63 protein-coding genes (2 of these 63 cut by a window edge) are annotated in these 56,695 nt (G+C 42.4%); 48 read left to right on the top strand and 15 right to left on the bottom strand.

Annotation, left to right across the window (positions count from 1 at the left end):
* The 35 genes from ACRD6K_RS12375 to rplQ all read left to right on the top strand — a co-directional run.
* Positions 1-795 carry the 3' end of a peptidase domain-containing ABC transporter gene (locus ACRD6K_RS12375; RefSeq protein WP_430973483.1) on the top strand. The gene continues 1,395 nt to the left of window position 1, outside the view, so the window shows 795 of its 2,190 coding nt (coding positions 1,396-2,190); the start codon falls outside the window, past its left edge; the stop codon is at positions 793-795.
* Positions 796-848: 53 nt separating this feature from the next.
* Positions 849-1,271, top strand: a complete 423-nt coding sequence (locus ACRD6K_RS12370) for a PH domain-containing protein (protein ID WP_430973482.1) — start codon at positions 849-851, stop codon at positions 1,269-1,271.
* Positions 1,272-1,305: 34 nt separating this feature from the next.
* Positions 1,306-2,616 (top strand): HlyD family secretion protein, encoded by a 1,311-nt coding sequence (locus ACRD6K_RS12365; protein WP_430973481.1) that lies wholly within the window; start codon positions 1,306-1,308, stop codon positions 2,614-2,616.
* Between the two features lie 195 nt (positions 2,617-2,811).
* Positions 2,812-3,186 (top strand): 30S ribosomal protein S12, encoded by a 375-nt coding sequence (gene rpsL / locus ACRD6K_RS12360; protein WP_299579704.1) that lies wholly within the window; start codon positions 2,812-2,814, stop codon positions 3,184-3,186.
* 119 nt (positions 3,187-3,305) lie between these two features.
* The gene (gene rpsG, locus ACRD6K_RS12355) at positions 3,306-3,782 is read left to right on the top strand and encodes a 30S ribosomal protein S7 (RefSeq protein WP_299579701.1); all 477 of its coding nucleotides are present in this window, start codon (positions 3,306-3,308) and stop codon (positions 3,780-3,782) included.
* 48 nt (positions 3,783-3,830) lie between these two features.
* Positions 3,831-5,942: an elongation factor G gene (gene fusA / locus ACRD6K_RS12350; protein WP_299579698.1), complete on the top strand. Its 2,112-nt coding sequence runs from the start codon at positions 3,831-3,833 to the stop codon at positions 5,940-5,942.
* A 20-nt stretch (positions 5,943-5,962) separates the two neighbouring features.
* Positions 5,963-6,268 carry a 30S ribosomal protein S10 gene (gene rpsJ / locus ACRD6K_RS12345; RefSeq protein WP_299579695.1) on the top strand — a complete coding sequence of 102 codons (306 nt, stop codon included), beginning with the start codon at positions 5,963-5,965 and terminating at the stop codon, positions 6,266-6,268.
* Between the two features lie 21 nt (positions 6,269-6,289).
* Positions 6,290-6,907 carry a 50S ribosomal protein L3 gene (gene rplC, locus ACRD6K_RS12340; protein WP_299579692.1) on the top strand — a complete coding sequence of 206 codons (618 nt, stop codon included), beginning with the start codon at positions 6,290-6,292 and terminating at the stop codon, positions 6,905-6,907.
* Positions 6,907-7,536 carry a 50S ribosomal protein L4 gene (gene rplD / locus ACRD6K_RS12335; protein ID WP_430973480.1) on the top strand — a complete coding sequence of 210 codons (630 nt, stop codon included), beginning with the start codon at positions 6,907-6,909 and terminating at the stop codon, positions 7,534-7,536. Before rplC ends, rplD begins: the two co-directional genes overlap by 1 nt.
* 12 nt (positions 7,537-7,548) lie before the next feature.
* A complete protein-coding gene (rplW, locus tag ACRD6K_RS12330) occupies positions 7,549-7,839 on the top strand; it encodes a 50S ribosomal protein L23 (RefSeq protein ID WP_299579686.1) in 291 nt (96 codons plus the stop codon).
* Between the two features lie 9 nt (positions 7,840-7,848).
* A complete protein-coding gene (rplB, locus tag ACRD6K_RS12325; RefSeq protein WP_299579683.1) occupies positions 7,849-8,673 on the top strand; it encodes a 50S ribosomal protein L2 in 825 nt (274 codons plus the stop codon).
* 15 nt (positions 8,674-8,688) lie between these two features.
* Entirely contained in the window at positions 8,689-8,955 is a 267-nt protein-coding gene (gene rpsS / locus ACRD6K_RS12320; RefSeq protein WP_299579680.1) for a 30S ribosomal protein S19, read from the top strand.
* A 37-nt stretch (positions 8,956-8,992) separates the two neighbouring features.
* A complete protein-coding gene (gene rplV / locus ACRD6K_RS12315; RefSeq protein WP_299579677.1) occupies positions 8,993-9,406 on the top strand; it encodes a 50S ribosomal protein L22 in 414 nt (137 codons plus the stop codon).
* Positions 9,407-9,416: 10 nt separating this feature from the next.
* Positions 9,417-10,139, top strand: coding sequence for a 30S ribosomal protein S3 (gene rpsC, locus ACRD6K_RS12310; protein WP_299579674.1), 723 nt, complete (start codon positions 9,417-9,419; stop codon positions 10,137-10,139).
* A 26-nt stretch (positions 10,140-10,165) separates the two neighbouring features.
* Positions 10,166-10,600: a 50S ribosomal protein L16 gene (rplP, locus tag ACRD6K_RS12305; protein ID WP_299579671.1), complete on the top strand. Its 435-nt coding sequence runs from the start codon at positions 10,166-10,168 to the stop codon at positions 10,598-10,600.
* A gap of 2 nt (positions 10,601-10,602) precedes the next feature.
* The gene (gene rpmC, locus ACRD6K_RS12300; RefSeq protein WP_299579668.1) at positions 10,603-10,806 is read left to right on the top strand and encodes a 50S ribosomal protein L29; all 204 of its coding nucleotides are present in this window, start codon (positions 10,603-10,605) and stop codon (positions 10,804-10,806) included.
* A gap of 10 nt (positions 10,807-10,816) precedes the next feature.
* Entirely contained in the window at positions 10,817-11,074 is a 258-nt protein-coding gene (gene rpsQ / locus ACRD6K_RS12295) for a 30S ribosomal protein S17 (protein WP_299579665.1), read from the top strand.
* 2 nt (positions 11,075-11,076) lie between these two features.
* The gene (gene rplN, locus ACRD6K_RS12290) at positions 11,077-11,442 is read left to right on the top strand and encodes a 50S ribosomal protein L14 (protein ID WP_299579662.1); all 366 of its coding nucleotides are present in this window, start codon (positions 11,077-11,079) and stop codon (positions 11,440-11,442) included.
* 17 nt (positions 11,443-11,459) lie between these two features.
* On the top strand, positions 11,460-11,783 hold the full coding sequence (gene rplX / locus ACRD6K_RS12285) for a 50S ribosomal protein L24 (protein ID WP_299579660.1): 324 nt from the start codon (positions 11,460-11,462) through the stop codon (positions 11,781-11,783).
* Positions 11,783-12,340: a 50S ribosomal protein L5 gene (gene rplE, locus ACRD6K_RS12280; protein WP_299579657.1), complete on the top strand. Its 558-nt coding sequence runs from the start codon at positions 11,783-11,785 to the stop codon at positions 12,338-12,340. The genes rplX and rplE overlap by 1 nt, the downstream gene beginning before the upstream one ends.
* A gap of 3 nt (positions 12,341-12,343) precedes the next feature.
* Positions 12,344-12,613, top strand: a complete 270-nt coding sequence (rpsN, locus tag ACRD6K_RS12275; protein WP_053187487.1) for a 30S ribosomal protein S14 — start codon at positions 12,344-12,346, stop codon at positions 12,611-12,613.
* A 28-nt stretch (positions 12,614-12,641) separates the two neighbouring features.
* Positions 12,642-13,040, top strand: coding sequence for a 30S ribosomal protein S8 (gene rpsH, locus ACRD6K_RS12270; protein ID WP_430973523.1), 399 nt, complete (start codon positions 12,642-12,644; stop codon positions 13,038-13,040).
* 15 nt (positions 13,041-13,055) lie between these two features.
* Entirely contained in the window at positions 13,056-13,613 is a 558-nt protein-coding gene (gene rplF, locus ACRD6K_RS12265; RefSeq protein WP_299579648.1) for a 50S ribosomal protein L6, read from the top strand.
* 14 nt (positions 13,614-13,627) lie between these two features.
* Positions 13,628-13,984, top strand: a complete 357-nt coding sequence (gene rplR / locus ACRD6K_RS12260; protein ID WP_299579645.1) for a 50S ribosomal protein L18 — start codon at positions 13,628-13,630, stop codon at positions 13,982-13,984.
* A complete protein-coding gene (gene rpsE / locus ACRD6K_RS12255) occupies positions 13,984-14,505 on the top strand; it encodes a 30S ribosomal protein S5 (RefSeq protein ID WP_430973479.1) in 522 nt (173 codons plus the stop codon). The genes rplR and rpsE overlap by 1 nt, the downstream gene beginning before the upstream one ends.
* A 5-nt stretch (positions 14,506-14,510) precedes the next feature.
* Positions 14,511-14,690 (top strand): 50S ribosomal protein L30, encoded by a 180-nt coding sequence (gene rpmD / locus ACRD6K_RS12250; RefSeq protein WP_299579642.1) that lies wholly within the window; start codon positions 14,511-14,513, stop codon positions 14,688-14,690.
* A gap of 20 nt (positions 14,691-14,710) precedes the next feature.
* On the top strand, positions 14,711-15,157 hold the full coding sequence (gene rplO, locus ACRD6K_RS12245) for a 50S ribosomal protein L15 (protein ID WP_299579637.1): 447 nt from the start codon (positions 14,711-14,713) through the stop codon (positions 15,155-15,157).
* A gap of 4 nt (positions 15,158-15,161) precedes the next feature.
* The gene (secY, locus tag ACRD6K_RS12240) at positions 15,162-16,505 is read left to right on the top strand and encodes a preprotein translocase subunit SecY (protein ID WP_299579634.1); all 1,344 of its coding nucleotides are present in this window, start codon (positions 15,162-15,164) and stop codon (positions 16,503-16,505) included.
* A gap of 40 nt (positions 16,506-16,545) precedes the next feature.
* Positions 16,546-16,767, top strand: coding sequence for a translation initiation factor IF-1 (infA, locus tag ACRD6K_RS12235; protein ID WP_053187509.1), 222 nt, complete (start codon positions 16,546-16,548; stop codon positions 16,765-16,767).
* An 11-nt stretch (positions 16,768-16,778) separates the two neighbouring features.
* Positions 16,779-16,895: a type B 50S ribosomal protein L36 gene (gene ykgO / locus ACRD6K_RS12230; RefSeq protein ID WP_082326576.1), complete on the top strand. Its 117-nt coding sequence runs from the start codon at positions 16,779-16,781 to the stop codon at positions 16,893-16,895.
* A 27-nt stretch (positions 16,896-16,922) separates the two neighbouring features.
* Positions 16,923-17,300 carry a 30S ribosomal protein S13 gene (gene rpsM / locus ACRD6K_RS12225; protein WP_299579610.1) on the top strand — a complete coding sequence of 126 codons (378 nt, stop codon included), beginning with the start codon at positions 16,923-16,925 and terminating at the stop codon, positions 17,298-17,300.
* Between the two features lie 11 nt (positions 17,301-17,311).
* Positions 17,312-17,701 carry a 30S ribosomal protein S11 gene (gene rpsK, locus ACRD6K_RS12220; protein ID WP_299579607.1) on the top strand — a complete coding sequence of 130 codons (390 nt, stop codon included), beginning with the start codon at positions 17,312-17,314 and terminating at the stop codon, positions 17,699-17,701.
* 20 nt (positions 17,702-17,721) lie between these two features.
* Positions 17,722-18,330: a 30S ribosomal protein S4 gene (rpsD, locus tag ACRD6K_RS12215; RefSeq protein WP_430973478.1), complete on the top strand. Its 609-nt coding sequence runs from the start codon at positions 17,722-17,724 to the stop codon at positions 18,328-18,330.
* A gap of 19 nt (positions 18,331-18,349) precedes the next feature.
* Positions 18,350-19,342 (top strand): DNA-directed RNA polymerase subunit alpha, encoded by a 993-nt coding sequence (locus tag ACRD6K_RS12210; protein ID WP_299579601.1) that lies wholly within the window; start codon positions 18,350-18,352, stop codon positions 19,340-19,342.
* 6 nt (positions 19,343-19,348) lie between these two features.
* On the top strand, positions 19,349-19,894 hold the full coding sequence (gene rplQ, locus ACRD6K_RS12205) for a 50S ribosomal protein L17 (RefSeq protein WP_430973477.1): 546 nt from the start codon (positions 19,349-19,351) through the stop codon (positions 19,892-19,894).
* 85 nt (positions 19,895-19,979) lie between these two features.
* On the opposite strand, the gene ACRD6K_RS12200 is transcribed toward rplQ, so the two are convergent.
* Complete coding sequence (locus ACRD6K_RS12200) at positions 19,980-20,345, bottom strand: response regulator (RefSeq protein ID WP_430973476.1); 366 nt, start codon at positions 20,343-20,345, stop codon at positions 19,980-19,982.
* 142 nt (positions 20,346-20,487) lie between these two features.
* Here ACRD6K_RS12200 and ettA point away from each other — a divergent pair, with 142 nt between their 5' ends.
* The 10 genes from ettA (at position 20,488) to ACRD6K_RS12150 (ending at position 34,516) form a co-directional block, all read left to right on the top strand.
* On the top strand, positions 20,488-22,173 hold the full coding sequence (gene ettA, locus ACRD6K_RS12195) for an energy-dependent translational throttle protein EttA (protein ID WP_299579596.1): 1,686 nt from the start codon (positions 20,488-20,490) through the stop codon (positions 22,171-22,173).
* 263 nt (positions 22,174-22,436) lie between these two features.
* Positions 22,437-23,606 (top strand): OmpA family protein, encoded by a 1,170-nt coding sequence (locus ACRD6K_RS12190; protein ID WP_430973475.1) that lies wholly within the window; start codon positions 22,437-22,439, stop codon positions 23,604-23,606.
* A 230-nt stretch (positions 23,607-23,836) separates the two neighbouring features.
* Positions 23,837-26,308, top strand: a complete 2,472-nt coding sequence (priA, locus tag ACRD6K_RS12185; RefSeq protein ID WP_430973474.1) for a replication restart helicase PriA — start codon at positions 23,837-23,839, stop codon at positions 26,306-26,308.
* A gap of 196 nt (positions 26,309-26,504) precedes the next feature.
* Positions 26,505-27,506 (top strand): bifunctional heptose 7-phosphate kinase/heptose 1-phosphate adenyltransferase, encoded by a 1,002-nt coding sequence (locus ACRD6K_RS12180; RefSeq protein WP_430973473.1) that lies wholly within the window; start codon positions 26,505-26,507, stop codon positions 27,504-27,506.
* 117 nt (positions 27,507-27,623) lie between these two features.
* Positions 27,624-28,424, top strand: a complete 801-nt coding sequence (locus tag ACRD6K_RS12175; protein WP_299579584.1) for a ParA family protein — start codon at positions 27,624-27,626, stop codon at positions 28,422-28,424.
* Positions 28,425-28,439: 15 nt separating this feature from the next.
* Positions 28,440-29,324, top strand: a complete 885-nt coding sequence (locus ACRD6K_RS12170) for a ParB/RepB/Spo0J family partition protein (RefSeq protein WP_430973472.1) — start codon at positions 28,440-28,442, stop codon at positions 29,322-29,324.
* 22 nt (positions 29,325-29,346) lie between these two features.
* Complete coding sequence (locus tag ACRD6K_RS12165; RefSeq protein ID WP_299579579.1) at positions 29,347-29,937, top strand: DUF5683 domain-containing protein; 591 nt, start codon at positions 29,347-29,349, stop codon at positions 29,935-29,937.
* Between the two features lie 8 nt (positions 29,938-29,945).
* Entirely contained in the window at positions 29,946-31,565 is a 1,620-nt protein-coding gene (locus tag ACRD6K_RS12160) for a transglycosylase SLT domain-containing protein (protein WP_430973471.1), read from the top strand.
* Between the two features lie 69 nt (positions 31,566-31,634).
* Positions 31,635-32,999 carry an SGNH/GDSL hydrolase family protein gene (locus tag ACRD6K_RS12155; RefSeq protein ID WP_430973470.1) on the top strand — a complete coding sequence of 455 codons (1,365 nt, stop codon included), beginning with the start codon at positions 31,635-31,637 and terminating at the stop codon, positions 32,997-32,999.
* Positions 32,996-34,516: an MBOAT family O-acyltransferase gene (locus ACRD6K_RS12150; protein ID WP_430973469.1), complete on the top strand. Its 1,521-nt coding sequence runs from the start codon at positions 32,996-32,998 to the stop codon at positions 34,514-34,516. The genes ACRD6K_RS12155 and ACRD6K_RS12150 overlap by 4 nt, the downstream gene beginning before the upstream one ends.
* 80 nt (positions 34,517-34,596) lie before the next feature.
* Here ACRD6K_RS12150 and ACRD6K_RS12145 read toward each other — a convergent pair whose 3' ends face one another.
* From ACRD6K_RS12145 to rluF, 4 genes are all read right to left on the bottom strand, one after another.
* Positions 34,597-35,007: a DoxX family protein gene (locus tag ACRD6K_RS12145; protein WP_299579568.1), complete on the bottom strand. Its 411-nt coding sequence runs from the start codon at positions 35,005-35,007 to the stop codon at positions 34,597-34,599.
* A 243-nt stretch (positions 35,008-35,250) separates the two neighbouring features.
* Positions 35,251-36,453: a glycoside hydrolase family protein gene (locus ACRD6K_RS12140; RefSeq protein ID WP_430973468.1), complete on the bottom strand. Its 1,203-nt coding sequence runs from the start codon at positions 36,451-36,453 to the stop codon at positions 35,251-35,253.
* A 219-nt stretch (positions 36,454-36,672) separates the two neighbouring features.
* Positions 36,673-37,125 carry a cold shock domain-containing protein gene (locus ACRD6K_RS12135; protein ID WP_299579562.1) on the bottom strand — a complete coding sequence of 151 codons (453 nt, stop codon included), beginning with the start codon at positions 37,123-37,125 and terminating at the stop codon, positions 36,673-36,675.
* 334 nt (positions 37,126-37,459) lie between these two features.
* Positions 37,460-38,194, bottom strand: a complete 735-nt coding sequence (gene rluF / locus ACRD6K_RS12130) for a 23S rRNA pseudouridine(2604) synthase RluF (protein WP_299579559.1) — start codon at positions 38,192-38,194, stop codon at positions 37,460-37,462.
* Positions 38,195-38,427: 233 nt separating this feature from the next.
* Here rluF and ACRD6K_RS12125 point away from each other — a divergent pair, with 233 nt between their 5' ends.
* The 3 genes from ACRD6K_RS12125 to ACRD6K_RS12115 all read left to right on the top strand — a co-directional run bounded on the left by ACRD6K_RS12125 (position 38,428) and on the right by ACRD6K_RS12115 (position 42,117).
* Complete coding sequence (locus ACRD6K_RS12125) at positions 38,428-39,306, top strand: creatininase family protein (protein WP_430973467.1); 879 nt, start codon at positions 38,428-38,430, stop codon at positions 39,304-39,306.
* Between the two features lie 290 nt (positions 39,307-39,596).
* A complete protein-coding gene (locus ACRD6K_RS12120; protein WP_430973466.1) occupies positions 39,597-40,652 on the top strand; it encodes a M20 family metallo-hydrolase in 1,056 nt (351 codons plus the stop codon).
* 88 nt (positions 40,653-40,740) lie between these two features.
* Positions 40,741-42,117: an MFS transporter gene (locus ACRD6K_RS12115; RefSeq protein WP_430973465.1), complete on the top strand. Its 1,377-nt coding sequence runs from the start codon at positions 40,741-40,743 to the stop codon at positions 42,115-42,117.
* Positions 42,118-42,666: 549 nt separating this feature from the next.
* Here ACRD6K_RS12115 and ACRD6K_RS12110 read toward each other — a convergent pair.
* The 10 genes from ACRD6K_RS12110 to ACRD6K_RS12065 all read right to left on the bottom strand — a co-directional run.
* Positions 42,667-43,305: a hypothetical protein gene (locus ACRD6K_RS12110; protein ID WP_430973464.1), complete on the bottom strand. Its 639-nt coding sequence runs from the start codon at positions 43,303-43,305 to the stop codon at positions 42,667-42,669.
* Between the two features lie 11 nt (positions 43,306-43,316).
* A complete protein-coding gene (locus tag ACRD6K_RS12105) occupies positions 43,317-44,444 on the bottom strand; it encodes a DUF4249 family protein (protein WP_430973463.1) in 1,128 nt (375 codons plus the stop codon).
* Positions 44,445-44,455: 11 nt separating this feature from the next.
* Positions 44,456-46,840 (bottom strand): TonB-dependent receptor, encoded by a 2,385-nt coding sequence (locus tag ACRD6K_RS12100; RefSeq protein WP_430973462.1) that lies wholly within the window; start codon positions 46,838-46,840, stop codon positions 44,456-44,458.
* Positions 46,841-47,013: 173 nt separating this feature from the next.
* On the bottom strand, positions 47,014-47,658 hold the full coding sequence (locus ACRD6K_RS12095; RefSeq protein ID WP_430973461.1) for a hypothetical protein: 645 nt from the start codon (positions 47,656-47,658) through the stop codon (positions 47,014-47,016).
* Positions 47,659-47,712: 54 nt separating this feature from the next.
* Entirely contained in the window at positions 47,713-48,789 is a 1,077-nt protein-coding gene (locus ACRD6K_RS12090) for a hypothetical protein (protein ID WP_430973460.1), read from the bottom strand.
* A 363-nt stretch (positions 48,790-49,152) separates the two neighbouring features.
* Positions 49,153-51,480, bottom strand: coding sequence for a TonB-dependent receptor (locus tag ACRD6K_RS12085; RefSeq protein WP_430973459.1), 2,328 nt, complete (start codon positions 51,478-51,480; stop codon positions 49,153-49,155).
* Between the two features lie 32 nt (positions 51,481-51,512).
* Positions 51,513-52,391, bottom strand: coding sequence for a DUF4249 domain-containing protein (locus tag ACRD6K_RS12080; protein ID WP_430973458.1), 879 nt, complete (start codon positions 52,389-52,391; stop codon positions 51,513-51,515).
* A gap of 621 nt (positions 52,392-53,012) precedes the next feature.
* Positions 53,013-55,331 (bottom strand): TonB-dependent receptor, encoded by a 2,319-nt coding sequence (locus tag ACRD6K_RS12075; RefSeq protein ID WP_430973457.1) that lies wholly within the window; start codon positions 55,329-55,331, stop codon positions 53,013-53,015.
* Complete coding sequence (locus tag ACRD6K_RS12070; protein ID WP_430973456.1) at positions 55,324-56,208, bottom strand: DUF4249 domain-containing protein; 885 nt, start codon at positions 56,206-56,208, stop codon at positions 55,324-55,326. The genes ACRD6K_RS12075 and ACRD6K_RS12070 overlap by 8 nt, the downstream gene beginning before the upstream one ends.
* Before the next feature lie 31 nt (positions 56,209-56,239).
* A protein-coding gene (locus ACRD6K_RS12065; RefSeq protein ID WP_430973455.1) for a DUF4249 family protein crosses the window boundary here: on the bottom strand, positions 56,240-56,695 show its 3' portion. Its footprint extends 429 nt past the window's final position; the window shows 456 of its 885 coding nt (coding positions 430-885); the start codon falls outside the window, past its right edge; it ends in the stop codon at positions 56,240-56,242.

The following is a 56,695-nucleotide window of genomic DNA, read 5'->3' as shown; positions in this document are numbered from 1 at the left end:
AATAAAGAGGATGAGGAAAAGAAGGGAGATCCGCGCATTAATACGATGCCGGCCGAGCGTTCCATTGTTATTTCCGATTTGGTGTTTCAGTATGAAGGACCACATTCTCCCAAGGTGTTGAATCGGATTGGGCTGACTATTCCGGAGAAGAAGTTGACCGCGATTGTTGGAACCAGTGGAAGTGGTAAAACGACATTGGTAAAATTGTTGCTGGGGTTTTATCCGCCGGTATCCGGAGCAATTCGCGTGGGCGATACCGATTTGAAGAACTTTTCGCAGCAGTGGTGGCGTACCAAGGTTGGTGCGGTGATGCAGGATGGATTTATTTTTTCAGATACCATTGTGAATAATATTGTGGTGGGCGATGAGCGGGTTGATAAAGAGAAATTGTTGTTCGCCGTAAAAACGGCCAATATTCAGGACTTTGTAGAAGGGTTGCCTTTGGGGTACAACACGCGAATTGGTCAGGATGGACACGGCTTGAGTCAGGGGCAAAAGCAGCGAATACTGATTGCACGGGTGGTTTATAAGAATCCGGAGTACTTGTTCTTCGACGAGGCGACCAATGCCTTGGATGCCAATAATGAAAAGGTAATTATGGAAAACCTGGATCAGGTGTATGAGGGGAAGACGGTTGTGGTTGTGGCTCACCGGTTGAGTACGGTGAAGAATGCTGACCAGATTGTGGTGTTGGACCGGGGTGAGATCGTTGAAGTTGGTAATCACAATGAACTGACGGCACGGAAAGGTGCTTATTACAATTTGGTGAAAAACCAGCTGGAGTTAGGTAATTAGGTTTTGTTTGTATTGCATGTCTGAATGTGTTTATGTTTTAGATAGTGCTCAAAATGAAAAAATACAGGTCAAAAATAGGGCGTGGAATTCTTCTTATTCTTGTTGTTGTGATAGGAGGAACTTCTGCATTGATGCTTTATCTTCAGGCTTGGCCGGGGCTTGTGGTTAATCTTTTGGTGAGTGTTTTTATTGCTTATTTGTTCAGTACGACTTATTATCTTGTTGGTAATGGTGTTTTGAAAGTGAAAGGTGGTTTTATTGTTGATAAGTCTATTCGGATTGAGGTTATCCGCGAAATAAGGGAGACCCATAATCCGTTGGCAGCTCCTGCGAATTCGCTTGATCGGTTGGAGATAAAGTATGGATCGGGAGAGTCAATTTTGATTTCACCAAAGGATAAGCGGGGTTTTATTCTACATTTGAAGGAGATTAATCCGACAATTCAATTTGGAGGAAAGCTCCAGCTGGATAAATAATTGGTATGGTTGGGAAAGAAATAGAGTAATATATATGCCACAAAATGATAACATAGAGATTCGAAGTGATGAAGTGCAGGAAATCATTGGGAAGTCGCCGTCGTGGTTGCTGCGAAGTGGCTTGACGATGATTTTGATTTTTGTAATGTTGTTGTTGTTGGGTTCCTGGGTTTTTCATTATCCTGATATTATTCGGGCGCGCATTGTGGTGCTTTCTGAAAATCCGCCGGCACACATTGTGGCTCGCAATACCGGTAAGATTGATCAGTTGTTTGTGGAGGATAAGGATACAGTGCGGAAGAACCAGTTGATTGCTATTTTGGAGAATGCTGCCGATTATCAGGATGTGATTCGTTTGGAAGAAGAGCTAGACCAGCTGGAGGGGTATTTTATTACCTTCGATACTTTGTTTTACCGGTCGCTGAAGCCGGATTATCGATTGGGCGAAATTCAAGCTGATTTTTCATCGTTTTTACGCCTGTATAATAATTACATCAGTTTTGTGAGGTTGAACTTTTATCCGCAAAAAATTAAATCACTGCAAGCGCAAGAGCACATGCTGCGTGTTTATTATGATCGTTTGTGGTCTCAGCGACAGATTCTGGAAAATGAGTATCAGATTGCTTATGAGCAGTTCAGGCGCGACTCTGGTCTGTTCGTGCGTGATGTGCTCTCGCTGGTTGATTATAAGAAATCGGAGTCATCGCTGTTGCAAAAGAAATATAGTTTCAATGGAGCTCGAACGGATCTGGCTACCACACAGAAGGAGATTATTCAGCTTCAGCAAGAAATAATTGGCGCAGAAAAGGAGTTTGAAGACCAGAAACGGCAGGCGCAGTCCGGGTTGATTGAGGCTTTGAATGTGTTGAAAAGCCGTCTGGATTATTGGAATAAGGCTTTTGTGTTGCAGACGCCGATTGATGGAAAGGTGACGTTTACCAATTTCTGGAGTAAAAACCAACAGGTTAAAAGCGATGATGTTGTGTTTACTGTTGTGCCTGAGGTGGAGAGTAAGATTATTGGTCGGGTTACATTGCCGCTGCGCGGTTCCGGAAAAGTGAAGCCGGGGCAGGTGGTTAATATTCGGTTCGATAATTTTCCCTATATGGAATATGGTATGGTTCGGGGAGTCGTGAAGTCGATTTCGCTGGTTTCTTCCAATGATAATTACATTGCAGAAATTGACCTTCCGCAGGATTTAATTACGAATTATGGCATTCCGCTTACCTTTAGTCAGGAGATGAAGGGTGAAGCTGAGATTATTACCGAAGACCTCCGGTTGATTCAGCGTTTCTTCAATCCGATCAAATCCATCCTGAAAGAAAAAGTTATGGATGCGAACTAAATCCCAATTTAATTTTGGGGTAAATTCCAAAAAACAAGTAGAAAAGCTATTGTTATTTTCTGAAAATTAGTACTTTTGCCTGCCGTTTTTGGAGAGTTCTGTCAAAAACGCAAGCGGAATGCATTGATTTTGACGATTTTTCAATACCTTTGCAGTCCATTTTGGAGAAATATTAATGATTAATTAAATAGTTGTATGCCAACGATTCAACAATTAGTAAGGAAAGGACGTACAGTGCTATCGGAGTCAAGTAAGTCTCCCGCATTGGATTCTTGTCCTCAGAAGCGTGGTGTTTGTGTGCGTGTTTACACAACTACACCAAAGAAACCGAACTCGGCTATGCGTAAAGTTGCCAGGGTAAGGTTGACAAACCAAAAAGAAGTGAACGCCTACATTCCGGGTGAAGGTCATAACCTGCAAGAGCACTCAATTGTATTGGTGCGCGGTGGTAGGGTGAAAGACTTGCCAGGGGTACGTTATCACTTAGTTCGCGGTGCATTGGACACTGCCGGTGTTGAGGGACGCACACAAAGACGTTCTAAGTACGGTACGAAAAGACCGAAGAAGTAATATTGAGAATTGACCGCTTGCAGTGGTTTGGTTGAGTAAATGAGTCCGGCAGGGGTCGGATGAACTGAAGCTCCAAATCGATAACACAACCAATTCGAATAACACTAAAGAAGATTACGATGAGAAAATCGAAACCAAAAAAGAGGATCATTCTTCCCGATCCTAAATTTAACGACGTTCTAGTTACAAGATTTGTAAACGACATGATGCAGCACGGTAAAAAAACCGTGGCCTATCAAATTTTCTACGATGCGCTCGATATCGTTGATTCACGCATGAAAAACGACGAGCTTTCTGCCCTCGATATCTGGAAAAAAGCCTTGGAGAACATTACTCCGGCAGTCGAAGTTAAAAGCCGCCGCGTAGGTGGTGCTACATTCCAGGTTCCAATGGAAATTCGCCCTGAAAGAAAAGTGGCAGTTTCTATCAAAAACTTAATCCTTTTTGCCCGTAAACGTTCTGGTAAGTCTATGGCAGACAAGTTGGCTGCTGAGATTCAGGCTGCGTTCAATAATGAAGGTGGTGCCTACAAGCGGAAAGAAGATACGCACCGCATGGCTGAAGCAAACCGTGCTTTTGCACACTTCAGATTTTAGGATTGGGGTAAATTAGTTTAACAAGGATTAGAATATTGGTTTATTAGCATGGCAACAAAAGATCTAAAATATACAAGAAATATCGGTATCATGGCTCACATTGATGCTGGTAAAACAACCACCTCGGAGCGTATCCTTTATTATACCGGATTAACGCACCGTATTGGTGAGACTCACGATGGTTCAGCCACAATGGACTGGATGGAGCAAGAGCAGGAAAGAGGAATTACAATTACCTCTGCAGCAACTACTACATTCTGGAAACACAATGAGAGCCAGTATAAAATTAACATTATTGATACCCCGGGACACGTTGACTTTACTGTTGAAGTAGAGCGTTCATTGCGTATTTTGGATGGTGCTGTCGCTTTGTTTTGTGCAGTAAGTGGTGTTGAAGCTCAGTCTGAAACCGTATGGCGCCAGGCGGAGAAGTATGGTGTTCCACGGATTGGTTTCGTCAACAAAATGGACCGTTCAGGTGCCGACTTTTTCAATGTTGTTTCTGAAGTTCGTGAAAAATTAGGTGCTAACCCTGTGCCAATTCAGATTCCAATCGGATCTGAAGCAAGCTTTGAAGGGGTGATTGACCTGATTGAAATGAAAGCTATTCGTTGGTACGAAGATGCTACATTGGGAACAGACTATAAACTGGAAGAAATTCCAGCTGAATTGAAAGAACAGGCTGACGAATACCGTGAAAAATTGGTGGAATCAGTTGCTGAACTGGATGATGCCTTGATGGAGCGTTACTTCGAAGATCCGGATTCAATTACTTCCGATGAATTGCTTTCAGTTATTCGTCAGGGAACATTGAAGCAGATTATTGTTCCAATGATGTGCGGTTCTGCCTTTAAAAACAAAGGTGTACAGCGCTTGCTGGATGCTGTTGTAGAGTTTTTGCCAAGCCCAATGGACAAAGAAGAATTGGTTGGTATAAACCCTCAAACAGGCGAAGAAACTGTTCGCCATGCTGATGTTGAAGAGCCTTTGTCTGCCTTAGCATTTAAAATTGCTACAGACCCATTCGTTGGTCGCTTGTGCTTTATTCGTGTGTATTCCGGAAAAATTGACGCAGGATCAACTGTTTACAATTCAAGAACCGGAAAGAAAGAGCGTATTTCGCGTCTTTACCAAATGCACTCGAACAAGCAAAACCCCAAAGATGTCATTGAAGCAGGTGATATTTGTGCAGCAGTAGGTTTTAAAGATATCCGCACAGGAGATACTCTTTCAACTGAGAAAAGCCCAATTACTCTGGAGAGCATGGATTTCCCAGAGCCAGTAATTGGTATTGCTGTTGAGCCTAAAACTCAAAAAGACATCGATAAACTTGGAATGGGATTGGCTAAATTGGCCGAAGAAGATCCAACATTCAAAGTAAACACGGACGAAGATTCAGGACAAACGGTTATTCGTGGTATGGGTGAGCTTCACCTGGAGATCATTATCGATCGTTTGAAACGTGAATTCAAAGTCGAATGTAACCAAGGGAAACCACAGGTTGCATATAAAGAAGCCATTAGCCAGGAAGTTGAATTACGTGAAGTATTCAAGAAACAGTCTGGTGGTCGTGGTAAATTCGCTGATATCATTGTGAAAGTTGGACCAGCCGAGGAAGGCAAGGAAGGCTTAACATTTATCGACAGCGTAAAAGGAGGTCGGATTCCTAAAGAATTTATTCCTTCTGTACAAAAAGGTTTTGAAACAGCGATGTTGAACGGTCCTTTGGCCGGATTCCAACTGGATAGCCTGAAAGTTGAATTGCTTGATGGTTCATTCCACGCGGTTGACTCGGATCAGCTGTCTTTCGAAATCTGTGGTCGTCAGGCGTTCAAGAGTGCAGCTTCTAAAGCCGGTCCTAAATTATTGGAGCCGATTATGAAGACTGAGATTGTTACTCCTGAAGAATACATGGGTGATATTATTGGTGACTTGAACCGTCGACGCGGACAGGTAGCCGGAATGACTGAGAAAGCCGGAGCACGAGTAATTAAAGCTACAGTGCCACTTTCTGAAATCTTCGGTTATGTAACCGTATTGAGAACACTCTCTTCTGGTCGTGCAACTTCATCAATGGAGTTCTCACACTACGAAGAAGTGCCAAAACAAATGGCAGTGAAAGTACTTGAGGAAATGCAAGGAAAAGTAGAATTATTATAATATAATTATTTTATCTCATCATGAGTCAAAAGATCAGAATTAAGCTGAAGTCGTATGATCACAACTTAGTGGACAAGTCGGCTGAAAAGATCGTTAAGACTGTAAAAACAACAGGTGCAGTAGTAAGCGGGCCCATCCCGCTTCCTACTCACAAACGTATTTTCACAGTGTTGCGTTCCACTTTCGTGAACAAAAAATCACGTGAGCAATTTCAGTTGTCGTCTTACAAACGTTTGATCGACATTTACAGCTCAACAGCTAAAACTATCGACGCCCTAATGAAACTGGAATTGCCCAGTGGTGTTGAAGTAGAAATTAAAGTATGATAACCTGTAAAAAGTAAAAAAATGGCAGGAATAATCGGTAAAAAAATCGGAATGACATCCGTATTCAGTGTTGAGGGAAAAAATATTCCATGCACTGTGATCGAAGCCGGTCCTTGTGTTGTAACACAAGTGAAAACGGCTGAAACCGATGGCTATAACGCTATTCAGCTTGCTTACGGTGACAAGAAAGAAAAGCACACCACCAAAGCTGAGTTCGGACACTTCCAGAAAGCTGGAACAGAGCCAAAGCGTAAAGTTGTCGAGTTTCAAGACTTCGAAAGTGATTACAAACTTGGTGATACCATTACTGTTGATGTAATCGAAGAAGGTAGTTGGGTTGATGTTACAGGCATTACCAAAGGAAAAGGTTTCCAAGGTGTTGTTAAGCGGTATAACTTCCGTGGAGTAGGTGATGCTACACACGGTCAGCACAACCGTCTGAGAGCTCCAGGTTCGCTTGGTGCGTCTTCTTACCCTTCCAGAGTATTTAAAGGAATGCGCATGGCTGGTCGTACTGGCGGTGCTCGCAAAACAATCGAAGACCTTCGGGTTTTGAAAGTAATTCCTGAAAGTAACCTATTAGTTGTTAAAGGATCAATTCCTGGAGCAAAAGGATCATACGTAATAATTAATCAGTAATGGAAGTACAAGTATTAGATAAAACAGGAAAGGAAACCGGAAGAAAAGTTGGTTTGCAAGACCAAATCTTCGGTATTGAGCCTAACGACCATGCTATTTATCTTGACGTAAAACAGTACTTGGCCAACAAGCGCCAGGGAACACACTCAGCGACTGAGCGTGGAGAGATTGCTGGAAGTACAAAAAAGATTAAACGGCAAAAAGGTACTGGTACTGCACGTGCTGGTAGCATCAAGTCACCTTTGTTCAGAGGTGGTGGTCGCGTATTTGGACCTCGTCCAAGAAACTATGGCTTCAAATTGAACAAAAAAGTAAAAGCTTTAGCGCGTAAATCGGCTTTGACTTACAAAGCAAAAGCAAGCGATATTTTAGTTCTTGAGGACTTTAGTCTGGAAGTACCAAAAACCAAAGAGATGGCTAACATCAGTAATAATCTGAAGATTACCAATAAAAAGTCTCTTTTCGTTTTACCAGACGAAAATAAAAATATATATTTGTCCTCCAGAAATTTAGAAGGTGTTTCTGTTGTAACTGCTTCTGAGTTAAGCACTTATCAGATCATGAACGCCAATAAGGTGATCTTTTTTGAGAGTTCGGTAAGTAAGATCGAAGAACAGTTTAAGATTTAAGGGGGAAAAATAATGGATATTTTGATCAAACCCATAGTGACAGAAAAGATGACGGCACAGAGCGAAAAGTTCAACCGTTATGGATTTGTTGTCCGCAGAGAAGCAGATAAACAAGCGATTAAAAAAGCAGTTGAAGAACTGTACAATGTGAGTGTAGCTTCCGTTAATACCATGGTTTATGGTGGCAAAAACAAAAGCCGCTATACAAAAGCCGGGGTGATTAAGGGAAAAACGGCTGCTTATAAAAAAGCAATCATCACATTGGTAGAAGGAGATACAATTGATTTTTACAGTAATATTTAATAAAACGAAATGGCAGTAAGAAAATTAAAACCAGTTACTCCGGGTCAAAGGCACAAAATTATTGGCGCTTTTGATACCATTACTGCATCAACGCCTGAGAAATCATTGTTGAAGCCCATGCAGAAGTCCGGTGGTCGTAACAGCCAAGGACGCATGACAATGAGGTATATAGGTGGAGGGCACAAGAAGAGATACCGTGCGATTGATTTCAAACGCGAAAAAGACGGTATCCCTGCACGTGTAGAGTCTATTCAGTATGACCCGAACCGCTCAGCCCGTATTGCACTGTTGGTGTACGCCGATGGTGAAAAACGGTACATTTTGTCTCCCAACGGATTGCAGGTTGGACAGACAGTAATGAGCGGATCAGGAATCGCCCCTGAAGTAGGTAACTCAATTCCACTTAAAGAAATCCCTCTAGGTACTATTGTACACAACATTGAGCTTCAACCTGGACAAGGTGGCGTAATGGTGCGAAGTGCAGGAACATATGCACAGTTGACCTCAAGAGAAGGAAAGTACGCAATTGTAAAGTTGCCTTCTGGTGAATCCCGTATGGTACTCGTTACTTGCAAGGCTACAGTTGGAACTGTTGGAAATACGGAACACAACTTAGAAAGATCTGGAAAAGCAGGTCGTTCTCGTTGGTTAGGAAGAAGACCACGCGTACGTGGTGTCGTTATGAACCCGGTTGATCACCCAATGGGTGGAGGTGAAGGCCGTCAGTCAGGAGGACATCCTCGTTCACGCAATGGCTTGTTAGCAAAAGGATTCAAAACCCGTGCTAAGAAAAAAGCTTCCAATAAGTATATTGTAGAAAAACGCAAGAAATAATAAAAGGAGTAGGATATGAGTCGTTCATTAAGAAAAGGCCCATTCATTGCCTATAAGCTTGAGAAAAAAGTTGACGCAATGAATGAAGCAGGAAAAAAGTCAGTTATTAAGACTTGGGCCAGAGCATCAGTAATCTCTCCCGACTTTGTAGGGCACACCATTGCAGTGCATAACGGAAACAAATTCATTCCAGTTTATGTCACAGAAAACATGGTCGGCCATAAGCTTGGCGAATTTGCACCTACAAGAACTTTTAGGGGACATGCCGGAAACAAACGCTAAGGCATGAGAATCTCATTAACTAATAAAAGAAATTACGATGGGTGCTAGAAAAAGAAATAGAGCAAATGAGCTGAAAGAAGCTCGCAAATCACAATACTTTGCGGTATTAAAAGACTGCCCTACTTCTCCAAGAAAAATGAGGCTGGTTGCCGATATGGTTCGTGGAATGGAAGTAAACCGGGCGTTGGATGTCCTGAAGTTTTCCTCAAAAGAAGCTTCACGCAAAGTTGAGAAACTGTTGATGTCAGCCATTGCAAACTGGCAGGCTAAAAACGAGGGAACTCGTTTGGAAGAAAGCAACTTGTATGTGAAAACAATTGCGGTTGATTCAGGACGTATCTTGAAGCGTCTGCGCCCGGCCCCACAAGGCCGTGCACACCGGATTCGCAAGCGTTCAAACCACGTTACAATTTGCGTTGATAGTAAAACTGTAGAAAACGATAACGAATAAATAGTAATACATGGGACAAAAAGTTAATCCAATCGCTAATCGTTTAGGGATCATCCGTGGATGGGATTCCAACTGGTTCGGTGGAAACGACTATGGTGATAAGCTGGTTGAAGATACTAAGATCCGCAAATACTTGAACGCCCGTTTGGCTAAAGCAAGCATTTCACGGATCATTATCGAAAGAACCTTGAAGCTGATTACTATTACAGTTCACACGTCAAGACCTGGTATTATTATTGGCAAAGGTGGTCAGGAAGTCGACAAATTGAAAGAGGAGTTGAAAAAGATCACCAACAAAGAAGTTCAGATCAATATCTTTGAGATTAAAAGACCTGAACTGGATGCCCGTATCGTTGCCAACAATGTTGCACGTCAAATTGAAGGTAAAATTGCTTACCGTCGTGCTACAAAGATGGCCATCGCCTCTACCATGAGAATGGGTGCGCAAGGAATTAAAATTTTAGTATCCGGTCGTTTGAACGGTGCTGAAATGGCGCGCTCTGAAATGTATAAAGACGGTCGTACTCCTTTGCACACGCTGAGAGCTGATATTGATTATGCTTTAGCGGAAGCTTTAACAAAAACCGGTTTGATCGGTGTTAAGGTTTGGATTTGTAAAGGCGAAGTCTACGGAAAACGTGACCTCTCTCCCAACCTCGGACAAAAGAACGCTCAAGGTGGCGGTCCTCGCGGTGGCGGAAGAAGTGGCGGTTTCAAAAAGAGAAGAAAATAATTCGAAAACCTTTTAATTAAAAAAGGATGTTACAGCCGAAAAAAACAAAATTTAGAAGAGTACAAAAAGGACGAATGAAAGGGAATGCCCAACGCGGTACAGAACTTGCATTCGGTTCTTTCGGTATAAAGTCGTTGCAAAGCGCATGGCTTACCGGTCGCCAAATTGAGGCTGCCAGGGTTGCGGTAACTCGTCATATGCAACGTCAGGGTCAAATTTGGATCCGTATTTTCCCAGATAAACCTATTACTAAAAAACCTGCCGAAGTACGGATGGGTAAAGGTAAAGGTGCTCCTGAAGCATTCGTAGCTCCGGTAACTCCCGGTCGTATCTTGATCGAAGCTGATGGCGTTCCATTCGAAATGGCAAAAGAAGCCTTGCGTTTGGCCGCTCAGAAACTTCCGGTAACTACGAAGTTTGTTATTAGACGTGACTATGTTGAATCTATTAAAGAGGATTAAAGATGAAAGCATCAGAAATTAAAGAGTTAACAGACAAGGAAATCCAGGAAAAAATCCAATTGGAGAAAGAAACCTTGGCACGTCTAAATATGAATCATGCAGTTTCTCCGCTGGACAACCCGATGAAAATCAAGGAAGCCCGCAAGAACATTGCACGCCTTCAGACCATCAAGCGTCAGAGGGAATTGAATCAAAATCAGAATTAATTTGTAGTCAATGGAAGCAAGAAATCTGAGAAAAGAGCGTATCGGAGTTGTTGTCAGCGACAATATGGATAAAAGTATTGTTGTAGCGGTGAAGCGTAAAGAAAAGCACCCCATTTACGGAAAATTCGTAAATAAGACAACCAAGTTATACGCCCATGACGAAACAAACACTTGCAGCGTAGGAGATACTGTAAAGATCATGGAAACAAGACCTTTAAGCAGAAGCAAGCGCTGGAGATTAGTTGAAATTATTGAAAGAGCTAAGTAATCATGATACAACAGGAATCAAGATGTGCAGTTGCCGATAACAGTGGTGCCAGAGAAGTTCTTTGTATCCGTGTTTTAGGCGGAACAAAGAAACGTTACGCATCAATTGGCGATAAAGTGGTTGTTACTGTAAAGAATGCAATCGCTGGAAGTGATATGAAAAAAGGAACTGTGTCAAAAGCCATCGTTGTTCGCACTAAAAAGGAAGTACGTCGTCAGGATGGATCTTACATCCGCTTTGATGATAATGCAGTCGTTTTATTGAACAACACTGGAGAGATGCGCGGAACCCGTATTTTTGGCCCTGTTGCAAGGGAACTTCGTGATAAAAACATGAAAATTATTTCGCTTGCACCTGAAGTGCTTTAATGCATAAATTAAACAAAATGCAGACAAAATTACACATTAAAAAAGGTGACACCGTTGTTGTTATTGCCGGTAACTATAAAGGTCAGCAAGGCAAAGTTCTCGAAGTAATTCGGGAAAAAACCAGAGCAATTGTGGAGGGTGTTAATATGGTTAAAAAACATACCAAACCCAACGCGGAAAATCCGCAGGGAGGTATTGTTGAAAAGGAAGCACCAATCCACCTGTCAAACCTAATGCATGTTGACCCAAAAGAGGGCGGCAAAACACGCATTGGGCGTAAGCTCGGAAGCAATGGTAAACTAGTACGTTATTCAAAAAAATCTGGAGAGGAGATTAAGTAATGGCTTATACACCAACACTTAAGAAGAAATATTCGGAAGAAATCATTCCTGCGTTAGCTAAGGAATTTGATTATAAATCTGTTATGCAGGTTCCGAAATTGGAGAAAATTGTTCTTAACCAGGGTGTTGGAGCTGCTATCGCGGACAAAAAAATCATTGAAGTTGCCACTGAGGAAATGACAATGATTGCCGGTCAAAAAGCAGTCCAAACCAAATCAAAGAAGGACATCTCCAACTTTAAACTGAGGAAAAAAATGCCCATCGGTGTCCGTGTGACACTGAGAAAAGAAAGAATGTATGAATTTCTTGAGCGGCTAATCAATATCTCGTTGCCACGTATTCGTGACTTCCGCGGTATTGAAAGTAAAATGGACGGACAAGGCAACTACACCCTTGGAATTCCAGAACAAATTATTTTTCCTGAGATCAACATTGACAAGGTTAACCGTATTAACGGTATGAACATTACTTTTGTAACCTCTGCGAGCACGGATGAAGAAGGTTTTGCCTTGTTGAAAGAGTTAGGTTTACCTTTTAAAAACGTAAAAAAGAACTAAGTTATGGCTAAAGAATCAATGAAAGCCCGCGAGGTAAAAAGGGCAAAACTTGTTGAAAAATACGCCGAAAAAAGGGCCCAGCTCAAAGCTGAAGGTGATTATGAAGGTTTGCAGAAATTACCTAAAAACTCGTCTAAGGTACGGATGCACAACCGTTGTAAACTAACCGGACGTCCAAAAGGTTATATGCGCCAATTCGGAATTAGCCGGATTAACTTCCGCGAAATGGCCTCAGAAGGTCTGATTCCCGGTGTTAAGAAAGCAAGTTGGTAAACTATTAAGTACAAAAGTAATGAGTAAAATTACAGACCCGATAGCAGATTTTTTAACCCGCGTGCGTAACGCTCAGGCAGCAAAGCACCGCGTGGTTGATATTCCTGCTTCAAACATAAAAAAAGAAATTACCAAAATCTTAAAAGATAAAGGGTATATTTTGAACTACAAGTTTGAAGATGATGTGAATTTCCAGGGCAACATTAAAATTGCTTTGAAATATCATCCTGAAACAAAACAACCAGCTATAAAATCCATCAAACGGATTAGTAAACCTGGTTTGAGACAGTACTGCGACAGCGAGAATATTCCTCGTGTACTTAACGGCCTGGGAGTTGCTATTATTTCTACCTCAAAGGGTGTGATTTCTGACAAAGAGGCACGCGACCTGAATGTAGGTGGTGAAGTTTTATGTTACGTTTATTAATAAGGAGGAATAGTAATGTCAAGGATAGGTAAATTACCAATCGAACTACCAGCCGGAGTAACCGTTACTGTGAGCCCGGAAAACGTGGTGACAGTGAAAGGGAAATTAGGCGAACTTTCGCAAAAGGTAGATCCCGAAATGGAAGTAGCTGTTGAAGAAAACCAAATCTTGGTAAAACGCCCAACTGAACAAAAAAGACACCGTGCCCTGCACGGCCTTTACCGTTCATTGGTCAACAACATGGTTGTTGGAGTTTCTCAAGGCTATGAAATTAAGTTGGAACTTGTAGGTGTTGGTTACCGTGCAGAAAATCAAGGACAATTGTTGGACTTGGTTTTAGGACATTCTCACCACACGTACCTGAATCTTCCAGACGAAGTTAAAGTTGAAGCTGTTACTGATAAACGTAACAACCCGACTGTAACTTTGAAAAGCTGTGACAAACAGTTGGTCGGCCAGGTAGCTGCGAAGATACGCTCATTCAGAGCACCAGAACCATACAAAGGAAAAGGTGTGAAGTTTGTCGGTGAAGAATTAAGACGTAAAGCTGGTAAATCAGCCTCTGCTAAATAGTAAAATTTGAAACCATGGCTTTAACGAAACAACAAAGAAGATATAGAATTAAAAAGAGAATCCGGAAAATCGTTACCGGAACTTCTGAAAGACCTCGTTTGAGTGTATTTAGAAGTAACAAGCAAATTTATGCCCAATTGGTCAATGACCTGGATGGTACGACTTTGCTTTCAATCTCTTCATTGAATAAAGAAATCAGCGAAAAAGAAGGCAATAAAGTAGAACAAGCTGCTTTGGTTGGAAAAGCATTAGCTGAAAAAGCAAAAGCAGCCGGAATCGAAAATGTTGTGTTCGATCGTAACGGATATTTATATCACGGTAGAGTAAAACAATTAGCTGAAGCTGCCCGTGAAGGTGGCCTTAAATTTTAATGATTATGGCAGGAAGTATTAAGAAAGTCAAAACAACTGACATTGAACTTAAGGACCGTTTGGTTGCAATTAACCGTGTAACCAAAGTGACCAAAGGGGGTAGAACTTTCAGCTTTTCAGCAATCGTTGTTGTCGGAAACGAAGACGGAATTGTTGGATGGGGACTTGGTAAAGCAAGTGAAGTCACTACCGCGATTGCAAAAGGAGTTGATGCTGCGAAGAAGAATTTAGTGAAAATTCCTGTTCACAAAGGAACAATCCCTCATGAGCAAATCGCCAAATTTGGTGGAGCCCGTGTTTTCCTGAAACCTGCAACATCAGGTACCGGAGTAAAAGCCGGTGGTGCGATGCGTGCCGTACTGGAGAGCGTTGGTATTAACGACATCCTTGCGAAATCAAAAGGATCGTCAAACCCTCATAACCTGGTTAAAGCAACCTTCAATGCATTGCTCGAACTGAGAGATGCCCGCACTGTTGCTGAACACCGTGGAGTTTCTTTAGAAAAAGTATTTAAAGGATAGGAACTATGGCTAAGATTAGAATCACACAAGTAAAAAGCAAAATTGGTTCCAATAAAGTGCAGAAAGCAACAATTGAAGCACTTGGAATTAAGAAGATGAACCACTTTGTAGAAAAAGAAGCCACTCCTCAGATTTTAGGTATGGTGAGCAAAGTGAGCCATTTGGTGAAAGTTGAAGAAATTTAAAATAGTTTAAGCTAAAAATTATGGATTTAAGTAATCTTAAACCTGCAGCAGGATCCGTAAAAAAAGATAAGCGTATTGGTCGTGGCCAAGGCTCCGGACGTGGTGGTACATCCACACGTGGTCATAAAGGAGCTCAGTCAAGATCAGGATATAGCCGTACACGCGGTTTCGAAGGCGGTCAAATGCCTTTGCAACGTGTTGTACCAAAATTCGGATTCAAGAACATTAACAGGATAGAATATAAAGCCATCAACTTGGATACATTGCAAAAACTGGCAGAAAGCAAATCGCTTACTGCCATTGACGTGCAAACCATCGTTGATGCCGGTCTGGCTGCTAAAAATGACCGGGTGAAGATTTTAGGAAATGGCGAATTGAAGTTGAAGTTAGAGGTGAAAGCACATGCCTTTTCTAATTCCGCAAAAGCAGCTATCGAAAAACTAGAAGGAACCACAGAAACACTCTAACCTGATGAAAAAATTTATCGAAACCCTAAAGAATATTTATAAGATTGAAGACCTGAGGTCTCGTTTGGGAATTACACTATTCTTTCTTTTAATATACCGATTAGGATCGTTTGTTGCATTACCTGGTATTGACCCCGCACAGCTGGGCGAGTTGAAAAACCAAACCTCAGATGGGTTGCTGGGGTTACTGGACATGTTTTCAGGGGGAGCATTCTCAAACGCATCTATTTTCGCTTTAGGGATTATGCCTTACATTTCAGCTTCCATTGTAATTCAGTTGATGGGAATAGCCGTCCCATATTTCCAGCGGTTACAAAAAGAAGGGGAATCAGGAAGAAGAAAGATCAATCAAATTACCCGTTATTTAACGGTTGTGATCTTAATCTTCCAGGCACCTGCGTATCTTGCTAATTTAACATTTCAGTTACCAGCAGAAGCCTTTGCAGTTAGCGGCTGGATGTTCAAAGTAACATCAACCATTATTTTGACTGCCGGGTCGATGTTTGTTATGTGGTTAGGAGAACGCATTACCGATAAAGGAATAGGGAACGGGATTTCATTGATTATCATGATTGGTATTATTGCCCGACTGCCTTTCTCTGTTTTTGCCGAGTTTATTAGCCGGCTCGAACAGCAAGGCGGGGGCATGGTCATGTTCCTGGTAGAGTTTGTTGTTTTGTTTGTTGTATTTATGCTCACCATTCTGCTGGTACAAGGTACCCGCAGAATTCCGGTGCAGTATGCTAAACGAATAGTAGGCAACAAACAATACGGAGGAGTACGTCAGTATATCCCGTTGAAAGTGAATGCCGCCGGAGTTATGCCAATTATCTTCGCGCAGGCAATCATGTTTGTTCCAATTACTCTGGTAGGTTTTACCAATTCAGACAGTATGAGCGGTTTTGCGGCTGCATTTTCTGATCACACTGGGTTTTGGTATAACTTTTCTCAATTTGTACTGGTGATATTGTTTACGTATTTTTATACAGCGATTACAATCAATCCGGTTCAAATGGCCGAAGATATGAAGAAGAATGGTGGTTTTATTCCAGGTGTTAAACCCGGAAAACGGACTGTAGAGTTCTTAGATACCGTGATGTCTCGTATTACACTGCCAGGATCTATTTTCCTTGGGATTGTAACTATTTTGCCAGCTTTTGCAATGATTGCCGGAATTAACACTCAGTTTGCCTACTTTTTTGGAGGTACCTCGTTGTTGATTTTGGTGGGTGTTGTTTTGGATACTTTACAGCAAATTGAAAGTCATTTGTTGATGCGTCACTATGACGGACTGATGAAATCAGGGCGGATTAAAGGACGTACCGGCGGAGCTGGTTCAATGATGTAATCTATAACAAACAAGCAAAAGAATTTAAACGAAAATTTTTATGGCAAAACAGCCTTCGATAGAACAAGACGGAACAATCATTGAAGCATTATCAAATGCCATGTTTCGAGTTGAACTCGAAAACGGGCACGTGATAACAGCACATATCTCTGGTAAAATGCGTATGCATTATATCAAAATTCTTCCAGGAGATAAAGTTAAAGTGGAGATGTCTCCCTACGACTTAACCAAAGGAAGGATTACTTTTAGATATAAAAATTAAAGTACGAAATAATGAAAGTAAGAACATCCATTAAAAAACGCAGTGCCGAGTGCAAAATTGTGCGCAGAAAAGGCCGTTTGTATGTGATCAACAAAAAGAATCCAAAGTTCAAACAGCGTCAAGGATAATTAATTAACTTTGTAAAAAATTTATTTATGGCTCGTATTGTTGGAGTTGATATTCCTAATAATAAAAGAGGAGAAGTTGCACTGACTTATATTTATGGCATTGGCCGTAGTCGTGCGAATAAAGTCCTCGCTACAGCTGGCGTTGATGCAAATTTGAAAGTACAGGATTGGACTGATGATCAATTCGCTGCTATTCGCAAAACCATCAACGAAAGCTTTAAGGTTGAAGGCGAATTACGTTCTGAAAACCAACTGAACATCAAACGACTGATGGATATCGGTTGTTACCGTGGCATTCGCCACCGGATTGGTCTTCCTGTTCGCGGGCAAAGCACTAAAAACAATGCTCGTACGCGTAAAGGAAGAAAGAAAACTGTAGCTAATAAGAAAAAAGCCACTAAATAATTAATTGAATTATGGCAAAAAAGACAAGTTCCAGTCGGAAAAGAGTTGTTAACGTTGAAGCTACTGGCCAAGCGCATATTCATTCTTCATTCAATAATATCATTATCTCACTGACCAATAACAACGGAGAAGTAATCTCTTGGTCATCAGCAGGTAAAAAAGGATTTAGAGGATCGAAAAAGAATACACCTTATGCTGCCCAGGTAGCCTCTGAAGAATGTGCAAAAACTGCATATGATCTAGGACTCAGAAAAGTAAAAGTATTTGTGAAGGGCCCCGGAAACGGTCGCGAATCTGCTATTCGAGCCATTAATAGTGTGGGTATTCAAGTGAGTGAAATCGTTGATGTGACACCATTGCCACACAATGGTTGCCGCCCATCTAAAAGAAGACGTGTTTAATTTTTTTTAACGAAAAAGTAATGGCAAGATATACAGGACCCAAAACAAGAATTGCCCGAAAATTTGGTGAACCAATTTTCGGACCTGATAAAGTACTTGAGAAAAAGAACTATCCTCCAGGTATGCATGGGCAAACTGGCCGCAGACGTAAAAAGTCTGAGTACGGTGTCCAGTTGATGGAAAAACAAAAGGCGAAATATACTTACGGTGTTTTAGAGAAGCAATTCTCAAACCTGTTTAAAAAAGCATCAGCATCTAAAGGTGTTACCGGTGAGGTATTGCTGCAGTTGCTCGAAGCCAGATTGGATAACGTGGTTTACCGTTTGGGATTAGCTGCTACCAGAGCAGGAGCTCGTCAGTTGGTTACCCACAAACACATCATGGTTAACGGAGAACTAGTTAATATTCCTTCATTCCAACTTCGCCCGGGAGATATCGTTAGTGTGCGCGAAAAATCAAAATCATTGGAAGTAATTACCAATGCCTTGACTTCGCATCGCTACAATAAATTCGCTTGGTTGGAGTGGGATGGTGCCCAAATGAGCGGTAAATTTTTAAATCGCCCAGAACGGGAAGAAATTCCTGAAAATATCAAAGAACAACTGATTGTAGAGTTGTATTCTAAATAATAAATTACTCAGTATTATTATGGCAATATTAGCGTTCCAAAAACCTGACAAAGTAATAATGGTTGAATCCGATGAGAAATTCGGTAAATTCGAATTTCGTCCGTTGGAGCCCGGTTATGGTATCACAATCGGTAATGCTCTTCGTCGGATCCTGTTATCGTCTTTGGAGGGTTATGCAATTACAACGCTCAAAATTGAAGGCGTTGATCATGAATTTGCGACCATTAAAGGAGTGATGGAAGATGTAACTGAAATCATTCTGAATCTGAAGCAAATTCGGTTCAAACGCGAAGTTGAAGATTTTGATAGCGAGAAAGTTTCTATTTCTATTAGCGGTCAGGAAGAATTTACTGCTGGTGACATCAACAAGTTTATGACTGGTTTCCGGGTTTTGAATCCTGAATTGGTAATTTGCCGGATGGAAGCTGATGTTAAATTGCAGGTGGAATTAACAATCAACAAAGGGCGAGGCTATGTTCCCAGCGCTGAAAATAAGCCTGTAGATGCTGAGTTTGGTTTAATTCCGATTGACTCCATCTTCACACCAATCAAAAATGTGAAGTATGCTGTTGAAAACTATCGTGTAGAGCAGAAAACCGACTACGAAAAGTTGGTTCTCGACATCAACACCGATGGTTCAATTCATCCTAAAGATGCTTTGAAAGAAGCGGCAAAAATTCTGATTTATCACTTCATGCTATTCTCTGACGAAAAGATTACACTCGACTCGGATGAGAAATTTGCCAACGAAGAGTTTGATGAGGAAGTATTGCACATGCGTCAATTGCTGAAAACAAAATTAGTTGACATGGATCTTTCGGTTCGTGCGCTGAACTGTTTGAAAGCGGCTGACGTGGAAACTCTGGGAGAATTGGTTACCTACAATCGCAATGATTTGCTGAAGTTCAGAAACTTTGGTAAGAAATCATTGACCGAGTTGGATGACCTGTTGAATGGCATGAACCTGACATTCGGAATGGATATAAGTAAGTATAAACTTGACAAGGAATAAGCACAAATGAGACATAATAAAAAATTCAACCATCTTGGAAGGAAAAGTGCTCATCGGAAGGCGATGCTGTCAAACATGGCAAACTCGTTAATTCTTCACAAGCGGATTACCACAACGGTAGCCAAAGCAAAAGCACTGCGGATGTATGTTGAACCGCTTATTACAAAAGCAAAAAACGATACTACGCACTCGCGTCGTATGGTTTTTAGCGTCTTGAAAAGCAAAACGGCTGTTGCCGAACTTTTCAGAGATGTGGCAGAAAAAGTAGGCGATCGTCCGGGTGGATACACTCGGATCCTGAAAACAGGAAACCGTTTAGGAGACAACGCAGAAATGTGTATTATCGAATTGGTTGATTACAATGAAAACTTGTTGTCAGCGAAAGAAGATAAAAGCAAAAAACGTCGTTCTCGTCGCGGTGGTTCAAAAGCAAAAGCAACTGAAGCAACTGCAACTCCTGAAAAAGAAGAAGTTGTTGTTGAAGAGGCAAAAGCAGAAGAGCCAGCAGCTGAGGAAACAAAAGCTGAGGATGAAGAAAAGAAGGCTGAATAATTCCGATTATCAGACGACTAAAATAAAAAGAGCTGGCCATATGGTCAGCTCTTCTTTTTTTCACGAATGCTAATTTTACCTGGAATTAATTACCAAGGTAATATTCTAATTTCTCTTTCAGCAGATTAACTTGAATTGGTTTGATGAGATAATCATTCGCCCCAAAAGTCAGGCAGCGTTGCCGGTCATCATCATCACTACTGGTGGTGCAGAAAATAATTGGGGTTTGCTTGTTGACATTGGTCCCAAGCGATCTGATTTGACGGGTTGTTTCTGCACCATCAAGGAGAGGCATCCACAAGTCCATTAAGATTAAGTCGTACTTGATACTTTGCGTTAAATGTAAGGCTTCATCTCCACCACTGGCCATATCAATCTCGTACTCATTCCTTAAAGAGTAAAACAAAAATTTGAGGTTGATGGGGTTATCATCTACAACTAAGATCTTCAAACCTATTCTATTTTAGTCCATATAAATACTCGATTAAAGGTAGCTATATATGTATTGAATTTCCGTTACTTTTGCTAATTGAGATTTGGCTTATGCTAGCTGAATAGATGGATTGGATTAAATATTAAGAAACATACATAAAATGACAGAGGACAAAAAGATTATTTTTTCGATGTACCGGGTGAACAAGACGTTTGCACCCCAAAAGCAAGTGTTGAAGGATATCTCCCTTTCGTTTTACCTGGGAGCAAAGATTGGAATCATCGGTTTGAATGGTTCCGGAAAATCGACCTTGCTGAAGATAATTGCTGGCTTGGAAAAATCGTACCAGGGAGAAGTTGTTTTTTCACCAGGATATACCGTTGGTTACTTAGAGCAAGAACCACATCTTGATCCCACCAAGACCGTAAAGGAAATTGTGGAAGAAGGTGTTCAGGAAGTGGTTGATGTTCTGAAAGCTTATGAAGAGGTGAACCTGAAGTTTGGTGAACCAGAAGTGCTGGAAGATCCAGACAAAATGGAAGCGTTGATGGCTGAGCAAGCCAAACTGCAGGAGAAAATTGACCGCTTTGATGCCTGGAACCTGGACTCCAAGCTGGAGCGTGCGATGGATGCTTTGCGTTGTCCTCCAGGCGATCAGCTGGTGAGTGAACTTTCCGGGGGAGAACAACGCCGGGTAGCTTTATGCCGTTTGTTGCTGAAAGAACCGGATGTATTGCTTCTGGATGAGCCTACCAACCACTTGGATGCCGAATCGGTACAGTGGCTTGAAATGCACTTGCAACAGTATAAAGGAACGGTAATTTGTATTACTCACGACCGTTATTTTCTGGACAATGTGGCCGGATGGATTCTGGAACTGGACCGAGGCGAAGGCATTCCATGGAAAGGAAACTATTCTTCGTGGCTGGAGCAAAAATCAAATCGTTTGGCGCAGGAAGAAAAACAACAGTCCAAGCGTCAGAAAACCTTGCAGCGTGAGCTGGAGTGGATTCGCATGGCGCCCAAGGCCCGTCATGCCAAAGCCAAAGCACGTTTGAATGCTTACGATCAGTTGATGAATGAAGACTCGAAACAGAAAGAAGAGAAACTGGAAATCTTTATTCCTAACGGACCTCGTTTGGGTGAGAAGGTAATTGAAGCCCATGGTGTTTCGAAAGGCTTTGGTGATCGTTTGCTGTTTGAAGGACTCGATTTTGTATTGCCGCCCAATGGTATTGTAGGTGTTATTGGCCCCAATGGCGCGGGAAAAACAACCTTGTTCCGGATGATCATGAAGCAACTGGAAGCGGATCAGGGCACCTTTGAAGTAGGGGAAACCGTAAAAATCGCCTATGTTGATCAATCGCATGCTGCAATTGATCCCAATAAAACGGTTTATCAGGTTATTTCCGGAGGAAACGACTTGATGGCCATGGGGAACCGACAAATTAATGCACGGGCTTATGTGTCCCGCTTTAACTTTGCCGGATCTGATCAGGAGAAAAAATGTGGTGTGCTGTCCGGTGGAGAACGTAACCGGCTGCATTTGGCTATGGCTTTGAAAGAAGAAGGCAACGTGCTGTTGCTGGATGAGCCAACCAACGATATTGATGTGAATACCTTGCGGGCGTTGGAAGAAGGTCTGGAGAGCTTCGCAGGATGCGCTGTGGTTATTTCGCACGACCGTTGGTTCCTGGACCGGATCGCTACTCATATTTTAGCTTTTGAGGGCGAATCAAAAGTGTACTATTTTGAAGGAAGCTATTCAGAATACGAGGAAAACAAGAAGCAGCGTTTGGGTGATGAAGAACCGAAACGAATTAAGTATAAGAAATTGGTGAAGTAATTTTGCTTCTTACGAATTGGGAAAGTCCGGAGAATATCTTCGGACTTTTTTTATGAAAAATTACAGCTTTATTGTTGAATTGCTCAACGGTTTGTTATATATTTGATACTTATGTAGTTATTGTTTTGTTAGATCAAAGCAGAAAGGGGAGGCAGGAACAATTTCGCACGCATATTGTTTGATTACATATTCTTGTTCGTTGTTAATTCTTCAATTAAAATCAAATACTTAATTTTTTTAATCCTGGATAAACAATTAAAATTATGAGAAAACGAATAATTCTATTAGTAATTAGTAGCCTTTTTATTGGAGCAAGCTATGCGCAGGACTCCTTTTCTGGAAAAACCGAATTCAATCATTGGTCAATTGACGCAGGTATCGGGTTAACCAAACCCTATCGTAATGTAGCCCGAGGTTATAGTACAGCAACACCTGACTTCTTAGCAGGAGAGCTTGGGGCCCGGTATATGTTCAATGAGTTTTTTGGATTAAAAGCAGGTTTTGTTTATAATAACTTTCAAGCAGAAAAGTCAACACTTGACTTTACAACCAAGCAATACGAGTTCGACCTTCAAGGGGTGATTGGAATTGGGCGTTTGTTGCGTTTTGAAACTTGGACACAAACCCTTAACCTTTTAGCTCACGGAGGTTTCGGCGTTGGGTTGCTGGACTTTGATTTGCTTGATGACAATGATCATTTCGCTACTGCTTTGGCGGGTTTAACCGGTCAAATTAAACTCTCGCCCAGGGTGGCATTGAATATCGACGGAACCATGGGCTTTCACGTGCACCAAAACCGGACTTGGGACGGAACTATGCCAAGAAATAATGAACCTTTTGTGTTTAACGGAACCATTGGATTTTCTTATTACCTGGGTAAAAAAGCGCAGCATGCCGACTGGGTAGTGCGCGAGAACGAATACTTGGCTTTGATGGACGAGCGCATTGCTGATTTGGAAGCTCAGATTAAAAAATCGCGCGAAGAAGATGCCCGAAAAGTACAGGAAGCTGATGATCAGTTAGGACGTCGTATTGATGATTTGGATGGGCAAGTGGCTATGCTGGCTAATGCTGGCGACGATGACATCGTTGGTCGGTTGATTAACGAAGGCTATGTGAATATCTTCTTCGATTTTAACAGCTCAAAAATAGATAAAGGTGCCGCAGATGCCATCAACCTTTTGCGCAATTACATGATGAAGAATGCGAATGTAGCTGTTAACCTCATTGGTTATGCCGATGAGAAAGGCACGGAAGAGTACAACAAAAAATTATCAACTAAACGAGCTGAAGCAGTTGCGGAGCTCCTGGTTAAGTCGGGAATCGACAAATCACGTCTTCACTCCGAAGGAAAAGGCGAGGATACGAGTGTTGACGAGAGCTCTCCAAATGCTCGCCAGTTGGCCCGCAGGGTAACTTTCAGTATCCGTTAAGTGTACTGTGAAGGTTAACCTTTATTAGCGAATAAAATAATGAAAAGACCTCGGGGCAATGCCTCGGGGTCTTTCTCTTTTCCACGCTCCGGGCAAACTATTATTAAGACAGGAAACTTAAAGATTGAACATTAGACAGCGTGCCCGGCTTGCCATTGTTTTGGGCAGGGGAGAAGCCGAAAATCGCGTTGGCTTTCTTCAAAACGAATAAAAATTCCGATGTTTGCACTATGTCAATTCCGATGTTTGCAGATCTTATATTACCGCTTCCTTTACGTGATAAATTTACGTATCGGGTATCTCCCGGCTTTGAACCCAATATGAAAGTGGGCATCCGGGTTGTTGTGCAATTTGGAGCCCGGAAGTTTTTTTCGGCTTTGGTTTATCGTTTGCACAATCAGCCGCCTGAAGGTGATTTTGAGCTGAAGGAAATTGATGCCATTCTGGATCGGGAGCCGATTGTTAACCGGGCACAGATTATTGCATGGGAGTGGGTTGCTGATTACTATTGCTGTTCTTTGGGCGAAGTTTTCAAGGCTGCACTGCCTTCGGCCTTAAAGCTGGAAAGTCAGTCCAATGTCAGCTTTAATCCTAATTTCGATCTGGACAGCCCCTTAACCGGCGAGGAAGAAGCTTTACTACTCATGCTGAAAGGCCGGGGACAAACCAATATTCGTGAAATAAACCAGTTCTTGGGTAAAAAATCGTCCTATGCCACCCTGAAAGTATTGCTGGAGAAGAATGCAATACTGATGGAAGAAAAGTTGAAGGATAGCTACAAACCCAAAACGGTCACTTTTGTGCAGCTTGCGGAGCGGATAGCTTCTTCGGAACAGCTGGAAAAAGCCTTTGAAGAAATAGGCAGGGCTCGCAAACAGAAGGAACTTCTGGAGTTTTTTGTACATGAAACCAGCTTCAGCTTTGATCAGAAAAGCCGCTTGCCCAAGAAGGACTTGCTGGAGCAAAGCGGGCTTTCCGATGCTGTTTTAAAAGGCTTGGTTGAGAAGGATATTCTTGCTGTCGAATCAATTGAGATTGGCCGTCTGGAAATGAATCATACCGAGGATCAATACTTGTACGATTTGAATGAAGCTCAGGAAAGTAGCTATCGGCAGTTGAAAGATGAATTCAAAACCAAGCGACCTGTTTTGTTGCATGGAGTAACCTCAAGCGGAAAAACCGAGATTTACATCAAGCTGATCGAGGATGTTTTAGCCGAAGGCAAGCAGGTGTTGTACCTGGTTCCGGAAATTGGCCTGACTTCTCAGTTAATAACGCGACTAAAACGTGCTTTTGGTGATCGGGCAGGCATTTACCATTCCAAATTCAACGATGCTGAACGCGTTGAAATTTGGTTCAATATTTTGAATGACAGCAAAGAATCCTACCAGGTGGTGATCGGGGCTCGCTCGGCCGTTTTTCTGCCTTTTAAGAAGCTGGGCCTTATTGTTGTGGACGAGGAACATGAAAATAGTTACAAGCAGTTTGATCCGGCTCCGCGCTACAATGCCCGGGATTTAGCGGTTGTTTTGGGACAAATTCATCAGGCCCCGGTTTTACTGGGAACAGCTACCCCCTCGTTTGAAAGCTACTTTAATGCCAAACTGGGAAAATACGGTCTGGTTGAACTGAAGGAGCGTTTCAAGGGAATTGAGCTTCCCGAGATTGTGGTGGCGGACATCCGAAAAGCAACACGCCAAAAGCAAATGGTTTCCTTGCTTACGCCAGCCTTGTACGATGAGGTGAAACTGGCGCTCGAGAATAAGGAACAGGTGATTTTATTTCAAAACCGACGAGGATTTGCGCCTTACATGCAATGTACGAGCTGCGGATGGATACCAAAATGCAAGAATTGTGATGTGAGTTTAACTTACCACAAGTTTCGTGCAGGCCTGGTGTGTCATTATTGTGGGCATACCACCAGCGTTCCTACGCATTGTGACGAATGTCCTTCCGATGAAATTCAAACCAAAGGTTTTGGCACCGAGCAGATTGAAGAAGAGTTGAGCTTGCTTTTTCCAGCGGCTACTATTGCGCGGATGGATATGGATACCACTCGTGCCAGACGCGCCTTTGACCAGTTGATTTATAAATTTGAAAACCGGCAAATTGATTTGCTCGTTGGTACCCAAATGGTGACAAAGGGCCTTGATTTTGATCATGTGCGGGTGGTAGGAATTCTGAATGCCGATCAGATGCTCAATTTTCCCGACTTCCGGTCTTTTGAACGTTCGTTTCAGTTGATGGCTCAGGTAAGTGGGCGTGCCGGACGCAAAGGGAAACGAGGAAAAGTGGTGATTCAATCGAGCCAACCGGAGCATGAAGTGCTGCAGAAAGTGGTTGGCAATGACTTCAACCAATTGTTTAATCAGCAAATGCTTGAACGCAAGCTTTTCAGGTACCCGCCGTATTTTCGTTTAATCAAGATTGTGGTCAAGCATAAAAACAGGGATCGCTTGGATTTGGGGGCGAATCAGTTGGCTTCCATCTTGCGAAAGGAGTTTCGGAATCAGGTGCTTGGTCCGGAGTATCCGGTTATTGGACGAATTCAATCGTGGTATCAAAAGGAAATTTGGCTGAAGCTGGATAAAAACAAAACACTGGGACAAGGGAAAAAGACACTCATGGATTCCATCGATCAGGTTAAATCACTTCCGAATAATACTGGCCTGATCATTTATGCCGATGTAGATCCGATGTAGGAGATTGCGTGGAAGCTCCTGCAAAAGCAGGCAGGAACTCAGGGAACGGTTTGCCTTGCTAGCCGGTTATTTCCCAGAGGATCCGGAAGCAATACAGAGGAGCGGAGCAGTGGTGAACCCAGGATGAGGGGACGAATTTATTTTTAGCACTTTCAATTTTTACTACTTTTGTAGGTCATAAAAATAAGATAAAACAGTGGATAGTCTTAAGGTTCAGGAGGTTTTTGCTAAATTTTCCAACATCCGGGCATTGGTCGTCGGCGATGGCATGGTTGATTCTTACCTGTGGGGATGCGTTGATCGTATTTCGGCAGAAGCTCCTGTTCCCATCGTGACTGTTCAGCAGCGTGAAGATCGAATTGGAGGAGCAGCCAATGTTGCACTGAACTTGCAGTCCCTGGGGGCAACTCCTGTTCTGGTTTCCTTAGTGGGAAATGATTTGAAGGGCGAAAGTTTTATGCAACTGCTCAGTGAAAAGGGCTTGTCCGATGCTGGAATCCTGCGAGTGGACAACCGGCAAACAACGGTTAAAACCCGGGTAATGAGTGGCAAAAAACAGGTGCTTCGGGTTGATGAAGAGGTAACCGAAGAAATTGATTCGGAGGTGGAAGAGCTGGTTTATCAGCGTATTGAAAAGCTAATCAACAGCCAGAAGTTTGACCTTGTTATGTTCATTGATTACGATAAGGGAATGATAACCCCGAGACTCATCGATAAAATTACTCGTTTGGCTCATGCTCAAAAACTATTGATCGCGGTTGATCCCAAAAAGCGCAATTTTAACAATTACTCTGGAGTTCACTTGTTTAAGCCTAATTTCAAGGAGTTCAAGGAGGGACAGCAGCTGCCGGTAGAAAAGGACAACATCCCAGGCTTGTTGGAAGCAGCAGAAGCGTTTCGAAAGAACAGCAATCAAGGGATGATCTTTGTAACCTTGTCTGCCTCAGGAGTAATTATTAGTAATGGAGTGGGGAGCGATCATTTTCCGGCTCAGGTGCGCGACATTGCCGATGTTTCCGGTGCAGGAGATACCGTGATTGCTGTGGCAAGTTTGTGTATGGCGGCCGGGATGTCCAGCCAGTTTATGGCTCAGTTGTCCAACCTGGCAGGTGGGCTTGTTTGTGAGCGTTCCGGGGTTGTTCCGATTGATCAAGAGCAACTTATGCAGGAAGCTTTGCGAATGGAAATGGCTCTGTAATTTAAGGATTTTGGAATCAGGTGATTAAGGCGGAACACAATATAAATTTTCAATAAGCCGATCATTTTATGCATAAAATATTAACTTTGGAACTTAGCGAAAATCACTAAAAGAACTATGGGAAAAGTTATTGCACTAGCCAACCAAAAAGGAGGCGTAGGAAAAACAACATCAGCGATTAATTTGGCGGCCAGCCTGGCTGTGTTAGAATACAAGGTATTGATTATTGATGCTGATCCTCAGGCAAACGCTACTTCCGGAATCGGCTTTGATGTCAGAGATGTCGAGAACAGTATTTACGAATGTATTGTGGATGATATTGATCCACGGGAGATCGTTTTGAAATCTGAAATCGAAGGTTTAGACCTGATTCCGTCACATATCGACTTGGTTGGTGCCGAGATTGAAATGCTCAATCTGCCCAATCGCGAAAAGGTCATGAAAGTAGTGATTGAAAAGCTTCGGGATGACTACGACTTTATTCTGATTGACTGTTCGCCATCATTGGGTTTGATTACTGTCAACTCATTGACCGCTGCTGATTCAATCATTATTCCGGTGCAGTGCGAATACTTTGCGTTGGAAGGTCTGGGAAAACTGCTGAATACCATTAAAATTATTCAGACCCGTTTGAATCCTGATTTGGAGATTGAAGGTTTCCTGCTAACCATGTATGATTCCCGCTTAAACTTATCAAACCAAGTGTTGGAAGAAGTGCGTACTCACTTTGGTGATATGGTTTTTGAAAGTACAATTTCAAGAAATATCCGGTTGAGTGAAGCTCCCAGTTATGGGAAACCAGTTGTTTTATACGATGCCAACTCGCGAGGATCAGAGAATTACATGGATCTGGCCCGGGAAATTGTGCAAAAGAACGACCTGACAAAGGTCAAAAATACAGAAAAAGTAATCGATTAAATAATTCGCGTATTCATGGCAAAAAGGAATGCATTGGGTAGAGGGCTAGGCGCTTTGATTGATGATGCGGATCGGGACCGGGATCAGGATCGGGAAGTTAGTTCATCAATTAGTGAAATAGCAATTGAAGAAATTGAAGCGAATCCGTTTCAGCCCCGGACTAAATTTGATGAAGAAGCATTGAAGGAATTGGCCGCTTCCATCAAGGAAATTGGTATTATTCAACCAATCACACTGCGCAAGGTCGCCAATCGTAAGTATCAAATCATTGCGGGGGAGCGGCGTTTCAGAGCTTCGAAGTTGGCAGGGCTGGAAACCATCACCGCTTATGTGCGTAAGGCAGAAGATGAAGGCATGCTGGAAATGGCCTTGGTTGAAAATATTCAGCGTGAAGACCTGGATGCCATTGAAATTGCCCTGTCGTATCAGCGCTTGATTGACGAGTGCCAGTTGACCCAGGAAAGTTTGAGTGATCGGGTAGGAAAAAAACGCTCAACAGTGAGCAACTACCTGCGGTTGTTAAGACTTCCGGCACTTATTCAGAAAGGAATTGTAGAAAAAACCATTTCCATGGGGCATGCCCGTGCTTTGGTTAACATTCAAAACCCGGAAGATCAGCTGGCTATCTATCAGGCCATTCTGGAAAATGAGCTTTCGGTTCGTAAAGTGGAAGAACTGGTGCGCGAGCTGAATTCATCGGAAAAGAAAGCGAGCAAACCAGAGCCTAAAGCCAAGCACCCGGAAGAATATGGAGAATTGAAAGAACACCTGAGTCGCTTTTTTAACACAAAAGTTGACTTTACGCTCAACAATAAAGGGAAAGGAAAAATCGTTATTCCGTTTGGGTCGTCAAAAGACCTGGAACGAATTATTAGCATTCTGGACAAGCGAAATGGCTAATACGATTTCAAAAAAGAAAACATTGAACAATATAATAAAAGCCGCACTCGTAATCCTGTTTTTAACAACAGGATTTATTGCATCTGCCCAGAAAATTACAGCAGCTGACAGCATTGACATTGCCTTTGAAAAACCGAAGCACTCGCCTCGGAAAGCAACAATTTATTCCGCTGTTTTGCCGGGCATGGGGCAAATTTACAATAAGAAGTACTGGAAAGTTCCGTTGGTTTATATTGGCTTTGGTGCTTTTGGTTATTTCATCGATTGGAATAACGATCAATACCTGATTTACAAACAAGCTTATGCCGACCTTCGGGACGATGATCCAAACACCAATTCGTTTCAGCAGTTTAATGAAGACGGACGGTGGGACAGCCAGATGCAACAGTTTAGCAACAGGCTTGAGCGAGCTAAGGATAATGCCCGGCGTAACCGCGACCTGGTGATTATTTCGACCGCAGCCTTTTATGTACTCAATATTATTGACGCCAGTGTGGATGCCCATTTTTTTGATTTTGATATCAGTGATGATCTGACATTTAAATGGGTGCCCGGGCCAATCTATTGTGCCGACCAACGAGGAGTAGGAATTCATTGTAGGATAAGATTTTAAAGGAACATATGACTAAAAAAGCAGGATTAGCCGGATTTCTTTTATTGAGTTTGGCCGTGTTGAACACCTTTGCAGACCGGAATGATAAAGAAGTTTTGAAACGGATTAGCAGCATTGAGGTGGTGGCCTTGGATAGTGTGGACGGATATGAAAAGAGGTATCGAATTCCCAATGAAAACCTGAATGATCTTTTTGCTGAAAAGATTGACAGTCTCTTGAATTCCTGGTACATGCAAAATGTATTTGAAATGCCGGTAGGCGAGGCCTTGCAAGATAGTCAGCCCATTGTCGCCATTCCTGATTCGGTTTATATCAATCGGTTGCAGGCCATTGACAGCTACATTGATTTATCTTACAACAAAACGGTTAAGAACTTTATTGAGTTATATACCCAGCGTCGCCGCGATCAGGTGGAGATGATGCTGGGACTAGCCAGCTTTTATTTTCCCATTTTTGAAGAAGCGTTGGACAAGTACGATTTACCCATGGAGTTGAAATACATGGCGATCATTGAATCGGCTTTGAATCCGACAGCTCGCTCGCGGGCCAATGCCGTTGGCTTGTGGCAATTTATGTATGGTACCGGAAAATGGCTTGGGCTTGAGATCGGAACCTTTGTTGATGAACGGCGAGATCCGGTAAAATCAACCGATGCAGCTGCCCGTTACCTGAGCCAGTTGTATAAAATTTACAAGAACTGGCACCTGGTGATTGCAGCCTACAACTGTGGTCCGGGAAATGTGAATAAGGCCATTCGTCGTTCGGGCGGTACGCGTGATTATTGGGCAATTTATTACCGTTTGCCACGCGAAACCCGTGGGTATGTTCCTGCTTTCATTGCCGCTTCTTATGTGATGAATTATTACAACGAACATTCGCTAAAGGCGCGTTACCCCGATTTTCCGATTGTTACCGACACGATCATGATTAATAGCTACCTGCACTTTGACCAGGTTTCTGCCTTGACGAATATTCCGGTAGAAGCCCTGCAGGCGCTTAATCCGCAATATCGGATGAACATTATTCCGGCTAAAAAGGAGAAGCATTATGCCCTGAAGATTCCGATTGAGTCAGTGGCTGACTTTATTGATAATGAGGATCAAATTTATGCCTACAAGCGTGATGAGTTTTTTCCAAATAATGAAATCATCAACCCCAAAAGCCGCAATAGCTACCATGTATCCAGTGTAAGTGGAAAAGACAAAGTGCTGTATACGGTGAAGTCGGGTGATAATTTAGGTTTTATTTCAGAATGGTTTCATGTACGGATTTCTGATTTGCGCTATTGGAACAACATCAACCGAAACCTGATTCGCGTGGGGCAAAAATTAGCCATTTATGTTCCCCAGGGGCAAGCTGATTTTTTTGCCAAGATCAATCGGATGAGTTTTGCTGAAAAGCAAGCCTATAAAAAGAAAACACCGGTTACAAAAGCGGTTTCAGCCAGCACACAAACAAGTGCTGACGGAAAGTTTGTCTACTACACCGTTCGTCGTGGCGATAACCTTTGGTCCATTGCCCGGAAGTTTCCCGGGGTGTCGAATAACGACATCATGCGGTGGAACAATATTCGCAATGCCAATAAAATTCAGGTGGGACAAAAACTTAAAATTCAAACCCGCTCTTAAGGAAGTCTTTCAGGTATTTGCAGATACACGATTTTAACTTTACTTTTAGTGGGAAGCTAAAATCGCACCATGACACCTGTTCGGGAATTTGTATATTTTCTTATTTTACTTCTCATTTTTTCCTTTATCCTTTTGTTGTGGAAGGAAGAGGGTCCTGCGCCTGTTTCGGTAGCAGAGTTTAACGAACCGTTGGTAGATACGCTTGTGCAAGCCGAGCCAGCCGCTGATTCTTTGCAGACTATGCAAACGCCGGAGGATGAGCCTGCCACAGAGCCTAAGGTGGAGCGGGAACTTTTTCAGCCAAGTCCTTTTGTATTTGCCGAAAGCGATTCTGTTCACTTGCAATTTTTAACCGATCGTTTGCAGAACGCCAATGCATCAAAGTTACCCGTTCGGATTGTTTACTTTGGGGACTCACAAATCGAAAATGACCGGATCACCTCGGTTTTGCGTAAGCAGTTACAAGCACAATTTGCCGGTCGCGGTCCCGGTTTTGTACCTTTGGATGAGTATTACAATACCCATCACCGCTTGCTGATTGAGCCTTCCGGAAATTGGGAAATCAAGACTTTTCAGGATAAGGATTTTGTGAACGAAAGTTTGTTGTTCAAAAATGCCTTGTTAACAGCAGCTAATCCCGAAGGGTGGTTTCGAATTCGGCGGATTAAGCGATTGGGGCCGAAGCCCGATTATGAGTTGATGAAACTTTATTATACCGCTCGCGACAGCTGCAGGCTCACCGTAAGGCAGGGAAAGGATGTGATTTATACGGGGTTTTTACTTCCGCATGAAAGAGTATCTACGCTTGATTTTCAGTTTAACCGAACACCGGATGACATTCGCTTTGATTTTACGGTTCGCGACACGCTGAATATTGCGGGCTTGTCACTGGAAAGTGGCGGTGGTGTGCTGGTGGACAATGTTGCTTTGCGCGGCTTGTCTTATCCCACTTTTGATGCCTCGAACCAGGAGATGATTCACCAAATGCTGAATCAGGTGAATGTGGGGCTGTTTGTGTTGCACTTTGGGGTGAACCTGGTGCCCTACATTTCGAATAATTACCGGCATTTTGAACGAAACTTTCAGCGTCAGATCAGCTACCTGAAGACCATCCGTCCCGAAGTCCCCATTCTGATTATAGGGGTTTCGGATATGGCAAAAAAGCTGGATGGGACATATGCTTCCTATTCCAATATTCCCCAAATAAAAGCGATTCAATATGAATTGGCCATGAAAAATCACACGGCTTTTTGGGACTTGCAAAACTTCATGGGTGGGGAAGGGGCCATGGTGCAATGGGTAAACCGAAGCCCGGCTTTAGGGCGGACGGATTATGTGCATTTTTCAGCGGAAGGGGCGGCTGTGGTTGGTAAGGAATTGGCGCGTTTGCTTTTGGAAGAGTTAAAAACCGATCGGAATTTGGTTACACAATGAAGGAGTCGATCAAACATACCATGGAGAGTATCTGGCAGTATCATCCGGATGAACCCTTGTTTTATACCGGACTGGCCTTTTGGATTGCTTTTACAGCCTTTTTGGGGATTTACGCCTTGGTGTATCGGCAAAAAGCTATCCGTAACGGGTATTTGCTCCTGATAAGCTGGTTCATTTATTACCAAATGAACGGTGCTTTTTTGCTGTTGTTGGCTTTTTCCTGTGCGGTAAATTATGGGTTTGGTCTTTGGATTCATGCGCAATCGCGAAAACGATTTGTCTTGGCTGTAGCTGTCGGGTTTAATTTATTGGTGTTGGCTTATTTTAAGTACACCTATTTTTTTATTGAGCATGCTAATGCCTTGTTTCAAACCAATTGGGAAGTTTTCAACTGGGTTGGCTGGTTGATTAACCGGGCTGTTGGCAGTGTGGTTGATGAACAGTCGATTTTGCTTCCCATCGGAATTTCGTTTTACACTTTTCAGGCCATCAGCTACCTGGTTGATGTTTATCGCGGCGATTCCAAGGTGGTGAGAAATCCCTTGGACTTTAGCTTTTACCTGAGTTTCTTTCCCCAATTGGTGGCTGGTCCCATTGTGCGGGCTTCCTCTTTTATTCCGCAGTTGTATCAAAAATTTCGCCTGAAGAAGGAGGAATTCAGTCATGCCTTGTTTTTAATCACCAAAGGGCTGTTTAAGAAGATGGTTATTGCCGACTTTTTGGCTTTGAACCTGATCGATCGAATTTTTGAGGCGCCCATGGCATATTCCGGCTTTGAAAACCTCTTGGCGCTTTATGCCTATTCCATCCAGATTTATGGCGATTTTTCGGGTTATACCGATATTGCCATTGGTTTGGCCCTGATCCTGGGTTTTAAAATTCCGGTAAACTTTAATGCTCCCTATCAGGCCACCAGCTTGACGGACTTTTGGCATCGCTGGCACATTTCGCTGTCGCTTTGGTTACGCGATTACCTCTATATTCCTTTGGGGGGAAACCGAAAGGGAAAGGGGCGTATGGTCGTCAATATTTTAATTACGATGGTGCTGGGTGGTTTGTGGCATGGCGCAAACCTGCGGTTTATTATCTGGGGCGCAATTCATGGTTTGGGGCTGGTAGTGGAAAAGCTGATTCGAAAGGCCTTTGTGCATCGTGCAAGTCCGCGACGTTGGAAAAAGCTAATCGCAGTTTTTTTCACCTTTCAAGTTGTCAGCCTGGCCTGGCTTTTCTTTCGGGCACGAGACTACAGTGCTGTTCAGCAGTTTTGGTACCAGCTTCGGTTTCATTTTTGGCCCGAAAATATCAGCATGGGCTGGGAGAGTTATCGTATGGTTCTTGGCATTTTTGTGTTTGGGTTGGTACTGATTTGGGTGCCCAACCGGTACAAAGAAAAACTGAGGGGGGCTTTTATTAGCCTTCCGGTTTGGGGGCAACTTCCCTTGGTGCTATTGGTGCTGTTGCTCATTGCTTTTGTTGCTCAGGCCAACTTGCAGCCGTTTATCTACTTCCGGTTTTAGGGCATAAAAAAAGCTTCTACCTGTTCCTGTTGCAAGTAGAAGCTTCGGAGCTATAGAAAGTCTATTTCATATTCTCTGTTTTAGCGTCCCCGAAAGACTCTGCCCAATGCAAATTTTCCTCCACCGTAAACCAATATGGTTAAGAAAACAATCAGGTAGAGCAAAGCCATTTCTTTGCTTTTAAAGGCATCCGATGCATGAATAATGAATGCGGCTACTGCCATAGTGATGATGATAGGGATGCTGGCCAGTCGGGTACCAATACCCAGTATCACCAGAACGGAACAGAGAAATTCTGCAAACACCGTAAGGATCAGCGAAAGGGTTGACCCTATGCCAAAAGGGTCTGGAAATTGGGTATTGCCTTCAATTAAGTTCAAAAACTTGGGAATGCCGTGAGTCAGCATAAAACCACCTGCGGCTACCCGAAAAATAAGTAACCATAAATTTACTACCGCATCGTTTGTTCGCGGGCCGAGTAATCTTGCCATTGTTATAGATTGATTTTTTTATTTCGAAAATAATTAAACTTCTAAAAGGAACGCTGAATTCTAGCGATTAGTTTAGGTCGATAACAAAAAAAATGATCTGCGAATCTGGATCGAAAGGCTTAATCGCTGGCGATCAGAACGAATGGCTACCAGGCAATCTTGTTAGAACAGGACTGCTGATTTGAAAGCAAAAGGACTTCATGAAGTCCTTTCCATTTGGGAACTGTCTTTATGTTTTGGCAATCAGTTTGTTTCGAGAGGAATCTGAACATTGAATGAAGCGCCATCTGTTCGTGTATTCACCTCTGTTATGGCACCGGCACAGTATAAAACTGTGGGGTTACCATCTTCGTCAATCAAAAGTTGGGGGCGCTCCAGCCGGTTCATTTTTATCGTATCTCCCGCTTGAAGAACGACTTCTTTCTTCATGAAAAACGTATTGTCCGGCTTGGTCCATTTGATGCCATCGAGTGATTCAAGTAGAGCCAGCCCCGGTTTATCCTCAGTTATTCGGCCTGTAAAATCCTTGAGCACGACATAAAATTTTTCGTGCTTGGGATGATACCAAACATACGGATCTTCACCACTGGCAATGGTGCCATCTTCGTTTCGAACATCAAAAACAAAATGATCCGTAGGCGTGAAAGGCCCGGCAGGTGAGTCGGCAATTGCTACTCCATGAACGCCTCGCCAGCCTGGATTATAAAAGTTTCCTTTAAAGAAGAGTAAGTATTTGCCATCGCCAGGGCGCTGAACAACCGAAGGGTTAACAACGATGATGTTGTCGGGTTTGGGTTCAGTGCCTTCGGGCGAGGGAGCCACAATGTTATCTGGCTTCACTCGGGTTCTTGGCGAAAGCAAGGGGTTTTCTGATCGGCTATAGTTTCCTTGAACTAAGTCGTCAAAGCTTTCAAATTCAATCACACCAATGCACTGACTTTGCTGAACGCGGTTGCGTTTATCGACTTTTTCTCCTTTCGATCCAGTGGGCTGTGGGCCCGGATCTTTACCACCTACGTAATACAAATAGTAGCGATTGTTGAATTTTTTGACATGGGGGTTATGTGCCATTTGGGCATCCCAAGCGGTTGAATCTCCTTCGGCCTGCCTGCCTTTGAGCACCACTTTCTGAAATTTAAAATCCCTGTCGGGATAGTCTGAAACCGCATAGGCAATTTGCGAATGAAGGACCCAGGAGTCGGAAAACTTGGGCAGAGAATCACCGCATTCCCAGGTTGAGTAAAGCATGTGGTATTTGCCATCATCGCCTTTAATCACGCTGCCTCCCCACACAAAGCGATCAGGATCGTTTAAAGTGGATGGCCCGGAGAGCACATGGTCATCTATTTCAGCGGCTATTGGCTTTGCCTTTACGGTGACGTTTTGGTTATTGGTACAGCTTAAGCATAGATAAGCCAGACATAAGATTAGGATTGATGATTTCATAGTGCTAGTTGGTTATTGGTGCTCCTTTAGGCTCAGGAGCTTTCGTTTTTTTTATACTTTAAACGAAGCAAGAGTTTGCCTCTGCTTGTGCGTTTCAGAAAGCTAAGGTGCTGTCAGAAAAACAAAAAGGCTTTCCGAATTGGAAGGCCTTTTGAGGTATCAGATAATAGGAACATGCCGTCTTTGGAGGCTGTACAGATTCCAAAGAAACGTATTCCTTTATTTTATTTGTTTTACTTTGACTGCCGTTGGCCCTTTTTGTCCCATTTCAACTTCGAAGCTCACTAAGTTTCCTTCTTTGATATCTTCCAGAACATTATTGATATGGACAAAAATACTTTCTTTTGTTTCCGAATCGCGGATGAAGCCATAGCCTTTCGATTCGTTGAAAAAAGTTACTGTACCCTTACGTATCGGATCAATTTCTTCATTCGGATCGCTTTTAGGTACGCTGACTTCGATATCTTCGATATTGACTTCAGCTTTTTGAGAGGGATCGGGGGGAGTGTCGGTGATGTTACCATTCTCGTCGACATAAGCGATCATATCGTCCAGGCTTCCTGACTTTTCATTGTCTTTTCTGGCCAGTCGTTTCTTCTCTTTCTCTTTTCTCTTTTTCTCTTTTTTGTTTCGTACTTCTTTTTTGTTAAACGATTCTTGAGATCTACCCATAAATTCTTTTCTATTTATTGTTACTTATAATTTTTATTTTCCGCATTTCTTGTGATTCAGACGAAATAGCAGGCCGGATTATTTTGGTATTCTGGCGCTTGTTGGTATACGCATGAATGACAATTCGGTTGTTATGAAAAGGATCAAAAAAAGGAAACAATACTGAACGAATAATAAGGAGTGGATCAAGTTTGAATACTGCCATTTTTGAACCTGTAATATCGGCTAAGTTACAATTTTATTTGTTGGAATAATAATTTCTGTTCTCAGGTTCCCTTAATTTCATTTTTAGACAACAATTTCCCGTTTGTTTGTGCTGAAAACGAATCGTGTATCAGTTGTTTGGAGTGTCGTGTGTTTTAGTTGAATCAGACACCAGTCGGTTGATCTCTTTGAGTTCTTTGGCCGTGAGGTAGCGCCATTTGCCAACAGGTACATCGAGTGAAATATTCATTATCCGCACGCGCTTTAATTTGGTCACCTCATAGTTCAGGTATTCGCACATGCGGCGTATTTGCCGGTTAAGTCCCTGTGTTAAAATTATTCTGAAAACGTATTTGCTAATCTGTTCTACCTCACACTTGCGGGTAACGGTATCCAGGATCGGAACACCTCCGGCCATTTTCTGAATAAATGTTTTTGTGATAGGCTTATTGACCGTTACAATGTATTCTTTGTCGTGGTTGTTGCGGGCACGCAAAATTTTATTGACAATGTCTCCATCGTTGGTTAAAAAGATGAGTCCTTCGCTGGGTTTGTCAAGTCGCCCGATGGGGAAAATGCGTTTGGGGTAATTGATGTAGTCGATGATGTTGTTCTTTTCTACACGGGTGTCGGTTGTACAAACAATACCCACCGGTTTGTTGAAGGCGATGTAAACCGGCTTTTCGGTAGGTTCAGAAATCAGTTTGCCATTTACCCGTACTTCATCGCCGGGGCCTACTTTCGTCCCCATTTCAGGTTTCTTTCCGTTTATGGTTACTTTGCCTTGTTCAATCAATTTGTCGGCAGCCCGGCGGGAACAGAATCCCACTTCGCTCAGGTATTTATTAATTCGTGTTGTTTGCATGTCCTCCTTTTCTATTCTTAACAACAACCTATGGGCTGTTGGGGTTTCTGGTTAGCTGCCCGTATTTTCTTGCAAATTCTGGATGCTGCGTTTGGTGAACCTGTAAAATTTCCAGTTCAAGAACAATGACGCAAAGTGTTGATTAATAGAATAACTACAATCCAGTGGCTACGTTCAGCTGTTTTCAGAAAATAAACTGTAATTTTAGGCAAACCTACTAAATTCCTTAATGAATGAAAACATGGATTAACCTTAGCATTCTTTTTTTTCTTGCATGTGGCCTGCAGGCACAGGAGCTCTCTTTCCGCTTAGAGGAGCTAACCGCTCCGGATTACGTGCAAGCAGTTGAAAAGTCGTCTAAAACCTGCATTTTACCTATTGGTGTGTTTGAAAAACATGGACCACACCTGCCTTTGGGTACCGACTTGTACATCGCCCGTGAACTGGCCCTTCGTGCTGCGGCGGCGGAGTATACTCTTGTTTTTCCCTGGTATTACTTTAGCCAGATTAATGAGGCCCGTCATCAGCCGGGAACCATCTCTTACAGTCCTGAGCTGATTTGGAAAATGTTGCAGGAAACGCTTGATGAGCTGGCGCGAAATGGGTTCGAAAAGATCATTATCGTCAACGGACATGGGGGCAATAATGCCTTTTTGAACTACTTTGGTATGGCGCAGCTTTCCGAAGAACGGGACTATAGTCTGTATTGGTTTCAACCCACTTACGATTCCGAAGTGCTTGAGCGTATGGAAGAGCTGACCCAGTATGATGAGTATGACTCACATGCCGGCAACCGCGAGTCTTCGCTCATGGCAGCCATCCAACCGGAGGTGGTTCATCCGGAGCGGGCTGGTCAGCAATCGGGGGTGGATCAGGACCGGCTGAAACACCTCACGAACGTTTATACCGGCATTTGGTGGTATGCCAGTTATCCCAATCATTATGGGGGCGATGGTGCCAAAGCCAATGCCGAGGCTGGTGCTTTGCTGCTGCAGTCGGTGGTGGATCAGCTGGTGAAAACAATCCGGACTGTAAAAGCCGATGAGGGCGTGCCTGCTTTGCAGAAACAGTTTTTTAAGGAGGCTGCTGACCCGTTAAAGACCAGGCAATAGCCTGACTGACCAGAATGCGGAGTGGCTGTTCGTTGCGAATAGCCACTCCGCATTTTTTACGGAAAGTGGGAGATGGGTATGTGCTTCCTGAAATCGGGAAGCATGGTTTGCTCTGTTTTTTGCCATTGCTGAGTTGTTGCCCGGTGGCATGTTTCCTGTTTTTTAAGAACGCTTTATCAGCTGCTTGAAGTCCTTCTATTTCGAAGGGATTGTTACACGAACTTAAAGAAAAACCGTATTTTTAAAGTTCTGTATCAATCAAGAAATTTGGAATCAGCTAATTCAAGTACATGAAAGAATATATTGATTTACTAAGGAAACTTATTCAGACCCAGTCGTTCAGTAAAGAAGAAGAACCTGCAGCCGGATTAATTCGAGCGACTTTAACTGCCAAGGGCATTGCTTTTCAAACAAAGAATAACAATACCTGGGCGCGCAATCACAGCTGGAAGGAAGGGCTGCCGGTGATTTTGCTGAACTCGCATGTTGACACGGTACGGCCGGCCAAAAACTGGACCAAAGATCCTTTTGGGGCGGAGTTGGATGGCGATTGCCTCTATGGTTTGGGAAGCAATGATGCCGGAGCGTCGCTGGTTACTTTGCTGGCGGTGTTTGTCCATTTCAATGAGCAGGAAAATCTTCCTTTTAACCTGATTTATGCGGCTTCGGCAGAAGAAGAAATTTCGGGGCCTAATGGGATGGCCAGCCTGATTGAGGAACTGGGACAAGTGGACCTGGCCATTGTGGGTGAACCCACCCAGATGCAGATGGCCATTGCCGAGAAAGGATTGATGGTGCTGGATTGCACAGCATTCGGAAAAGCCGGTCATGCTGCGCGTAACGAAGGTGTGAATGCCTTATACAAAGCACTGGATGATATTCGCCTGTTACGGGATTATCGTTTTGAAAAGGTTTCGGAAGTTTTGGGTGAGGTGAAGCTTTCGGTTACCCAAATCAATGCGGGCTCGCAACACAATGTGGTGCCCGACCAGTGTTCCTTTGTCATCGATGTACGCACCAACGAACATTATTCCAACCAGGAAACTTTTGAGCTGGTGGATCAGCTGATTGAGTCCGAAGTAAAGGCACGGTCTTTTCGTTTAAACTCATCGGGTATTGCGGTGGATCATCCCCTGGTGCGTCGGGGGCAGGAGCTGGGTCTGACGTATTACGGATCGCCCACCACCTCAGATCAGGCGGTAATGCCTTTTCAATCCATCAAGATAGGTCCGGGCGACAGTGCCCGTTCGCATACGGCAGATGAATACATCCTGGTTTCAGAAATGGAGGAAGGCTTCCGGATTTACCAGGCCTTGCTGGATGGATTGGATCTTAGCAAAGCCTAGGGAAGAGCAGCAACTCTTGCCTGGTGTGCTTTCTTTTTGTTGACGTATTTTATTCCGTTTTTGTAAAACGAATGCCAAACCCAATAGGATGCAGTGGACCCGAGCGCAAATTTCCATTATAGCCGTTGTGGCGGTGACTTCTTTTATGGGGACTTTTTTGATCTCTTCGGTCAATATTGCCCTTCCGGCTATTGAGCGGGACTTTGGGCTGGATGCGGTGAGCTTGAGCTGGGTGATCACTTCCTTTTTACTGGCCACAGCGATGTTCTTGTTGCCGGTGGGGCGTTTGGGTGACCTGAAAGGTGTTCGACGACTCTTTAAGTTTGGTGTGTTGGTTTTTACTTTGTCATCGTTGGCTTGTGGCTTGGCTCCTTCAGGTTTTTGGCTGATTCTTTTCCGCTATGTTCAGGGGGTAGGCGCTGCTTTTACGAGTACCACTGGCCCGGCAATTCTGGTTTCGGCGTTTTTGCCTCGTCATCGGGGGCGGGTGCTCGGACTGGCTGTTTCGGCGGTGTACCTGGGACTGGCTTTTGGGCCTTTTGCCGGAGGCCTGCTGACGCAGTACCTGGGCTGGCGTTCCATCTTTTTGGTGGCCACCTTTTTCGGGGGCATTGCGGTGTTGGTGGCTTATCTTTTTCTAGGAAAGGATGAGATGCGCCAAGAGAAGCCGGCACAGATTGCCTTCGGAGGAACAATCTTTTACATGCTTGGCTTGGTGGCGCTGGTTTACGGCTCGGCTCATATCGACAAGCCGTTGGGCTGGTTGCTGATGGGAGCTGGCAGTTTCGCTTTGCTGGGCTTTTGGTGGATGGAATCCCGCTCGACAGCCCCGGTGATTGATACCCGGCTGTTTACCCGTAATCGCTTGTTTGCCTTTTCGAACCTGGCCGCGCTCATCAACTATAGTGCAACCTTTGCCATTGTGTTTTTGCTGAGCTTGTACTTGCAGAAAATTCAAAGTTTGTCGCCACGCGATGCCGGTACCATTCTGATTGCTCAGCCCATTATGATGGCTATCTTTTCGCCCTTGGCCGGCCGGCTTTCAGATCGGATTCAGCCCCGCTACCTCGCAACATTGGGCATGAGCATGTGTACTCTGGGCCTGGGAGCCTTTGCGTTTCTTGCGGAGAGCACCCCGATTGGACTCATTGTGGCTTTGCTGGTTTGGGTGGGACTGGGTTTCGCCTTTTTCTCTTCGCCCAATATGAATACCATTATGAGTTCGGTTGATAAAAGTCAGTATGGCCTGGCTTCGGGATCGGCGGCTACCATGCGGGTGTTGGGGCAAATTGTGAGCATGACCATTGCCACGTTGTTTTTTGCAGCCATGCTGGGTGGAGAAGCAGTCGAACAGGTGTCGGATGCCTTGTTTCTGAAGGTTGTAAAGTGGGGCTTCATCAGCTTTTCGCTCATCAGTGTTTTGGGTATTTACTTCTCCTACAACCGGGGACAAATCAAGCGCTAAAGGTTAAAAATTTTATTGAACGGCTTGGCTTAGAGAGGGCTGCACTCAAAGTGAAGCCCTCACTGGCAAACTAAAAATGATTAGGCATGAGGCTCCATGCAAAAATGTCGTCATGTGGCAAGATGTTATTTTTGACTTTTTCAAGGAAGAACAACTAATTATCCCGGTTGAAGAAAATCTTTTGCGAATTGTTTCCCCGGTTTCAAATTGCCCAGGTGAAGTTTTTTGAGGTTTGTGTGGTAAAGGAATGAAAACCAGGCTATACTTTACTCAGCGGGTGACTTCGAGTCACCCGCTGAGTAGCAGCTTGTCACCCAGTCCTTTTGCTTGATTTCTTAAATCCGTTTTCCTTGACTTTACTGATTGGCGACAAGAGTTACTTCGCTTTTATGGATTGAAAGTCCATCGTTTACACGGATCGGATTCCAAATCCGATCCAGCTTGTGCTTAATTAAGTGAGGGCGTCACTCAAAGTGAAGCCCTCACTGAGCCAACTTTTCTTTATCCAGCTGACCGGGACATAGCCCCAAGCTAGCCCACAGGCAACTGTTACTGCTTCGTATGTCCCCAAAGCGTGTAGGATAGATTCAGTACAATCATACGGTTGCGATAAATTTGCCCGTAAAGTTTCTCATTTTGTATTTTCCCCATCCCCTGGTCTTTCAACCCTTGTACATAGCTTAATGATCCTTGAAGTCGATATTTGCTATAGCCAATTCCCAATAACCAGTTGTATTCTGGTTTTTCGTTTATTCGTGAATAGTTAAGTAACCATCCGGCCTCCAGGCCCGATTCAAGGAACAGATGGCGACTGTTGGTATACCGCAGTTTTAAAGGGATCGTGAAGTAGTGTTGCGGAAATTTCTGTTCAACAGTGCTGTAGCCGTATCCTCCTCCCTCTCCACCATAATCGATAGAACCTTCGTCTGTTCTTTCCAAGAAGCTTGCCTGGTTGGTTTTATAGCGGTAGCCCAGGCCTAGCGATGCTGAAAACCTGCCTTTAATTGGAGAGGAGACATACATCCCAACGCCTGTTGACAAACTCTCAGTTGCGCTTTGAAAGGTGGATCGGTCGTGTTTGGGGAAGAACCAACTTCCTTCACTGTATATGCCTATTTGCGTTGGCGACTGGGCAAAAGTAGCCCAAACAGGAGCGAGCAATAAAAGAGTAATTAAAAATTGTTTCATGGTTTTATTATTTAATAATTAAATAAATGAATCATTTGTCTGTGATAGCCGGCGAAAATCCCTGTTGCATTATTTATATTCGATTGTACCATTACTGGTTCTGAATACGGATTAATACGCTGGCTTACTTGCAAAATATAGGAATGGTAATAATCGACATACTCTTTGCTACCTTGAATTACTTCTAGCCAAAATTCTTCATCGCGTTTTTGGTTTTTATCCATTGAATATTTAAGATTGGCGTTAGCGTATAGTAATTTTGCATGGGTAACATTTTCTGCTTCTCCAATTGTGGTCATCACATCGTATGAAACATTATTCAGCCAATAGTCATTTCCAAAACATACCGATCTCCCAAAAGCTTCGTACTCACGGGCAGAAACCGTTTTTTGTTTTAAGTCTTGGTATAATAGATACGATAATCTCTGCTTTAAATCAAAATCCTCAAAAAAAACAAGTTTGAAGAGGATATGATCAAAGATCGACTGATTTACAACCCATTGGTCAGCCAGCTCCGCTAATTCGAGGTATGCGTTTTCCGGCAAGCCAGCCTTTTTAAGTTTTTCCAGAGAATCCATGGTAAGCATGTACCGTTTATATCCTTCGTTCGGATCAAAATAGTAAGATCGGAACAGAAACCGTGCATCTTGTACAGTTTCTCCAAAGTTTACCTGCAACGGGAAAACATCATAATCCATGAGATTGTTAGGGTAGAGGTATTTTATCCATTTTATATCAAAATCAGGAACAGTGGCATTAACAATATTTGGAATCCTGCTTTCTGCTGTAATTTCTTTATGTCCGGGTATATGTATATTTAGTCTATAGGTTTTGTCCATTTCTGGACGAGTATTACTCGAATATATTCCTCTTTCTCCAGAGTAATTAAGTGTAACTTCTTCCCCTGTTTCCGTTGTAATTTTGACCAAGGCATTATTTATATAAGTGTCCTCGTTTTCTTGTAAGGTTTTTGTTTTTGCAAGTGTAAGTTTCCAGTTTCCTTGGGGGCTAAACAGGCAGGTGACAACAACTTCTCTTTCGGGAGTCTGCACATCAATCTCCATGTCTGAAATACACGCTGGGAGTGTTAAAAATAAGGTAAGTGCGACAAAGAGATATTTGGGGAGTAACTTATCCATTATTAGTTATTTTAAAATTTCAAATGATAGCTGATTGATGGAATGAATGGAAAAATACATATTTGCTTGTACTTAGTTTCTCCTGTGGGTGATGTTTGTGGATAGTACATGTATGCATTCTTCCGGGCGTAGGCGTTATATACTCCAAGTTTCCATTCGCGGTAAAGATTTCCTTTTTGCTTTTTAAATGTAATACCGAGGTCTAAATGATGAAAAGCAGGTAACCGATAGTTGTTGTATTCTTCAAAATATTGAATGCGGTGCGTATCTTCAATGTCTATACCGGTGACAAAGTCAGAAAGCCAATAGTCGATTGGACCGGCAGCCTGGTAATCCAGTACCGGGATGGTGGAAGCCATTCCTGTTTGATAGGTCCACACAGCAGAAAACTCAATATTATCTGTTAAGTTATACACATAGCCTAAATTAATGTCGTGGCGACGATCAAATTTAAACGGGAAGGCTTTACCTTCATTGATGCTTTCAAATTTGCGATTGTTCCATGAAAGTGTATAATTTACCCATGCATTTAATCGGGATGTTTTGTAGTTCCACGAGTTTTCAAAGCCCCAGGCTTCGCCAACTCCGGTTTCAACCAGTTCTTCCCAATTGTCGTAAATATCCATGAAGCTGTTTCCGGCTTTGTAATTTATTACGCCATCCATGGTTTTGAAGTACGAGTCGAATTTATAAGAAAACTTGTTGTTAAATTTTAAATAGCTACCAAAGGTGATTTGTTGCGACGTCTCGGGTTTTACATCTTCTGTGGCCGGCACCCAAATATCCGATGGTAATCCCACACTGCTATTGGTTAATAAATGCAGCGGTTGCACCATCTGGTCGTACGACAAAAACAGGCTAAGATTTTTGTATACCACCCATTTTGCATTTGCTCTTGGCGTTATATAACTGTGCCATTTTCCTCCCAAATCATAAAGATCAAGCCGAAGTCCACCATGAACAGTAAGTTTATCGCCAATATTAAGCTGATCATCCATAAAAAGTGCCAGTGCTTTATTGTTGACCTCACCGTTGCCTCTTTGGGTATTTTGCCCGTCGTGACGCTCAATTTCCTGTTCGCCGGGCAGATAGCTATTTAACTCTGCGCTTGTACCAAACTGGATTTTATTTTTAGGCAAATACCAGTCGAATAGGAACTGAATTTTGTTATTGTTTACCCGGGTTTTGTACTCAATATCAGACCAGATTTTTTCTTTATCGCCATTTTTTGTAACAGTCTGGTCGTATTTATTATGTATGGTGTAGCGAAATGAGCCGCTCGAAAGTGTTGTATTTAAATAGAGTCTGTTTCCTAACTGGCTAGTCCATCGCAATGCTCCAATTCGGTTTCCCCATTTTAGTTTTACTTTTGAGTTTTGCTTGGTTTCACCGCCTTCGTAAGAATAATTGTCTTTGAAGTCCGAAGATAAAAGATCTCCACCTCCATAAAGACTTACATACAAGTGGTTTCTGTCGTTTAGTTCAAAGTTGAACTTTGCATTTAAATCGTATAAGTTTAAACTTGGTACAACAACTTCATTATTCGACATCTGAGAAATTTTTGCAATACTTGTTATGAATAAGTCGAGCAATGTTCGTCGGGCAGAAATTAAATACGAAGATTTATTTTTCTTTATAGGGCCTTGATGCGTAAGTTTTGATGTTATCGGACCAATGGTAATATCGGTCTCTGTATGGTTCTTATTTCCTTCTTTCATGCGTACATCGACCACCGAAGACAACCGACCTCCATAGCGTGCCGGAAAACCGCCTTTATAGAAATCGACGCTTTGCAAGGCTTCCGGAGTAAACACAGATACGAAGCCAAACAAATGGGTTGCGTTGTAGATGGGTACTCCGTCCAGCAATATCAGGTTTTGATCGGGACTTCCGCCGCGCACAAAAATACCGGCACTTCCTTCATGGCCTTGTTGTACTCCGGGCAAAACTGTCAGGCTTTTCAATACGTCTTGTTCGCCGGCAAAAGCAGGAAGAGCTTTAACGGTTTGCATATCTATTTGCTCATGGCCGGCAAAGGCTGGTTTTGAGGACAGGGCCTTGGCCTTTACAGTTACTTCCTGTAAATCATTTTTTGTATGTAATTGAAAATTGATTGTGGTGTCGCTCTGGATATCAAAAGCAAGTCGTTGTTCTTTATAGCCCACAAATGAAACCTGTAGTTGCACCTTGCCAGTCGGAACGCTTAACGAATAAAAACCGAAGGCGTTACTGAGTGCGCCTTGTTTGGTGTTGTTGTCAAAAATTGTAGCGTGGTATAGGTTTTCTGCCGAAATGGAATCACGAACAAAGCCAGAGATCGTGATGGTTTTTTGAGCTGAAACATGAACGATTGGACCTATAATTAAAAGGAAAAAGACCAATTTTTGTTTGGTCATTTTTTTTAGTTGAATGCGTGTCATTTAAATTACTTAATTAGAATCTGATGTAAGAATTAAAATTCAACGATTGGGGAAATGCAACGAATTGTTAACAGCTATGAAGTCATATGAGAGGCGTGAGTATCATTTAATAAACTTAGAAAGTTATTAGGAAATGATAAGCAGGTAACTTAGAACTCTAATTGCCCTATCGGATAGGAAAGCTTTAGTTGAAGCATATTGTTCAAATTTATTGAACCTTTGTAATATCCTTCAGGCTCCATGTTTTTATGTAGAAATCCCTGTTCTTTAAATCCTCTGATGTAATTAACCGACCATTTCAACTTATATTTCTGGCTTCCGAAGCCAACCACCCAATTAAATTCTGGCTTTTCGTTTACTACATCGTAATTCAATAACCAAGTGGATTCGATACCTCCTATAATAAAAAAGCTTTTATTTAATAACATCTTAAGATGAACGGGAACAATTATATAGTGCATTGGGAGTTTGTCCCAACCTTTTGCATTAATAGGATATCCATTTGTATCATCAGAACCTGTATATACCGAATAATGCTGCTGCATCTGTTTGTATCGGTAAGCAATGCCAATGTCGGTAGAAACCCTCCAGAAAATATCTCGCGAAGCATAAAAACCAATCCCTGTTCCAAATCCATTTTGGGTTGCCCAATCGTTAGTTGTATATGGAGTTTCAGCTCGGTGAGGAATAAACCACGAACCTTCTGTGGTAATTCCAATTTCTGTTTTTTCTTGGGAAAAACTATGCATTGCGACACAATTTAATAAGGTGATAATAACGAATACTTTTTTCATGATTTTTGTTTTAAATGGAAGCTCACCCCTTAATGAGCTTCCATTTGAAGTTATTTAATTGATGGTTAAATTTATAATCAAAGCGTGAGATTCGAGTTTGCCGTTGCAAGAGAAATTGTTTATAATGGGAGCTGGCCCCGGATAGGAAGAAGGAATAGGAGATAAGGCCCCATTAAATTTCCAACCCTTTACGTCTAAGTAAACATTTGAAAGCTCAGAGGTATTTATTTGTGTATAATCCGTAGCAGGGGTCATATTGGTGAAATTCATACTATATTCACCTTGAATCGGATCATAGTTGCCACCCAAATTATAACTTAAATGTTGATGGCTAAATATGCCTTGAGAATCTCGCCATCCAAATACACCTTTTTTCTCTTTATGAAAATACAGGTAGTATTTGACGCCTGTTTGTATGGTTATTAAATGTCCTTGGGGGTCAAGTGCTTGTTGCGTTATTTTGTCATATAAGAAGCTTAAACTCCATCTTACTCCTCCACCTTCAGAAATAATTCTTTGACTTGCTACGGTGCCATAATTTACTGGTATTGTCGATTTTAATTTTGGAGCGGAAAATATTTTGATAAGCGCGGTGTCACAGGCCTCAGGATTATTCAAAAAATGGTTTAATGTTTCTATTTTTCCATCAATTACTGTAATCTGATCATCTTGTTGAAAGCAGTATAATACATCATCAATTTTAATAATTCCATTCTTGTTTAATATGCAATCCCAAGAATAGTTATTGAAAGGGTAGCATAAAGAGGAGTCGGCCATGCTAAAATAACCTTCCTTGACCAATCTATTTGCATAGTTTTTAGCATCAGACTCTTTGTCAAATTCAGCCAATTTGTTTGATGCTTCAGCCCTGAATATTTTTGCAGATGTTAATCCCATTTGGTTTTCCCACCTTGATTGTTCTTCAAGGGATTTGTTCTGAAGCATAGATATTAAACTGTCAATAGCTTCAAAATTTTGGATAACTAGATACCCATTTTCAACATATACATCGGGTTTTTCTTCGCCTAAGGCAACAGTTTGTAGTTGCTCATCTATAAGCTCATCCTTTTGGCAAGCACTAAAAATTGTTACAACAATAGCCAGCATGGCTAACAAATAAAACTTTTTCATATTTTTACAATGTTTATGGGAAAGCAGCAGCAACTGCTTTCCCGGTTAACTAATAAATGAACGCAAGCCGGATAACAGAATCTTTTTTGTTGCCCGGCTTGATTTTTAGTAAATATAATAACTTTACTAGTACTTTATTCCTTTCTTAAGCAGAAGGTAACCCCTCTATGATTTTTGAAGTTCCAACTGAAATTGCTGAAAATGATCGTTCATAGGTTCGGGGGTGGGGTTTGCACCCCTAAAACGATGCGCTCATGAATTTTATTGATTCGGGGAGTTTGTGTAAAATAGATTTGTTCTAAATAATAGCTAGCTGTTTAAAGAGAGTTATTTATGTCTAATTAATGTTTTTTGCTTAATAAATTACCATCTGTAAGTGAATCCTACTGAGGGTATAAATGGAAAAACGGAAACCTGCTTAACTGTACCTTGTGACTTATAGTAGAACCAAGGATTCATTCGGTTGTAGATATTGTAAAGAGAAAAATTCCATTCATATCCCCTGGCTTTCCCCTTTTTTACATGAATATTATAAGCAACATCCAAGTGATGAAACATTGGCATTTTGAATTGATTGGGGTTTGCATAGCTGGAAACGGTGCTGAATTCGTCCCGGTCTTCCGGACGGAAGGCATAATCCATGTGAAAAGGAACCAAGGCTTCATGCTCCACTTCAGGGAGGCTAAGCTTATTTCCTGATTGCAGGGTGAACCCTACGTTTAGAGAACGACTACGCGTTGAACGATTCGATTTTAACTTATATTCGCACAATACAGACAGGTCGTGTCTGCGGTCATACTTATAGTTGAACCAACGTCCGCGGTTTAATTGATCAAATTGTCGTTTGGACCATGCCAGCGTATAGGAAAAGGAGCCTGATAAACGACCTGTGTTTTTCCTTAGGTCAAACTCAATTCCATAGGATTTTCCTTTGCCAATAAGGATGTTATCTTCCCAGTTCATTCGCTTGGTAGAAAGAAAAATCGCGCCTTCATCAAAGCGTATAAGATTATTCATTGATTTGTAATACATTTCGGCAGCGAAAGAATAGACTGTTGTGATTTCTTTTTTTAGCCCCAATGCGTATTGGTTGCCCGTTTGTGGTTTGGTATGCTCGGTTGATGCAACCCAAAGATCGGTTGGCAGACCCAATGAAGAGTTTGAAAGAAGGTGCAGGTTTTGACTAAATTGACCGTATGAAGTATATAAACTTAGATCAGGTGTTACCTGATAACTTAAAGCGAGCCGAGGTTCAATCTGAATGTAAGTTTTTGTGCCAGTTTTAGAACCCGATACAGCAAGTCCCGCATTGAAACTTACAGCTCCCAGGGTTACTTGGTTTTCAGCGTAAATTCTTACATTTTTAAGTTTATTTCGTTCCTGATCATTAAAAGTTATTTGTCCTTCGGTTGTTTTACTATGTGAAAAACCAGGATAAAACAATTGAGAGGACAAGCTGCCTCCGAATTTAATTTTATAATCAGGCAGCAGGTAGTAATCAATGTCTGTTTTAATCGAAACATCCTTCATTTTTGATTGGGACAGAAATATACTTCTACTAAGCTCGGTTGATGTAATTGTTTGTTCGTCCAGTTTATATTGACTATAGTAAAAGGAGACATTTGCAAATATCTTCTGGCTTAAAATGGTATTCCATCTTAGAACCGAAGTAAGGTTTCCCCAGTTGTAATTGAACCTGGTTCTCATATCATCTTCCACTGACCTAAAGAATTGTTCGTCTTTACCATTGTAGCTGCTCAGGTAAATTCTGTTTTTATCGTTTATTTTCCAATTCAATTTAGCATTCAAATCATAGAAGAAGTATCCATAGTTCTGATCGCTTTCCTGGAGTTTTAAGAGTAGCCGTAGCGGAATATCAAGCCAGGTTCTTCGACCCGAGATTATTAATGATGACTTGTCTTTAACAATCGGCGTTTCGTAAGTCAATCTTCCTGAAATTGGACTGATGGATATGATTCCTCCTTTTTGTTTTAAATTACCTTCCTTCATTGAGATATCAAGCACTGATGCCAATCGGCCGCCATAGCGAGCGGGGATGCCTGCTTTATAAAAAGCGACATGATTAAGTGCATCATTGTTAAAAACAGAAAAGAAACCAAACATGTGATTTACATTATAGACTGGGGCTCCATCCAAAAGAATTAGGTTCTGGTCATTACTTCCACCTCGAACATGGAAGGCTGCAGTGTTTTCTCTCCCTTGTTTGACCCCTGGTAAATATTGAAGCCCCTTTAGTAAATCCTGTTCGCCCAAAATTACCGGAGCTTTCTTGAGTTGTGCCAGATCGATGGTTCCATAACTTAGCGTAGAAAGTTGGTTGAGTGTTTGATTAACTTTTCTTCCAATTACTTCAACTTCATCTATTGTCAGATTTGTTTCCAATTCAACAGTAATTATTGTATCCCCGAACAGCGGAATGGTAATGCTTTGCGGATAATAGCCAATATAGCGGCAAGAAAAGTGATAATTGCCGGGAGGTAAGGTAAGACTAAAAAAGCCATATTGATTGGTAACTGTACCTTTTTGGTTCTCAGGGGTCATGATAGTTGCTCCAATCAGCTTTTCGCCATTTCGGCTATCAGTCAGGTATCCGCTAATTGTAAATTTATCTTGTGCCAGTGTTGTGCCACCCTCAATAACTAAGAGCAGATATAGTAAAAAACGCTTCATTTATCAATCTTTAAAGGAATTCATATCAGCATCTAAAACCAAACAATGGTTTTTGCCTCGGAACCGAAAATTCCATAGCCATTGGTAATGTTGGAGTAAATTTGGATGGGTTCAATAATGGATAGCTCTCCATCTTCAATCATTTTTTGAGAAACAACTGATTTTAGATATTTATCGTAGTGTTTGTCAACATGAGAAACAATATTCATACTTTTTTCACCGCCTCGTATCGTAAAGTCTAGTTGCTTACCGTCAAGGCCAGCATCTTCAATTCGTAGTGCATAGTAAAAGTCAAAATCACTTAAGTATTCGCTTAAGTCTCCATGAGGGTCAAACTCGCGGTTAAAATGATCGAGAACAACTCCCGTAGCTCGTATTTTTGTGCTTTTCCGTAAATCACCCTGTCTGTCTTTTACCAGGTTGTAAAACCAATATTGATCAAGTCCTGGTAAGTCATGTATGAAGATATTTTTGAACGTTACTAAATAGCCGTCTGGACCAGTGATGTACTTTGCGGTATCTACTTTGTAACTTATTTCAGTGATTGGTGGAACGGTTGTTTTTGCGCTTAGCGTTTTGTTGGCAATAGCTGCTTGCAGCTGGTAGGTGTCTCCTGCTTGAACGGAATGTATAAAAATGTAATTTCCATCATCAACATGTTGCATGTTTCCTAATTTCTTGTCATTTCTATACAGGCTGATAGTTGCTTCAGAAATGGGGATTCGGACATAAGTGTTTGATAGTGGAATTACTTTTGTTGCACTTAGAAAGATTGTGTCTCTACCTGCTTCAAGAATTGAGTTCAGGGCATATTGCTCTTCAGTAACAGTAAGGTTAAGATCAACTTCTTTCTCACAAGATACCAGGAAGATGATTGGGAATAAAAAAGTATAGATCCATTTTCTTTGCATGACAGCGTATGTTTTAAGCTGGGTTTAATAAATAAGCCTGCCCCACATAGATTGGGGCAGACTCTAGTTTTATATGGGAAACAGGTAGCAATCCTGTTATCATGCTGATTTTTAGTAAATATAATAACTTTACTAATACTTTATTCCTTTCTTAAGCAGAAGGTAACCCCTCAATGATTTTTGAAGCTCCAACTGAAATTGCTGAAAATGATCGTTCATAGGTTCGGGGGTGGGGTTTGCACCCCTAAAACGATGCGCTCATGAATTTTATTGATTCGGGGAGTTTGTGTAAAATAGATTTGTTCTAAATAATAGCTAGCTGTTTAAAGAGAGTTATTTATGTCTAATTAATGTTTTTTGCTTAATACATTACTCAGCGGGTGACTCGAAGTCACCCGCTGAGTAGCAGCTTGTACCCAATTCTTTTGCTTGATTTTTTTTATCCGTTTTCCCTGGCTATACTGATCGGCGACAAGAGTTACTTCGCTTTTATGGATTTTAAATCCATCGTTTACACGGATCGGATTAAAAATCCGATCCAGCTTGTGCTTAATTAAGTGAGGGCTTCACTTAATGCCGAAACTATTTCTTCTTTTCAAAGCAGTTATTTTGTTCTCAATTTTACCAGGTATGGGTAAATGATACAGAAGGAATGAGGGGAAAAATGCTCACCGACCGGACTTTGTCATCCTTTTTGTAATAGTACCAGGGATTTAAACGGTTATATACGTTGTAAAGCGAGAATGACCAGCTGTATGTTTTTCCGGTTGACCGTTTCAACTTGGTCGAGTACCCGATGTCTAAATGGTGAAAACTCGGCATTCTAAAGTTATTCGGTTCGTAAAAGGTTTTGCGGGTGGAGAACCACTCAGGTAGGTCGGGAGATGCGTAGTTCTCCATTCCTGGAAGAATTAGTCCCGGCATTTCAGAATCGGGCATACTAAGCTTGTTTCCTGATTGGAACATAAAGCCAAAGGAGAGACTTTTCTCGTTACGGGTTGTGCTTTTTAGTTTATATTCTCCCATAAGTGAGATGTCGTGACGGCGGTCGTATTTAAAGGGGAACCATTTCCCGCTGTTTACCAGGTCAAACTGCCGTTCAGACCAGGCCAGTGTGTACGACAGTAGTCCGGTCAGGCGTCCGGAACGTTTTTCAATAAAAAACTCGCCTCCATAGGCCCTGCCCTGGCCTACGAGAATGTTTTCTTCCCAGTTGTTCTCATTGGCATTTACAAAGGTTTCACCTTCTTCAAAACGGATTACATGGTCCATTTGCTTGTAGTATCCTTCAACGCCTGCACGGTAAGTTTGGTTAAAGTCTTTTTCCATTCCAAAAGCAAGTTGGTAGCCCGTTTCGGGCTTTACGTTTCCGGTTGATGCGACCCAAAGATCAGTAGGAAGCCCCATGGAAGAATTAGTTAGTAAATGAAGGTACTGGGTCATCAACATATATGAGGCCGTAAGCGAATAACCCCTTCCAAGCTTAACGCCGGCTGCGAATCGTGGCTGAAAGTGCAGGTAGTGCTCACCATCGGCAAAGTAGTTTGACAGCCGGCCACCTGCGTTAATATTGAATGCCCCCATTTGAAAATCGTTTTCGAAATAGAGTTCTGCCAAATCCGACTGGTTGGTATATTGGTCATTGAATTTCTGATTGTACTCGTTTCCTTTTATCTGTAGAATATTGGGTTTGAAAACCAAGTGGCTGTATTTTCCACCAAACCGTAGGGTGTAATTAGTGCCCGGATAGTATTCAAAATCAAATTTGGCGCTGTAATCCCAAAGTTTGGAAGAAGTATAAAACTCGGTGTAGGTTTCGCCCGAGTCGTTGTTTACTTCCTGTTCATATTGGTAGCGGCTAAAGTAAACAGAGAAATTGGCAAATAAGCTGGATGAAAAGAGCTTATTCCAGCGCAGTATACTGGTAAGGTTGCCCCATTGGTAGTGCCCACGGGTTTTGATTCCGGAGTCTTTTGATCGGTGAAATTGCTTGTCGCGGCCGCTGTATAAACTCAAATAAAGCCGGTTTTTTTCATTTACAATCCAGTTCGTTTTTCCATTGAAATCGTAAAACTTAAATCCGTAGGTTTGCTTGGAGCCAACCAGTTTTTGCTGCAGTACCATGGGCAGATCAAGAAATGAACGACGAAAGGAAATGAGGTACGATGCGGTATCTTTTTTTATTGGTGCTTCATAGGTCAACCGTCCGGAGATGGGACTGATAGAAAACACGCCACTTTCTTTCTTCATGTTCCCTTCCTTCATGCTGATATCCAGTACCGACGACAATCGTCCCCCAAAGCGGGCCGGAATTCCTCCTTTGTAGAAGGAAGCGCTTTTAATGGCATCGTTGTTGAAGGTGGAGAAAAAGCCAAAAACATGTGACACGTTGTAAACCGGAACCCCATCGAGAAGAATCAGGTTTTGGTCACTGCTTCCGCCACGCACATTATAGGTCGTGGTGTTTTCACGTCCGCCCTTTACACCAGGCAAATACTGAAGTGATTTCAGTAAATCGCGCTCCCCGAGGATTACCGGTATGCGGTCGATGGTTTCCAGATTGATCCGACTGAAGCTCAGGTTCGATAGTTCGGGATGCACCTTACTTTTATCGTGCCCCCTAACGGTGACTTCCTCCAGATCAACGCCGGGCTTTAGCTTAACAACCAACAACGTATCTTGCTGGAGATCGATGTGAATGTTTAAGCGCTGATAGCCAACAAAGCGGGCTTCCACTAGCTGGTTGCCGGCAGGTAAAGCCAGGCTGAAGAAGCCATAGGCATTGGAAGCGGTTCCTTTACCACTTTCCGGATGAAACAGGGTGGCACCAATCAGGCGTTCACCGGTTTGGGCATCCTGTACATAGCCTGTAAGCCGCTTGGTCGACTGCCCGTAGCCCAACAGCGGAAAGACAATTAGTAAATATAAAAGCTTATTCATTTCTAAAATTGAGGTAAGTAAATGAGGCCGAACCAAAGATGCCCGTTCCATTTTCAATATTGGAGTAAATTTGCACTGGCTCTTTGAATGACAAGGATTCATCATCAATCATCTTCTGCTGGACTGATGACTTCATGTATTTATCGTAGTGCTCGTCTGCATTAAAAAAGACATCCAACAGTTTTGTTGTTATATTTTTTGAAAAAGTAAGCTGTTTCCCATCAATCCCGGCATCGGTTATGCGGGCGTAGTATTTATAATAATAGCCATGTTCCTTTTCAGAATCAATCACCCGGTTAAAGTCGTCAATATGTGGTGAAAGATAACTTACAAATACGCCGTAATTGTATTGGTTCCATGGATCATACCAGCCAAGATAATAATTCCAATAATAGTCTTTCCCTGATTGGTCATTCAATTGATAATCTATTTTCAGGTAGAAAAATTGGGTTGATTTATCCATTTCACGCCATCCTTCATATTTTTCTTTGGATTGAACAACGTAGCTTACGTTGGGCTTTTCCTGCACGGTTGTTTCGGCCGTTAGAGGTAGGTTTCCCGGCGTACTGCATTTAACCGCATAAGTTTTTCCGGGCAGGGGCTTTTTATCCAGACTGTAATTTCCTTTCGAAATGTGGTTTGCCGTACCCCAAGGCTCTCCGTTCTCGAAAAACTCAATGGTCGCTCCGCTTACTGGTTCAAACTCGCCGGTTTCATCCAGCGTTTGGGCATAGTACAAATCCACGCGGACAGTCGAATCGGGATTGAGAACACAGTTTAGGCAAATTTTACGCTCCGCCTGGTAATCAAATTCCACGACTTGTTCGCAGGAGAGGAAAACAGAACAACAACTTAGGATTGTAAAGCAAGTTGTCATATCGATCCATTTTTTGGAAGTAGTCAGAAGCTTATTCATTTCTAAAACTCAGGTAGGTAAATGAGGCCGAACCAAAAATGCCCGTTCCATTTTCAATATTGGAGTAAATTTGCACTGGCTCTTTGAATGACAAGGATTCATCATCAATCATCTTCTGCTGGACTGATGACTTCATGTATTTATCGTAGTGCTCGTCTGCATTAAAAAAGACATCTATGATTTTTGTTGACATATCTTTTGAAAACTCAAGTACACCGCCATCTATTCCGGTATCAGTTAACCGGGCGTAGTATTCGTAGTAAAACCCGTATTTGGAATCAGCTTCAATCACCCGGTTGAAATCATCGATATAAGGAGAGATGTAAACTAGGGATGAAGAGAAATTGTATTTCTCCCATGCGTCATACCAAAAGAGAATATAGTTCCAATAGTAATCATTTCCAGTTTGATCATTTAATTGGTAATCAACCATCAGTTTATAAAATTG

The sequence above is a fragment of the Sunxiuqinia rutila genome (genome assembly GCF_050589705.1).
Classification (GTDB): Bacteria; Bacteroidota; Bacteroidia; order Bacteroidales; family Prolixibacteraceae; genus Sunxiuqinia; species Sunxiuqinia rutila.
This window is presented reverse-complemented; position numbering and strand designations above follow the sequence as displayed.

Excerpts from the sequence above, each read along its gene's own strand:
- rpsG (WP_299579701.1), top strand. The coding sequence starts at position 3,306 with ATGAGAAAATCGAAACCAAAAAAGAGGATCATTCTTCCCGATCCTAAA.
- rplN (WP_299579662.1), top strand. The coding sequence starts at position 11,077 with ATGATACAACAGGAATCAAGATGTGCAGTTGCCGATAACAGTGGTGCC.
- ACRD6K_RS12210 (WP_299579601.1), top strand. The coding sequence starts at position 18,350 with ATGGCAATATTAGCGTTCCAAAAACCTGACAAAGTAATAATGGTTGAA.
- rpmD (WP_299579642.1), top strand. The coding sequence starts at position 14,511 with ATGGCTAAGATTAGAATCACACAAGTAAAAAGCAAAATTGGTTCCAAT.
- rplC (WP_299579692.1), top strand. The coding sequence starts at position 6,290 with ATGGCAGGAATAATCGGTAAAAAAATCGGAATGACATCCGTATTCAGT.
- rplP (WP_299579671.1), top strand. The coding sequence starts at position 10,166 with ATGTTACAGCCGAAAAAAACAAAATTTAGAAGAGTACAAAAAGGACGA.
- ACRD6K_RS12145 (WP_299579568.1), bottom strand. The coding sequence starts at position 35,007 with ATGGCAAGATTACTCGGCCCGCGAACAAACGATGCGGTAGTAAATTTA.
- rplR (WP_299579645.1), top strand. The coding sequence starts at position 13,628 with ATGGCTTTAACGAAACAACAAAGAAGATATAGAATTAAAAAGAGAATC.
- ACRD6K_RS12070 (WP_430973456.1), bottom strand. The coding sequence starts at position 56,208 with ATGACAACTTGCTTTACAATCCTAAGTTGTTGTTCTGTTTTCCTCTCC.
- ACRD6K_RS12120 (WP_430973466.1), top strand. The coding sequence starts at position 39,597 with ATGAAAGAATATATTGATTTACTAAGGAAACTTATTCAGACCCAGTCG.
- rpsE (WP_430973479.1), top strand. The coding sequence starts at position 13,984 with ATGATTATGGCAGGAAGTATTAAGAAAGTCAAAACAACTGACATTGAA.
- ACRD6K_RS12125 (WP_430973467.1), top strand. The coding sequence starts at position 38,428 with ATGAAAACATGGATTAACCTTAGCATTCTTTTTTTTCTTGCATGTGGC.
- ACRD6K_RS12100 (WP_430973462.1), bottom strand. The coding sequence starts at position 46,840 with ATGACCAAACAAAAATTGGTCTTTTTCCTTTTAATTATAGGTCCAATC.
- ACRD6K_RS12190 (WP_430973475.1), top strand. The coding sequence starts at position 22,437 with ATGAGAAAACGAATAATTCTATTAGTAATTAGTAGCCTTTTTATTGGA.
- rpmC (WP_299579668.1), top strand. The coding sequence starts at position 10,603 with ATGAAAGCATCAGAAATTAAAGAGTTAACAGACAAGGAAATCCAGGAA.
- rplX (WP_299579660.1), top strand. The coding sequence starts at position 11,460 with ATGCAGACAAAATTACACATTAAAAAAGGTGACACCGTTGTTGTTATT.
- rplD (WP_430973480.1), top strand. The coding sequence starts at position 6,907 with ATGGAAGTACAAGTATTAGATAAAACAGGAAAGGAAACCGGAAGAAAA.
- rplW (WP_299579686.1), top strand. The coding sequence starts at position 7,549 with ATGGATATTTTGATCAAACCCATAGTGACAGAAAAGATGACGGCACAG.
- rpsD (WP_430973478.1), top strand. The coding sequence starts at position 17,722 with ATGGCAAGATATACAGGACCCAAAACAAGAATTGCCCGAAAATTTGGT.
- rpsS (WP_299579680.1), top strand. The coding sequence starts at position 8,689 with ATGAGTCGTTCATTAAGAAAAGGCCCATTCATTGCCTATAAGCTTGAG.
- secY (WP_299579634.1), top strand. The coding sequence starts at position 15,162 with ATGAAAAAATTTATCGAAACCCTAAAGAATATTTATAAGATTGAAGAC.
- rplV (WP_299579677.1), top strand. The coding sequence starts at position 8,993 with ATGGGTGCTAGAAAAAGAAATAGAGCAAATGAGCTGAAAGAAGCTCGC.
- rpsM (WP_299579610.1), top strand. The coding sequence starts at position 16,923 with ATGGCTCGTATTGTTGGAGTTGATATTCCTAATAATAAAAGAGGAGAA.
- ACRD6K_RS12175 (WP_299579584.1), top strand. The coding sequence starts at position 27,624 with ATGGGAAAAGTTATTGCACTAGCCAACCAAAAAGGAGGCGTAGGAAAA.
- rpsN (WP_053187487.1), top strand. The coding sequence starts at position 12,344 with ATGGCTAAAGAATCAATGAAAGCCCGCGAGGTAAAAAGGGCAAAACTT.
- rplQ (WP_430973477.1), top strand. The coding sequence starts at position 19,349 with ATGAGACATAATAAAAAATTCAACCATCTTGGAAGGAAAAGTGCTCAT.
- rpsK (WP_299579607.1), top strand. The coding sequence starts at position 17,312 with ATGGCAAAAAAGACAAGTTCCAGTCGGAAAAGAGTTGTTAACGTTGAA.
- rplB (WP_299579683.1), top strand. The coding sequence starts at position 7,849 with ATGGCAGTAAGAAAATTAAAACCAGTTACTCCGGGTCAAAGGCACAAA.
- rplE (WP_299579657.1), top strand. The coding sequence starts at position 11,783 with ATGGCTTATACACCAACACTTAAGAAGAAATATTCGGAAGAAATCATT.
- ACRD6K_RS12080 (WP_430973458.1), bottom strand. The coding sequence starts at position 52,391 with ATGCAAAGAAAATGGATCTATACTTTTTTATTCCCAATCATCTTCCTG.
- priA (WP_430973474.1), top strand. The coding sequence starts at position 23,837 with ATGTCAATTCCGATGTTTGCAGATCTTATATTACCGCTTCCTTTACGT.
- ACRD6K_RS12155 (WP_430973470.1), top strand. The coding sequence starts at position 31,635 with ATGACACCTGTTCGGGAATTTGTATATTTTCTTATTTTACTTCTCATT.
- ACRD6K_RS12085 (WP_430973459.1), bottom strand. The coding sequence starts at position 51,480 with ATGAAGCGTTTTTTACTATATCTGCTCTTAGTTATTGAGGGTGGCACA.
- infA (WP_053187509.1), top strand. The coding sequence starts at position 16,546 with ATGGCAAAACAGCCTTCGATAGAACAAGACGGAACAATCATTGAAGCA.
- rpsQ (WP_299579665.1), top strand. The coding sequence starts at position 10,817 with ATGGAAGCAAGAAATCTGAGAAAAGAGCGTATCGGAGTTGTTGTCAGC.
- rpsJ (WP_299579695.1), top strand. The coding sequence starts at position 5,963 with ATGAGTCAAAAGATCAGAATTAAGCTGAAGTCGTATGATCACAACTTA.
- ACRD6K_RS12170 (WP_430973472.1), top strand. The coding sequence starts at position 28,440 with ATGGCAAAAAGGAATGCATTGGGTAGAGGGCTAGGCGCTTTGATTGAT.
- ettA (WP_299579596.1), top strand. The coding sequence starts at position 20,488 with ATGACAGAGGACAAAAAGATTATTTTTTCGATGTACCGGGTGAACAAG.
- ykgO (WP_082326576.1), top strand. The coding sequence starts at position 16,779 with ATGAAAGTAAGAACATCCATTAAAAAACGCAGTGCCGAGTGCAAAATT.
- ACRD6K_RS12075 (WP_430973457.1), bottom strand. The coding sequence starts at position 55,331 with ATGAATAAGCTTTTATATTTACTAATTGTCTTTCCGCTGTTGGGCTAC.
- ACRD6K_RS12370 (WP_430973482.1), top strand. The coding sequence starts at position 849 with ATGAAAAAATACAGGTCAAAAATAGGGCGTGGAATTCTTCTTATTCTT.
- ACRD6K_RS12135 (WP_299579562.1), bottom strand. The coding sequence starts at position 37,125 with ATGGGTAGATCTCAAGAATCGTTTAACAAAAAAGAAGTACGAAACAAA.
- rplF (WP_299579648.1), top strand. The coding sequence starts at position 13,056 with ATGTCAAGGATAGGTAAATTACCAATCGAACTACCAGCCGGAGTAACC.
- ACRD6K_RS12105 (WP_430973463.1), bottom strand. The coding sequence starts at position 44,444 with ATGGATAAGTTACTCCCCAAATATCTCTTTGTCGCACTTACCTTATTT.
- rluF (WP_299579559.1), bottom strand. The coding sequence starts at position 38,194 with ATGCAAACAACACGAATTAATAAATACCTGAGCGAAGTGGGATTCTGT.
- ACRD6K_RS12150 (WP_430973469.1), top strand. The coding sequence starts at position 32,996 with ATGAAGGAGTCGATCAAACATACCATGGAGAGTATCTGGCAGTATCAT.
- ACRD6K_RS12160 (WP_430973471.1), top strand. The coding sequence starts at position 29,946 with ATGACTAAAAAAGCAGGATTAGCCGGATTTCTTTTATTGAGTTTGGCC.
- ACRD6K_RS12140 (WP_430973468.1), bottom strand. The coding sequence starts at position 36,453 with ATGAAATCATCAATCCTAATCTTATGTCTGGCTTATCTATGCTTAAGC.
- ACRD6K_RS12110 (WP_430973464.1), bottom strand. The coding sequence starts at position 43,305 with ATGAAACAATTTTTAATTACTCTTTTATTGCTCGCTCCTGTTTGGGCT.
- ACRD6K_RS12365 (WP_430973481.1), top strand. The coding sequence starts at position 1,306 with ATGCCACAAAATGATAACATAGAGATTCGAAGTGATGAAGTGCAGGAA.
- fusA (WP_299579698.1), top strand. The coding sequence starts at position 3,831 with ATGGCAACAAAAGATCTAAAATATACAAGAAATATCGGTATCATGGCT.
- ACRD6K_RS12115 (WP_430973465.1), top strand. The coding sequence starts at position 40,741 with ATGCAGTGGACCCGAGCGCAAATTTCCATTATAGCCGTTGTGGCGGTG.
- rpsC (WP_299579674.1), top strand. The coding sequence starts at position 9,417 with ATGGGACAAAAAGTTAATCCAATCGCTAATCGTTTAGGGATCATCCGT.
- ACRD6K_RS12090 (WP_430973460.1), bottom strand. The coding sequence starts at position 48,789 with ATGAAAAAGTTTTATTTGTTAGCCATGCTGGCTATTGTTGTAACAATT.
- ACRD6K_RS12095 (WP_430973461.1), bottom strand. The coding sequence starts at position 47,658 with ATGAAAAAAGTATTCGTTATTATCACCTTATTAAATTGTGTCGCAATG.
- rplO (WP_299579637.1), top strand. The coding sequence starts at position 14,711 with ATGGATTTAAGTAATCTTAAACCTGCAGCAGGATCCGTAAAAAAAGAT.
- rpsL (WP_299579704.1), top strand. The coding sequence starts at position 2,812 with ATGCCAACGATTCAACAATTAGTAAGGAAAGGACGTACAGTGCTATCG.